Genomic DNA, 57,671 nt, shown 5'->3' with positions numbered 1-57,671 from the left:
TCCGCTAAAGATGATGTGGAACTTCTTCTGAAAGTAAAGGACCTGGAGCAAAGCCTGGTAGTGACAAGCCAATCACTTGCCAATTACACCTATAATTCCAGTGACGCCAACAAAGACCAGGCACTAACCATGATGAAAGAAGTTCAGGAAAACCTGGCTTCATTTTCTTCAGTCGCCGCCGTTCCAGAGCACAAAAAAATCATTGGAAGCATTGAAGGAAAATATGCAGAGCTATCGGAAGTTTCGACAGAAGCCTTCACCAATGGAAACAAAGCCGAAATCAAGCGCCAGAGCATACGGATTTCCGGCATTTTAAATGATATGCACCTGCTGAAGAAACGGACAAATGAATGGTATGAAGGGATTCTTCAGGAAACCAGCCAGAAAATCGCCTTTATCACGAATTCCTCCCTCATAGGAAGCGTGCTGCTTATTTTGTTATCGGCTATATTCTCATGGATGGCTGCCAGAAAGATTACAAAACCAATCAATGCGATTGTGGAAAAAGCAGAGAAAATTTCAGAGGGCGATTTAACAGCAGACTTATCACAGCTTTCTTTTAAAGAAAACAGCCGCTATGAAGTGGATAAACTAACGGAAGCCTTCTCAAAAATGGTGGTAAATCTAAAAGGAACCGTGCAATCCATTGAAGAAGTCAGCCAGAATGTAAAAGGATTTGCCGGGGATGTGGCTTCTTATATGCACAGCTTAAATGAAAGCAGCGGCCAGGTGGCCGTTTCAACCGACGAATTGGCGAGAGGAAGCCAGGCCATTTCTGAAGACGTTCAGGCTACCGCTGAGTTAATGAGCGTGATGGGCGAGCAATTTTCAGCTGTCCATCAGTCGAGTGCGAAGAGCGCTTCACAAAGTACACAGGCATTGGAATCTGTTACTCAGGGCAGAGTGTCCCTGGAAAAACAAATGAAACTTGCTGAAGAGATTTCCAGTTCGTCTAACCATATTAGAAGCTCAGTCAGTGAATTTGCCCAGTTCACCAAGGAAATTGAAGGGGCAGCTAACACCGTTAAAGATATTGCGGATCAAACCAATCTGCTGGCCTTAAATGCGGCGATCGAAGCAGCCCGTGCCGGTGATGCCGGTAAAGGATTTGCGGTTGTGGCAGAAGAAGTACGGAAGCTCGCCGATTCTTCTTCAAAAGCAACCGATCTGATCACCTCGATGGTCAGCAACATCCAAAATGGAATCAGCAATATTTACAATGCCACCGAACAGGGACATGCCCTTTCAAAAGAGCAATCCCAATCGATGAGCGAGACCGAACAAGTTTTTGAAACCATTTCCGGGCATGTGTCCGGCATTCACAGCCATCTGGAAAAGTTGGTTGAAGACATGAAGACCTCCAGTGATATGAGCCAGCAGGTTATTAGTGCCGTAGAAAACATTTCAGCGGTAACCGAAGAAACGGCTGCTGGAACTGAGGAAATCTCAGCTTCTACGGAAGAACAGCTTCGCGCGTTTGAGCAGGTTATGGTGAAGGTGGAGCAGCTGAAGGAAATGACTGGGGTTATGGAGAGGGAATTGGAGAAGTTTACGGTTTAGGCGGACTTTTGGCAGTGCCGTTTTACTGAAATTGTGAACGATGCAATTAGGTCCGGAAAACCTGCAAATAGAAGTATAATTCTTGCAAATAACTTCGGCATTTCTGCAAATAGAACGGCGAATTTGCAAATAGCAGACCAATTCCTGCAAATAGCCCCATAGTGAACCCAAACAAACGAAAACCCCGCCTCAGCAGCGGGGTTTTCACGTTTTATTATTGCGCTTCAATCAGACCATAGCGGCCATCTTTACGCTTGTACACTACATTAGTTAAGTTAGACTCTGCATTTGTGAACACGTAGAAGCTGTGGCCCAGCATGTTCATTTGCAGGATCGCCTCTTCACTGTCCATCGGCTTCAGATCGAAGCTCTTTTGGCGGACAACTTCAAGCTCGTTATCATCTTCTTCCACTTCAGGGACCTCTGCCTCATTTTCCAATGCTGCAAACACAGCAGTCAGATTGCCCTTCTCGCGGAATTTTCGGTTCACTTTTGTTTTATGCTTGCGGATTTGACGCTCCAATTTATCTGTAATAAGATCAATCGCTGCATACATATCATCATGATCTTCCTCTGCACGAAGAACCAGATTCGGCATCGGAATCGTTACTTCCACTTTAGAGCGGTTATTGTTATACGTTTTTAAATTTACATGTACATTTGCATCAGGAGTTTCAGTAAAATACCTTTCTAACTTAGCAATTTTCTTCTCTACGTACTCTCTAATTGCTGGAGTTACCTCAATGTTTTCACCACGAATGTTGTAATTCATACGTGAACTCCTCCTTCTCATTATACAATGACAGCCTTTTCATTAGCGTTTACTGTGAAAATCACCAGTAATGTCTGAAAAGGAAATGCCTAGTCTTAAAAGTATATTAAGACTATGTATTTATATTTCTATTTTACCCCTAAAAACTCCTGCTGAAACTGGTAAAAAGATTGAGAATATTTGTCGAATTGGTGACTTATTCTTATTCTTTTAAAAAACAAAAAATCCCCTCATAAAGGGGATTTAAGATTGTATATATGTCTTTAATTCTTTCCTCACTGCATTACTCCAGCCTGTATAGGCAGGATATAACTGATCACGGATGATCATTTCTTTTGCCTGGGTATCATCAAGCTTGCCGCGCAGGGACATTGCCTCTTCTAAGACAGCCTCAAAATTCTCAAGCTGCTTCTTTAGCTCTGCATTTTCCCCAAACAGTACATAAAGCTGCTCGTTCACTTTTACGATCTGGGAAAACGCCTGAAAAATATCAGAAAGGATCCTGTCCCCTTCCGTCTTTTCAAGATTGGAAAAGCTTTGATTTACGTAATCAAAGCCCTCTTCAACTGTAAGAAGGACTTCGTTATATTCTTTCACAAGGATATGCTGATCTTCTGTTAATGTACGCAAAGGTGTCAACTATTTCCTTTTGTCATAAAATGCCCCATCATGCATATTCAATGTTTGGTAGGGGTTAGCGTATTGCTGATTTTTCTGTTTCTGTGCTTTTAAGAGCTTTAGATCTTCCTTGATTTGAGCCTGCTGCTTAGCCAGCAGTGTGCGGATTTCCTGGTCCTGATCCAGAAGGAGGTTCTTTGCCTGCAGCGTTTCTTGACTTTGGAAATCAAGACTATAGAGGATCGTTCCCCGCTTCTCCAGCAGATGATCGATTTGCCCAATATAGTCCTCTCTATCTTCTGTTGGCAATCCCTTCATTAAAAGACTAAGCAGTTCTTTATTGCAGCGAAGCAATTCGTTTACGACTGACATTAATAAGCACTTCCGGCCGGCTGAGTTCTTTTTTGGCTTTGAATCATTTCTTTCCATGTATTTCTTAAATTCATCACCATTTCTTCGGCCTCTGACAAAGCATCAAGATCGTTCTTCGTATTCGCATCAATCAATCTTCGCAATATATAATCGTACAAGCGCATCAAATCTTCTGACATGACCACATCCTTATTCAAGGTCACCATAAATTCCTGAATAATCATTTGTGACCGCTGAATATATTCATTTTTCTTTTCAATGTTTGAAGATTCTATTGCCTGTTTGGCCTGGCCCATAAATTTAAGGCAGCCATTATACAGCATTAATGTTAATTCTGCAGGAGTCGCTGTATTAACGGATGTTTGCTGATATTTTTGATAGGGATTTGAAATAGCCATTACCTCTCACTCCTTTATTATCCTGCCGTTCCGCCCAATTGGGACATTAGATAATTCATTTGTTCATTCATTTTCTGCATCGCTGTTTCCATTGCTGAGAACTGCTTCCAGTAGCGGTCTTCTTTTTCCACTAGCCTTGCTTCCATATCTTTTATACGGGTATTAATGCTATCAAGATTTTTTCCAATTGTGAACTGACTATTCGTTTTCGTCCCGCTTCCTGCTCTTTCAGTAATCGTGCTGATAGAAGAAGTCAGAGAATCACGAAGACGCCTGGAAATCCCCTTTTCACCTGAGGCTGTGCCATCAGCGGCAAAGAGGTTATAAATTCCTTCCGGATCCTTCTCCAGAGCTTCTTTTAGCTTAGCTTCATTAATTTGCAGCTTTCCGCCCTCCAAATAATTGGCAGTGGTCGTGATTCCAATTGCTGACAGCTGCTTAAACTCACTATCTGAATTGGCGAGCGGAGTATAGAAGTCCATCCTAAGCTTGTCCAGTAGGCTTCTCAAATTCTGATCATTTCGAAGCATGCCGCTTTTCGACTTTTCTTCCCATTTCTCAATTTCCTTATCAGAAAGAGCTTCCCTTTGCTCATCTGTTAAAGGAGTGTAATCCTTGTATCTCTCTTCTTTTAATTTTCCCTGGATTTTATCAATCAGTTCATTATAGCTGTTAACAAACTCTTTAATATTATCGAGCGCTTTTGTGGTGTCATTTGTTACTGAAATCGTAACCGGCACATCACCAGCGGCAGGATCAATCTTATCCTTTAGTGTAAAAGTAACCCCATTAAAGGTAAAAGTATTTGAGTTCCTCTCCGTCTCAAGACCATTTAAAGTAAACTTTGCATTGGCACCGCCGACCTCATTGGTCTGGTCCATCTGCAGTCCGACCTTTAAAAAGCTGCTGTTTCGGAAACCAATTTCTTTCCCGTTCCCAGTAGTATTGTAATTACCGGATTCTGTCCGTGACATGGTGATTTTATCGGAAAATTCATCATAGAATACATTTATACCTAAATCGGATTCATTCATTGCATTAATGACAGAGTTCAAATTATCCTTGCCATCAAACTTAAATAACTCAACAGCCTCGCCCTTAGAGGCATGGGTAACCATCTCAAACTCAAAGTATTTATGGTGGTAGGAAGCTTCAACGGTTGCCCCTTTTTCAAGATCTTTTCCAAATGTCATTTTCCCGGTTTCTTTATCAATGGAAAACTCATTTTCAGCTAGAGCGGAACCACTATTATTCAGAGTAAAGGTTTCTGTCCGTTCTATCGAGTTTTCATACCATTTAACCGTAACTGCATCTCCTTTAATATCTGTAATGCCTACATGAGTTAAAGTAGCTTCATTACTCTTTTCGGACACCGTTACAGAGTCCTTAAAAATTGATTTGTACTCTGCAGTAATTGTACTATCCGCCTCTAATTCCTTACTGAAGGTCATTTTTCCAGTATTAGCATCAACAAAAACCTGATTTTGTGACTCATCTAAATCTTCAAGTTTTTCTACCACTGTAAAAGCAGTACCAGAAACATTTATCCCTGTTACAGATTCTATTGATTCTTTTCCTAACTTCCTGAGTGTAAACTCTTTGCCGGCACTATCAACCGATATATCCTCTTTAATTCCTGTACCTGTGTCTTTCCATTCAAAGGCTCCAGCCTGGAATTTATCCTGAATGGAATACAGCTTATCGGTGGTACTAATTTTATTATTTGGATCTGTGGAAATACCGGATGCACTTGAGTTCGTTGCCGACGTTGCCAGCTGGGAAATCTTTGATATTGTATAGGAAACATCCCCTGCAGTTGCTGCTGCCGTTGCAGTCACTTTGCTTTCATTGGAGGCGCTTGTATTTTTCGTCATAAAAGTAGACTGCAGACGCATGTTTAAGGTCGAATCCCTGAAATTAGTCAGAAGAAGATTGACTTCCCTGTAGGAATCCCTCTGCCATTCAAGTGTCTGCCTTTGTTGCTTTAATTTATCAACAGGCAACCTTTGTGCCCGCATCATATCTTTAATAATGCTCTCCGTATCTAATCCGGAAGCTAAACCGCTTATTCGAATACCAGACATTTGCATATTCCTTTCTGCCGATTATTCTCTACCTCTTATATCGGTAAAGAGCAGAAGATCTGAAGGGAAAAATAAAAAGAAGAGTGCAGCGACTCTTCTTTTCCCAATGCTTTAGATTCTTTTATCGATCAGAACACCCAAAAACTCGGTCATTTTTGCAATCATATCCAGGAAATCCTTAGGCGGAATCTCCCGGACGACCTCTTTCGTTTTCTGGTCAACCACCTCGACATAATACCGATTCAAATCCTCATGCAGCTGAAACTTCACCGCTGTGAAAGAAGGCTCCAAAAAATTGTTCGTATCCTTGATTTTCTCCTCCAGATACTCTTTGGACATTCCCTCTGTTTTCTTTGTTTCTTCTTTTTCACTCTCTGCCAACGGCTGCACTTTTTCTGGCTGTTCAATTCTAGTTAACGCGGAAGAAAAGGAAGGCTTTAACGAAACATCAGTCTCCAGTTTCATAGAAATCTCCCCTAAATACATATTCACTATTAATATCAGAAAATTATGTAATTTTTTTATCGAACATGTATTTTTTAATAGAAAAAAAGAGCAACCATAGTTACTCTGAAAACTACCCTTTCAAATCTATATTGCCGCCAAGATGAGGCTGAGCAGCATGCTGAAGAGCCTGTATGTCAGCAGTATTAAGCAGCTTCTGAAAAGCAGCACCCTGCTGTTCTGCACTTCCAATCGCCTGCTTCATAACTGACATGGAGGCCTGCTGCTGAACTTGTCCCTGGCTTAAGGCCATAGATAGAAGAGCAATGTCCATGTAAACACCGCCTTTATTCTAATGTACAGCTGAGGTCAACTGCTGTTCTAGAGCAGCCACTTCATTTTTTAAGATGTTTAACTGTCCATTTAAATTCTTCACTTCAATCTGATTAAGCTCATTTTCCATTGCATACTCAGCAATGGCTTTCATTTCATGAAGCTTATCATCAATCTCTTCTAATAATTGAGCACGGATAATACTCCATTGAAGCTGTTCTTCGAGGAATTTCTTATATTCTTGCTGATCTTTATCCAATTTCCATCCCCCTGGTCAGCTTATTTTTGCTTTGTTAAGCAAAAGAGACTCTAGCAGAACTAGAGCCTCTTTTAAATTGAATAATTGAATTATCCAAGTAATTGAAGAACTGATTGCGGCTTTTGGTTAGCCTGAGCAAGCATCGCTTGAGAAGCCTGGGAAAGGATGTTTGTACGAGTCATTTCCATTACTTCTTTAGCCATATCTACGTCACGGATACGAGATTCAGCAGCTGATAAGTTCTCAGATGCACTTCCTAAGTTAGAGATTGTGTGCTCTAAACGGTTTTGGAATGCACCTAGATCAGAACGTTGTGCTGATACTTTTTCAATCGCATCATTGATTACAGAAATTGAAGCGCTAGCTTTCTCATGAGTAGAAACATCTAATGCAAACTCAACATTATCATTATTTGTTCCATTTGTTACGTTTGCAGTTTTTACATAAGAAGCTTCTGTTCCATTTTTAGCTGTTACTGTTGAACCTTCTTTGCCACCACTAACTCCTAAAGCTTGTGCTCTCATATCACCAACTTGAATTGTCATGCTTTGACCAGTGTTAGCACCGATTTGGAATGTTGCTTCAAATGTACTTCCAACCACATCAGAAGCTTCACGACTTGCTGCATCGTTAACTTCAATTGAGTTACCAGCAATTCCTGGTTCTTTAGCAGTTACTGTAAGTTGTGCTGCAACTCCTGCAGTAGATGTATCACTTAATGTTACATTCTCCATTTTGTTACCGATTTGACTAACAATTGATGATACTAAAGCTTCCATATCGTAAGTATCTACATTAGTACTACCACTCGTAGAATCCCAGTTAACCAAAGCTAAATCCACTGCATGATCAGCTGTACCTTTATATGCAGATTCATTACTATTAAAGAATTCAACTGTTTCATCACCAATCGTGAATCCTTTACCATTTAGAAACTTTTCTGCTCCTTCATCTGTAACATTACCAGAAGCAAAATAATCTGAATTATCAGAAGCTATTCCTGATGCAATGATTTGATCTTTTAAGTTTGTTGCAGTGAAAGAGTCAATTGTAGCTGATGCTCTTGTACGTACTTCTTTATCACCTGAAACTTCTTGTTTTGTACCTACTACATCATTAAATGTACCAGCTGTTCCAGCAACTTCAACATCAGTTCCAAATCCCAACAGAGCTTCAGAAGTTCCAGCGACAACTACTGCTGCAGCCGAACCCTTTTCTACGCTAGTGATTGTAAGTTTATCATCATCACCAACAGAAACAGTGTACTTACCTTCACCTAAAGAATTATCAATATCTTCTTGAAGTTTAGTAACTACAGTACTTTTATTCGCAGCTGCATCATATGCTGCACCTAGGGTAGCAGTTTGAGTTAGGGTTACTGTTTCTCCATTAATTGTAATACTTGAAGCTGTATCGAAACCTTCAGAATTTCCTAATGCATTCTGTGCTGTAGACGTAGCAGCTGTTGGTCCAAGGTTCGCAGTAAGTGAATCATTACCAGTAGCTCCTGTTACAGAAATAGATTCTCCTTCTCCGGTAGAAACAGAATTAACGCTTAACACTGCTTCATCACGAGAGAAAGTATAATTAGATTCGTCAATATTTGCATTTTCAGTAATTGCTGCTTTTAATGCCTCTTCCATCTTACTCATGATGAACTTTTGATTATCATCTCCTGCTACTAGAGTAAGAGTTACTTCATTACCGCCATCTTTAACTTCAAAAGTGTTGGCTCCTTCTTCTCCAGCAGTAGCTACTGTTTTAATATCAAGTTTAACACTGTTTCCATTGAATTCAAAAGTGAAACTCTCTCCGTTTAATTCATCTGCACCATCACCTGCACCAAGTGAAAGTTGCATTTTAGCAGCTGTAGCAGCTTCGACTTTACCACCTTGAAGAGCAGTCTGTGCAATAACACCAGTTTTGTCTAGTTCTAATGCTCCTACTTCTTTGACTGCAGAACCATCACCTTTTAAAATTTTCTGCGTATTAAACTCAGTAGTCTCACCAATACGGTTAATTTCAGAAGTCAATGCATTCATTTCCTTCTGGATTTCAGCACGGTCAACTTCTACGTTTGTATCGTTCGCGGCTTGTGTAGCAAGTTCACGCATACGCTGAAGGATATTTTGAGTTTCTTGAAGAGCTCCCTCAGCAGTTTGGATCATAGAGATACCGTCTTGAGAGTTACGGCTAGCTTGATCTAAACCACGAACCTGTGCACGCATTTTTTCGGAGATTGCTAGACCTGCAGCATCATCTCCTGCTTTATTAATACGAAGACCTGAAGAAAGCTTCTCCATTGCGTTTGCATTTGCTTTTTGGTTAGCACCCATCTGACGATAAGTATTCAACGCAGGAATATTATTGTTGATAATCATTTGGTTTTCCTCCCTGATTTTGAGTTTTCCCACATCCGTGTGGTTTGTTGGGTAAGAGGTAAAGGTCGGCCGCCCTATTCTCTGTTACACCAGTTATATCGACAAATAGTTCGATAGTTTTACAAGGATAGAAAATTTTTCTTATTTATTTTTTTGCAGAAGGTTTATTAATTCACCTGGAAGATTCAACGCCTCTTTGTTTTCCTTTTGGATCTGGAGATAAATTTCCTTGCGGTGGATTTCTACTTCCCTTGGGGCCTTGATGCCCAGTTTTACCTGGTCACCTTCTATCGAAAGGATGGAAATTTCTATTTCGTCATTCACCATGATCGACTCATTGGATCTCCTCGTTAACACTAGCATTTTGATTCCTCCTCTTTTAAGGAATTAAAAAGTAAATGCTTTGTTTCATAGGCGGAGTCATTAAGGATCAGCTGCTTGCCCAGTTTTTCTTTGACATTGATCACAAGCGGCCCTTTTAAATTAGCTGTTGAGTCTGTGAACAGTTCCTTCAGAGTTAGGATCACAAACGTTGCGACGTCTTCCTGCTTTTCTATTTTTAAAGATTCAATTTGGGCTTCTGTGAGCTTATATTGGTATTCAGGGAAAAATGGATAAGGATCCACAACTACAAATGCAAGTTCTGTGGTCTGGCCTGACTGCAAAATGAAATAAGGCATATCCTCAAAAAATGGCAGCAGGACAAATTCCTTTTCGTCCTGGAATCCTGGAATCCCGCTGGAAAAATGAATGACTTGATCCTGCGAAATCTCGATTTCACCCTGGTATTTTGTTGCTAGCTTCATTTCCTTCACCGCTTTCTATACATACTGATCGATTTTAAAGTTTTTAAGTTCAAAATCAATAGAGTCTTTTTGCTTTATATAAATTTCAGCCTTCCAGTTTTCATGTTCAATGATCGGCTTGTTCGCCTTGGAATCAATAACTGGTTTGTTGGGGGTGAATTCAATATCCACCTTTCCCGGATCATAATCAAGTTTCACCCGAAATGGCGTTTTAGGAAGGAATCCAAAACCGATTTCTTTCATGGGAGGATTGCTGTTTTCCCGAGATATCCGGGCAATCGCTCCGCCTCCGTGTTCAATCTCCATCATCTGGTCACCCTGCCTGGCCCTTTTGGCAACCCCCTCTGCTAAAACCTGCCTGGCTTGTTCTACCCATTCTTTTGTTCTCCTTAAAGGTCCTTTGCGATCTACATCAGCAAGAGCTTCAGATTGATCGATGCTTAAAGAGGAAGGTTCATAGCTGATTTCAAGGTCGGCTGCCGGCTGTTTGATTTGCAGATCTGCCTGCGGCTGCTTCATTTTCATGTCAGGTCGGGAGTAATTGATGCCAAGCTGTGCACTGGTTATATGAGTTTGCAGGTATGGCATATTCATCGTATCACCACTTTATTATCTGGATAGAAAGAAAAGCTATCTGCAATAGATAGCTTTGAATAGGTTTATCTTAAGAAATCAATCAAGGAAGGCTGGATAATCTTCGCTCCAACCGCCAGGGCTGCACGGTGCAGTGTCTCCTGCGAGGTCAGATCAATGATTACCTTCTCAGCATCTATGTCCTCATTTTCAGACATGGTCTGCTTTGCGATGATTTCCTGGCTCATGAGACGGCTTTCTACCATTTCCACACGGTTATAGCGCGCCCCGAGTTCAGCGCGTTCAGAAATAATTTTGTCTATATGACCATCCAAAGTGCCAAGGAATTTGTTCAAGTCTTCCCCGGATGACTCAGGAGATTCCATTTTATCGATCAGGTCTTTTAAGTCACTGAAGAAATCCAGTGAAAAAACGTTTTGCGGTTTAATATTTACATTTAAGTGAACGCCTTTGGAAACCTCAATGTCCACATTATTTGAGTTCACCGCAACTGCTCCGATTTCTTTGGCAATATAATCGCCGGTAACCGGAACATTGACCTCTGTCCCATCCTTGCCAATATAGGCAGCTTTGAATTCATTCCAAAGCAGCTGTTCACCCGCTTCTGTGAAAAGCGAGTAGTTTCCCGCATTTCCTGCTTCAATTGTACCCAGGTCTACAGTTTCATCCACCTTGGCAAGATCTACGGGTTTGCCGGAAGTATCAGACCCGTTAAAAATATACTTATTATTTACCTTCGTATTAGCAATAGATTCTAAATGAACACGAAGCTGCTTAAGCTCACTCGCTATAGCCTGGCGCTGCTTTTCCTCATAGGAATCATTAGATGCTTTAACTGTCAGTTCCCGCACCCTCTGCATAACAGAATTAACTTCGTCTAAAGCAGCGTCAGCATTGTCCATCCAATTATATACTTCAGACAAATTTCTCTGGAACTGCTCTACTTCAACTACCTGTGAACGGTAGCGCATCCCTTTCATGGCCACAACAGGGTCATCCGAAGGACGGTTCACCTTTTTTCCGGTTGTTAATTGCTCTTCAAGTTTTCCCATGCTTCGGAAACTGTTTTGTATATGCCGAAGTGAATTATTTGAAAGCATTGATTGTGTTACACGCATTTAAAGATTACCTCCTTACCTTCCGACTCTGCCCATGCCATTAATGATGGTATCGAGCATTTCATCAATAGCCGTCATTTGTCTGGCTGCCGCATTATAGGCATGCTGGAATTGAATCATATTTGTCATTTCTTCATCAAGAGATACAGAGCTGACAGATGCGCGATTAAATTGAACCGTGTCAACAAGCTTTTGGCTGTTATTCGCCATCCGGATGGATTCCTCTGTATCAACACCCATCTGGCCGATTTTCCCTTGATAAAAGCTCATGATATTCGTTGTGGAGCCGTTAAAATCCATCACAGCATCTTTTACATTCGCTAAAGCCAGAGCATTGGATCCATCTCCGATGAATGATTGGCTTGAAGGGTTAACGCCTGTACCATTAAGGTCGAATGACCAGGAATCGCCAGCTGATAGATTCTGCACTGTACTTGGGTCAATTTTCAGTCCGAAAAGCTCCATGCTGCTGTTTACTGTCTGGCTTGAATGACCTGTGATTGGATCGCCGTTCATATCACTGGCTGAGTATTTCCAGCCTGTACCGTCATATTCTACAGTGATTTTCACCTGATCATATACTTGTGGTGGAGTGTCAGTAGACGTGACCCCTTTAAAAGCTCCCAAAATAGTAGGGTTACCTGTGGAAGAGCCAGAAATCCTGCTAATCGATCCACTAAATAACTTCCCGCTTGAAGAAGCAGCGATATTATTCAGCTCATTGGCAATATCATCTGAAAGCTTAAGCTTAGAAGCAGCTCCTTCAGGTGATTGCAAATCTCCGCCTTCAAAATCAAAGAAATCAAATCCTTGCTTCTGCCCTTTATTTATCTCCGTAATACTCCAGCCGCTCTGATGGACGGCATTAAACTGCTGGGCAAATCGGAATGCCATTAAATCAAGCGAAGCAAGCATATCCGGATATTCACCCTGAATAGCCGAGTTAGCATCTTTATAGCCATAAGATTCGATTTGGGCTAATAGCTGACCACCAGATTTAAAAGCGGCCGCATCCATTTCCTTTGTCCCGATGCTAATTTTGGAAACAGCTTTATCGCTGTCCTTTGTCACACTTATTTCATTAATAAAACCATTTTTTCCATCGATCAGCGTTCCGATTGGCTGATTGCTGCCATTCAGGATTTCAATTGTATATTTTCCTTCAGCCATGCTGTCGGCAAGTCCGCCGCTTGAGACGGAAGAAACTTTAATATTAACCAATCCTGACAATTGATCGACAAGCAGATCCCTTGCATCATATAAGTCATTAGGCAAGTATCCATGCGGTTCAATGCTGCCGATCTGCTCATTAATATTTTTTATTTGGGAAAGAAGGGAATTGATTTCTTTTACAGAATGATCTATCTGGTTTCCAAGATCATCTCTTTGCGCCTGGAGCTGGCTTGATAAATAATTGAATGTTTCAGCAACCGCTATTCCCCTTTGCCTGACGACTGAACGTGCTCCGGAGTCTTCAGGCTGTACGGAAAGATCCTGAAGAGCATTCCAAAAACGATCCAGCGTCTGCGCCAGGCCGTCCTCAGAAGGCTCGTTCATAACATCTTCCATGCGGGTCAAAGCTTCGCTCCGGGAACTCCAATATCCGAATTTATTATTTTCATTGCGGAATTGTGAATCAAGGAATCCCTCCCGAATTCTTTGCACAGAACCAGCTTCCACACCAGTTCCCATCTGGCCTGGAAGCTGGGGACGATTTAATCCGACTGACGGATAGGCTTGAGTCTGCTGAAAGTTGACCCTCTGTCTTGTGTACCCTTCTGTATTGGCATTGGAAATATTATGTCCGGTAGTATATAAGGCACCCTGCTGCGTAAAAAGAGCGCGGCGTGCCGTTTCTAATCCCATAAATGACGATCTCATTATTTATCCTCCGATTCCGCAGCACTTACACTTTTGAATTGAACATGCCCTGCGGATGCTTGATCTTGTTTGCCTGCGGATGCACATAATTTAAGCTCTGGTTCTGCTGAGGCTGCACAAGACTCATTGACATATTTACAAATTGAAGAGATTGATAGATGAGCTGCTGATTCAGCTGATTTCGTTCCTTAAGCTCCTGAATGAGCATGGACAGCTGATCTTTTAATCCGTTCAATGGATGTTTATCTTCTTCGCTCAGCATTGACAGGCAATCACCAAGAGAAGGGCTTGGAAGATCAGGAACAAGGTCCTGGCATATCCTCTGCCTCTCCTGTTCCATTTTCCCTATTGCAGCAATATGACTCTGCTCATCCTTCAGCATCTGATTCAGGGCGTCCATGTCGCCGGTTTTAATCATATCTGTCTTTTTAACTGCAAGTTCATAAAGGCTTTTATGAAGCTTAAGCAGTTTTTCCATGGATGTGGTAAGTGCTTCGGCTGACATGCCATTCCCTCCTCATTATTTTTTTGAATAAAAATTAGCGATGCTTTTTGCGACTTCTTTTGGATTGATTTTATAGGTGCCGTTCTCAACCTGGATCTTAAGCTCTTCTACCTTGGCTTTGCGGTTTTCGCTCAGCTGTGATACCTGCTGCATTTCCTTTGCGGTAGAGCTAATTTCGATTTTATCTGATGCCGTTCTGGCTGTTTTGCCTGCATTTTCAAGCTTGTTCATTTGGCGTTTGTATGGGTTCACGCCTGAAGGACCAAAGTTATTGATTTTCATGTGTACCCCTCACTTTCTTTCCGGTCGATTTAACCTATATCTATTATCGGCTATAAGTGCAGTTTCTTTAAATGTTAATTTAACTTTGGCAAAAAATACATCCATAAGCCTATAGAAAAGCTATGTGACTGAGTCACATAGCTTAGAAACGTCTATTGATTTTTTCATTGACGGCAAAATAAGTGCCATATTTTTCTCGTTGAGCTGCTTCTTTTCTTCGTTCTTCCTCAGAGGTAAACTGCTGGAGATCTTTTCTCAGCTCTCCTGCACAGCTCCTGCAGACCTTGCCTTCCCGAATGCTGACCCCGCATTTTTCACAAGGGTAACCAAGATTCGGAAATTGAGCCAGCTTCAATTTTCCAGTACGGATAAACTTTAAAATTAAATCTTCCTCTACCCCGGTTGCTTCAACAACCTGAATGATGGTTGCAGTCCGATTCTCCCTCTTACGGATAAACTGATAAACCGTCTCATAAGCCTTCTCTTCTTCCTTCCAGCACTCCTGGCATACATCGCGGAACTGGTTTTTGACAAAGATGGCACCACATTTCGGGCAGTTCGATAACTCAGCCATATGATTCTCCCTCTCTCAGTTTGTAATGAAACTATTATAGCTTGAAGAATAGGATAATTATAGAAAAATATTATTCGAAATACAGCTGGCTGCTGGCTGTTTCTATGAATCGGGATTCGGGGACGGACGGGTTCTGCTCAAGCTGTATTTGCAGAGTATCAAGCATCTTCGCCAATTCAGCTCGCGGTCCCTCTTCAATAATAAATTGAAAGCCATAATTAGTCAGAGTATCCGATATTTCATCTTTTCGGACAATCGTTCCGGTAAAGGCAAGGATCTCTCCTAATAGCCTGGTCTCAATTAATAGAATGATATCCTTTCTCACAGGGAGTTTCATTTTTGAAACAAATTTAACTCCGCCTGCACTCATATCTTCAATTAAGATTTTGGTGCTGCCCATTTTGACAGGCTTGCTGTTAAGCTCTAAGATGGTCATTTCTGCTTCCAGCGGATAGGGAAACTCGATCCGGACATACTTCCGCAAACCTTTGAACACATTGTCTTCTTTGACATTTTGCGGCTTTAAGTTACCTATTAACAGTTTCTGCTCAAAGACGGAAGGCGGAATCGGCTGACTGAAAAGATACCCCTGTATTTGGTCACATTCATTTTTTCTTAAGGAATAGAACTGTTCAAAGGTCTCCACGCCTTCTGCTACCACCTTCATATTCAGGCCATGGGCGAGCCGGATCAGATTTGCTGTAATGATGGCATCCTCCGCATTTGTATCCATTGCCTGGATAAAGGTTTTATCGATCTTCAGAATATCGAATTTATATTTTTTTAACTGGGTAATGGAGGAATAGCCGGTCCCAAAGTCATCCAGTGCAATTTTCACTCCCATTTTACCCAATTCTTTAAGCACTGCGATCACATTCTCGGAATAGTTGATTAGGGAAGATTCCGTCAATTCTATTTCCAATAGTGTTGCATCCAGATGGTTCTCTTCCAGCGCTTCCATAATTGTCGGAACAAGACTATTTTTCAAAAAGCTCAGCGGAGAGATATTTACGGATATTGGAACAACGGTAAAACCTTTTTCTTTCCAGGAATATAGCTGCCTGCATACCTTCCTTATTACGTACTCGCCTATATTAATAATTAATCCTGATTCCTCAGCTACCGGTATAAATTCCAGCGGCGACACTCTGCCCCATTCAGAATGATTCCACCTTAATAAAGCTTCGGCACTTACTATTTTGCCGGTCTTCGTATCTACTCTTGGCTGGTATTCAAGAAAAAACTCATCATGTTGAATTGCTTTTCTCATATCCTGTTCCAGGGTAAATAGCTTATACGATTCAATATCCATGGAGGGGTGGTAAACCTGAAATCTATTATTCCCCTTCTGCTTGGCATGGTACAGGGAAGATTCCGTATTTCTGACCAATTCATCAGCTGTACTCCCATTATCCGGATATAAACTTATGCCTATAGATGGCGTAATATTAAGCTCAAAGCTGTCGATAAGAAATGATTCAGAAAAAATTTGATTAATGGTATCTGCTAATTTTGCAGGATCCTCCTTCTCCTGGATATATTCCACAATCACTGCAAATTGATCACCGGAAATTCTAGCTGAAAAATAGACTGAATTCAGCTTCTCCTTAATTCTTTGTGCAGCAAGCCTAAGCAGTTCATCTCCTGAAGAGTGTCCAAATGTATCATTAATCTGCTTTAATCGCTCCAGATCAAAAAACAAAACGGCGAAATTCTGCTGTGAATCTTCTTCAATAAGGTCCTGGAGTTTCTGATCAAAGTACCGGCGGTTCGGCAGATCGGTCAAATGATCATAAAAAGCCATACGCCTCATTCTCTTTTCAAGCCATTTTTGTTCTGTTATATCTGTTACAAATCCATCAACCCGGATAAGCTCACCTTTATCATTCAGGTACGGAATACTGTGATCATTAACCCATCTGACCTCACCGGATTTATGAACAATCCGATATTGATAGCGGATGCTATTCCCATTCAGTATTTTCGCCCGTTCTGCTTCTACCTCCTGCAGATCATCCGGATGAATCACATTGTTCCACAAATCGAAATCGGCAATGAACTCCTCGGCTGAATAGCCGAAAATCCCTTCCACTCCCCTCGAGAAATGAATAACCTTCTTTTCAATTAGATCTGCAGAATAAATGCCCACTTCTAGATTTTCATATATTTGCCCAATTCGCCGCTCGTTTTCATAGAGCTTTTCTTCCATGAGCCGTTTTTCAGTTATATCCTGAATCGTTGCAATGATTTTAGCTGATCCGCTTTCTTCCGCAACATAATTTGCACGATGGTGAATATACCGCTCCTCTCCATCCTGCCTGGTTATCCGGCATATCAGATCCACACTGTCCTTTTCCTTTAACAGTCTATTAAACTGAATTTCAAAAGCCGGGCGATCCTCCTGATGAAGGTAACTCAAATACATTTTATAATCTGGAAAAAAGTCTTTTTGAGGCTTTAGGCCAAAAATCCGAAACAGCTGATCAGACCAAAACCCCTTATCGTTTTCCACATCGTATTCCAGGCTTCCAATGTTAGCGATCTTCTGAGCCTGGTTGAGATTATTTTTTATTTTAGTTAATTCCAATTTATGGATGTAATATTCAGCCATATCCTTTGTTTTGATATCATTTTCCTGCGAGTTTAATTCGTCCACTTCAAAACATCCTTTCCCAACAAAAAGGCAACTGAAAAAGTTATTTCTGTGTCGCCAGTGCAGATACCCTGCTTTAAGACAGCAGCTGGCGTCTTACACATCTATAAAATTTACCTGGACTAGAATATTTTAACATAGGAGTATTTACCTAATAACTATCTAATTCAAAAATATTAATTTGTAATTTTTCCCAAATATTATCCTCTTGCCAATGTAAACGAACGAACTGATGCAGCTCCTCTATCTTTCAAAACTTTCGCTGCATGGTATAGAGTTGATCCGGTTGTATATATATCATCTATTAAAAGGATCACCTTGTTTTCAATATTTGCATGAAGAGGCTTGAAGACCTGGCTGTAATGAATCCGCTCCTGACGCGATTTCTTGGACTGCTTTTCAGAATGTACCCGCTGAAGCAGTTCTGTCGCTGTAAAGCCTGCTTCATGAATGAGTGCAGCAGACTGATTAAAGCCTCGTTCATAAAGCCTTTCAGGACTTAGAGGAATGGGGACGAGATAATCGAATTCCAGAGCTTTCAGCTTTTCTCTTATGAATGCTGAGAAAACTCTCGCCAAAATGTAATCGCCCCGGAATTTATAACGGGCTATTGTTTCTTTCAAAAAGTCATCGTATAGGAAAAGAGAATCGTTTTTCACAAGCAGCCCTGACCATTCTGAATCCCGATTCCACCTTAGACAATCTGCGCATAGATTCCCTTTTCGAAATTGCGGATCAAAGGAGCTGAAGGGGCGGCTGCATTTATGGCATGTCTCGCCGATGATAAATGGAAGTTTATCGGAACAGCCCTTGCACAAATGATTATCTTTTGGCCGCGACCAGAGCGTAGACCAGCTGACAGGAGAGAGAATTTCTTCATGGCATATTAAACAGTTAATTGTCGATCAGTCCTTTCTTCTTGGCTTCAGTGTTCATCTTGAGAATTTGTTTTTGCGCCTTGACCATGCTTTCGGTTTTTCCGTAGTGGAAAAAGGTGATATCTCCCTTGGGGAATTGAGCTCTTCTGCCGACCCGTCCTGCAATTTGGACAAGGGCACTTTCTGTGAAAATGCGGTCTTCCGCTCCAAGAACAGCTGCATCTATATCAGGGAACGTTACTCCTCTTTCCAGGATGGTTGTTGTGAGAAGCATAGGGATTTCCTTATTGCGCATCATTTGGACTTTTGCTTTTCTGTCGGGGTCTTCCGCGTGGACCGCTTGGATTTTTGGGTAGTTTTTTCGGAGAATGGCAAGCACTATTTCCATCTTATCGATCTTCGGCAGGAAGAGGAGACATTGTTTTTGGTTTTCCAGCCGTTTCTTAATCCATTGGATGACAGCAGGTGGCAGCTTATCTTTTTTGAGGGCTTTCTCCCAGTTGCCGCACCACATAAAGGCGGGGACCGGAATTGGGTGCCTGTGATATCTCGCGGGAATCGTAACAAAGTCCCTTTTCCCGCTCCGGCACTCCTTTTGCCATTTTTGATTAGGCGTTGCTGTTAGATAAATCATAGAGGAGTGATCTTTGCGGGACTGGCGGACGGCATATTGCAGACTCTCATCAGCAGTGTAAGGAAAGGCGTCGACTTCATCCAGGATCACGGTGTCAAAAGCCTTATAAAAACGGAGAAGCTGATGGGTGGTGGCGATGGTTATGGGAGCTTGGAGATGGCGGTCTTCACTGCCGCCGTATAGGACAGCAATCGGTATGCCAGGAAAGACCTCCTTAAGCCGCGGACCAAGCTCCAGAACAACATCCGTTCTCGGAGTGGCAATGCACACTCTTTTACCGGAGGCCAGCGCAGCATTGATTCCTTCAAACAGAACTTCTGTTTTTCCTGCACCACAGACAGCCCAGACTAGGAGCTCCTTATTTTCGATTACTGCCTGCTTTACCAGACTGGAGGCAATCTGCTGCCCGGGTGAAAGGGTCCCTGCCCATACTAAGGGATGCTCAGTCAGCTCCCGGACAGGCTCAGGTCCGCACCATCCGATGAGAGGAGTGCATTCACTGACCCGCCCCATCATGATGCATTTTCGGCAGTAAGTACACTCTTTCTCACCGCATCTGGCACAGGGAAAACTTGCAAAAAGCGATCCATCACAATTGCCGCATCTGGCACAAACTGTCTTGCTTTTGGTTTTAATTACCCCTTTTCGGTAAGTAATATAGCCATTTTCATAGTGCGGATGGATTTCTTCAATTGAATGCGGAAGGTTTTCGAATAGAAGCTGTTTTCCGTAGAGGACTTGCTGGAGTTCTTTGTTATATGAATAGTTTTCGTTGAGTGGCGGCTCTGGAATGGTTTCAATGGAGGATATCGGGAGGCTTCCCTTGGGAAAATCTTGTAAATAAGGGGTCATTTTAGGAGTAAATCTCAATTAGTTCACCTCTGGACTAAATAGTTTATCTGTCTATTTGCAATTATTACGGTTTTATTTGCAAATTTTCGAATCTATTTGCAGATTTAGGCTCTCTATTTGCAAAACCAATTATTCTATTTGCAGGTATCCTGAATCTATTTTCAAACCCCTACATACACATCACCCCTTCCAAAAAAATCTGCGCCATCCCAAAGAATGGCGCACCAAAACAAACTCTTACTTCTTCACCCAGCCAAATCCCATCGCGCCTTCACCCAAATGAGTGCCAATGACCGGGCCAAAATAGCTGATCATAAACTCAACATTTGGATACTCCGCCTCAAGCTCAGCCTTCCACTCGCGTGCTTCTTCTTCACGATTGGCGTGGATAATAACAGCCTGATACGGCTCCCCGCTTTTCACATCGTCCCAAAACAAATCAACCATCCGCTTCATCGCTTTTTTACGGGTGCGAATTTTTTCAAACGGAACAATTTTCTTATCTTCAAAATGAAGCAGCGGCTTCACCTGGAGCAGGCTCCCAATCAATGCCTGTGCGCTGGACAAGCGGCCCCCGCGCTGAAGATGTGATAAATCATCTACCATGAAATAAGCGCGAATGCTCTTCTTCATCTCCTCAAGACGTTCCACGATTTCCTGTGTCCCCTTACCGGCAGCAGCAAGTTCAGCCGCTTCAATGACATAAAAGCCCTGCACCATACAGCTGATTTCGGAATCAAACGGGAAAACCTGAATCCCCTCAACCATGCTGCCAGCAGTAACTGCCCCCTGAAACGTGCCGCTGATGCCGCTCGATAGATGAATCGAGATTACTGCATCATACTCTTTCGATAATTTCTCAAACAGCTCGGCAAACTCGCCCACCGGGGGCTGAGAAGTTTTCGGAAGCTCTTTATGCTTCACTTCTTCATAAAAATCTGCAGCCGTAATTTCCACTTCTTCCTGGTAGGTCTCGCTCCCAAAAATCACGCTCAGCGGAATCATATGTATATTTAACTTTTCTCTTAAATCCTTGGGAATATATGCTGTACTATCCGTTACAACAGCCGTTTTCATAAATAGAGTTACCATCCTTATATTTTTTCTCTACTGTATGTTCATGTTCCATTTTATATGATAGCGGTGGAAAATGCATTAAGTTTAGCAAGCAGGATAAGTGCTCCATTGTGCCCATGTTGTAAAACTGGTATATATTCACATTCAAACAAGGATGGTGTATATGGTAAAATTCCTTTTGCGTCTTCATTTCGTAAAGGAGCTGTAACAATTGAAAAACAACACTTCTTTTACAAGCAAACCCAACTCCAGTAAATATAATCTTGATACACTTCACCACATACTTAATAGCGAGTTAAGCAAATACAAAATTATTAAAGTTCCAAACATAAACCACTCTCTTAGCGGAACAGAACTTGCTTCTTGGCTCATCGACAGCGCATCCCCACAAGAACTTGAGGAACTTGTTCTAATGGTCAATCAGGCTAAAAGGAGATCTTCCGATACAAAGACCATCTTTCAAATTGCGGCTGCTGCTCTGATAAAATAAAAAAGCACGCAATGGCGTTAAAACCATCTGCGTGCTTTTCGACAAAATTCGGGTGGTGCCTGTCACCTATCTCACTTCAACCCAGCCATTCTTAATCGCTACTACTACGGCTTGTGTACGGTCATTTACATTCATCTTCTGCAGAATGTTGCTGACATGGTTCTTAACCGTTTTTTCACTGATATAAAGAGCCTCGCCGATTCCACGGTTGCTTTTTCCATCAGCAAGCAGCTGAAGGACTTCGCATTCACGGCGTGTCAGCAGGTGAAGCGGACGTCGGATTTCGATTTGTGATGAGTAGCCGCTGCTGCTTCCTGCGCCTACTGCTGATAAGCGGCGGTATTCGTTAACAAGGTTATGCGTAACCTTCGGATGCAGGTAGGACCCTCCATCTGCCACAACTTTTACTGCCTCAACTAATGCATCAGCATCCATTTCTTTCAGCAGGTATCCGCTGGCACCTGTTTTCAGCGCATGTGTAACGTAATTCTCATCATCATGGATGGAAAGGATGATGACCTTTGAATCAGGATGCTTTTCAATTAATTGGCGAGTTGCTTCCACACCATTCACATTAGGCATGTTAATGTCCATGATGACAACATCAGGATTATAATCTTCCACCAATGAGATAGCTTCAGCCCCATCATCACCTTCTGCCACTACATCAAAAGATCTTTCAAAATCTAAAATTCGTTTTACCCCTTCTCTGAACAATTGATGGTCATCAATTATGACAATCTTTGTAGTCAATTGCTTCGCCTCCCAAATTCTCCGGTTATTGGTTCTCTCTATATATAAGTTCTACAAGTTCAAAGGTATTTGGATGATGACAATCGTGCCCTTGCCTGGTTTGGAATCAATGGAAAGCTGTCCTTCAAGAAGTTCTACCCTCTCGCGCATGCCAATTATTCCAAATGATTCTGCTTTTTTTTCACGAATATCAAATCCTCTGCCGTTATCTTTAATAATTGCGGCTACCCTTGTCTTATTAATCTCCAATTTAACAGTAATTTCACTTGCATCTGAGTGCTTAAGAGCATTTGAAACAGATTCCTGAATCAGTCTGAAAAGCGCTACCTCATATTGAGACGGGAGCCTTTTTTCTTCTCCAAGGTTGGAAAAACTGATTTTTGTGGTACTGTGATACTCTTCGATTGTCTGCAGGTATTTTTTGAGGGTAGGCACCAGCCCCAAATCATCAAGTGCCATTGGACGCAAGTCATAAATGATCCGCCGCACCTCATAAAGAGCGCTTCTAACCATTTTCTTCAGGCTCTTTATTTCGGCAATAGCCTCATTTCCGCCCCGCTCTTTGTATACACGCTCGATCAAATCAGATCTCATCATGACATTGGCCATCATTTGAGCAGGACCATCATGAATTTCTCTGGATAATCTTTTTCGCTCTTCCTCTTGGGCTTCAATTATTTTCAAACCAAACTCTTGCTTAATCCTGGCATCTTCAATAATCTCACCCATTTGCTGGAGGTCACTTGTTAAATAACTCATGACCACTGAAATCTGCGATACAAGCGCTTCTGCTCTATCAATCGTTTCACTTACACCCAGCAGTCTTCTCTCAATATCATCCCTGCGGTCCCGCAGCTGTTTTTCCAGCTGCCTATTCATAGATAAATCCATCTGAAGCTGATGGGCCCTCTCGTAAGCTTCGCGGACTTCAAATTCTGTATAGTCCTTAAAATGCATGCTGACTTCTGATAGGCGTTTTCTGGCAAACCGGGTCTGAACCTCCAGCTTGTCCCCTTCATCGATGGTTTTTATAACCAACTGTTTAACATCCCTCAGCTCTTCGGTAAGGGTTTCGTGGTCTTTACGGCATTGCTCGCCGATTCTAAATATCTCATTCTTACTTGTTCCCACAGTGTCTATAATCTTTTGCAGGATAAGATCAAGTGTTTTTGTATCCAGTCTTTTCATGTTCATATTATTCCTCCAGGGAGAATAAGTCTCCTGCATGCTCTCTTAACAACTATTTTAGCTCGAAATATAGGGTTATACTATCAATTCATCGTGAAAATTGCCCCTATTAAGCCAAAATTCGGTAAAATGGCATAGACTTGTAATTCTCTCTTGGGTCTAATATCCTAATTAGAGATAATTAAACATAAAAATAAGCAAATAAAACTAAGGCTTACTCTAAAAAACAATCCAATAAAACTATTCTCAAATAATAGATTTAGCACTATCAGAATAATGATAATTATAACATGGAAAAATCTCGGCAATATTAAAGTTTTATTACAATGCAGAGAAATCTGCCAGTTGCATATTATGTCGAATTATAATAAATACTGCCAATAAATTTTTAAAAAGAAATACATTTCGCATCTTTTAAATTGAAAGGAGCGGTTCAGATGCTGCCCCATTATTATACAGTCAAAGGAAATGGCCAAACGGAAATTATTATTCAAAAATCAAGATTCCTGGCACATGCAGCCAGAACAGAAACAGAAGAAGCTGCACAAAATTTTATTGAAAACATAAAAAAAGAACATTGGAATGCAACCCATAATTGCTCTGCCTACCTAATTGGAGAAAATGATCAGATCCAAAAAGCTAATGATGATGGAGAGCCTAGCGGTACTGCAGGAGTACCTATACTGGAAGTTTTGAAAAAAAAGAAATTAAAAAATACAACAGTTGTGATAACAAGGTACTTTGGCGGAATAAAATTAGGAGCAGGCGGCCTTATCCGTGCATATGGAAAAGCAGCTTCTGAGGGCATCAAAGCAGCAGGTACGGTAGAAAGAATACTAATGAAGACAATCCATGCAAAAGTCGATTATACCTGGCTGGGCAAATTAGAGAACGAAATCCGTTCTTCTGCTTTCAGCTTAAAGGAAATACACTACCTCGATAAAGTTAACCTTGAAGTATTAGTGGAGGAAAACCAAACTGATAATTATAAGGAATGGATTACTGGTTTAACAAATGGCCAGGCTGAATTTGAAGAAGCTGAATGTGTTTACCTTGAAAATACCATTGATCTTTAATCATAAAGTTTCAATTTACGAATATTAAAAACAAAGGTAAAATATTTGTATGTATATACATATTTCTACAAAAGGAGATAAATTACTATGTCTCATGACAGACGTTCTCATAATAAACAGAAAAAAAGGATAAGACGCAAACGCTTAGTGACCTTTATACTGCTTCCCATATTATTTTTGACCTTAAGTGCTACTGCATACGGTGCTTTTTTGTACAATAAAGCACAAACAGTCATGAGTGAATCATACACACCTGTTGAAAGGGAAACAAGCCGTGAAAAGGTGGATCCAAAAGAGGAAAACACTTCTGTCCTCTTTATTGGAGTCGATGACAGCAATGTGCGAAACTTTGACAGCGGATCCCGTTCTGATGCTTTAATGCTTGCCACATTTAACGAAAAGCGGAAATCGGTAAAGCTTCTTAGCATCCCGCGTGATTCCTATGTTTATATACCAGAGCTTGGATACGAAGATAAAATTACTCACGCGCACGCAAACGGCGGTGTGGTTTCTACCATCGATACAGTGGAAGGTCTGCTCGACATCCCTATTGATTATTATGTGAAAATGAACTTCAATGCATTCATAGATGTGATTGATGCGCTGGATGGAATTGAAGTTGAAGTTCCATATGCTATTTCAGAAATGGATTCAAAAGACAGACGAAATGCAATCAATCTTGAGCCAGGCTATCAGGAACTTGACGGTGAAGAAGCACTTGCATTTGCAAGGACAAGGAAGCAGGATAACGATATTGAAAGAGGAAAGCGCCAGCAGGAAATAATAAAAGCTATTATGGATAAATCAGCATCAGCAAAAGGATTGACAAAATATGCAGATGTCATTGAAGCTGTTGGAGATAATATGACAACCGATTTATCCTTTTCTGAAATGAAATCATTCATTGACTATGCCGTGGAAGGCACTGGATTAAATGTAGAAACACTATCTTTAGCAGGCAGCGATGCATATATTGACTCAATTTATTATTACCAGTTAGATGAAGATGATTTGGAAAATGTTAAAGAAACATTAAGCAGCCACCTGGAACTAACTGAGGCCATGAACACCGCTGACAATCATGAATACCAGGACGAACAGAACAATTACCAGGAATAGTATGGGGGCATGCTCTTTTTTAAGAGCATGCCCTTTTTAATACAGCCAGTAACGGAATCCATCCTAATTTCCCTTTATTCCGAAAAGCGCAGACTCCTCAACCTGCCTTCCATACCCATCATGTAAAAAAGCAATAAAAAACGGCCCTCTTTTAAGGGCCGTTCAAATTAAGATTCTTTTTTTGTGCCTACCATTTTTAAGAGCGGCTTATAATCATGATTCACAAGCCCAATTTTTTCAACAATCAATTCAATGGCCAGGATCAGAATAGCAATAACAAGCAGTGCACCCCATACAGTAGCTTGAGTTAGAATCACCGCTGCTAGACCAAACATGGCAGCCAGTGCATAAATCAGCAATACAGTTTGTCTGTGTGAAAAGCCCAATCTAAGGAGGCAATGATGCAGATGGGATTTATCAGGTGCAGACAACGGCTGTTTATTTACGATTCGCCTGATTATGGCAAAGAATGTATCAGAAATCGGAACACCGAGAATAATAACAGGGATAATCAGCGAGATCATTGTAACGTTCTTAAATCCAAGAAGTGAAAGTACAGCAATCATATATCCAAGGTAAAGGGCACCCGTGTCACCCATAAAGATCTTTGCCGGATGGAAATTGTAGATCAGAAAGCCCAGTGTGCTTCCTAGAACAATCAAACCCATGCTGACAACAAACATGTCTCCTTTTAGGATAGCCATGCCGGAAATTGTTATAAGCGCAATGGAGGAAACGCCTGCAGCCAGGCCATCAAGGCCGTCAATCAGATTAATGGCATTGGTTATGCCGACTATCCAAATGATGGTCAAAGGAATACTTAATGGTCCAAAATTTAACTCCCCTATAAAAGGAATGTTAATATAATCTACATTGACGCCTCCAAGAACTACAACGAGAGCTGCTGCAAGCTGCCCAAGGAGTTTTACCTTGGCTGAAAGCTCGATCATATCATCCAAAACACCGGTAATGATAATGATTATACTTCCAATTAGAATTGGCAGGAAATATTCGCCGCCAGGTCTTAGAATAAGCAATCCGATAATAAAGCTTAAATATATAGCAAGACCGCCTAAGCGGGGCATTATTTTTTGATGGACCTTTCGCTGATTCGGTTTATCAACTGCACCGATTTTAATAGCAAGCTTTTTAACAAGCGGTGTAATAATTATTGATGCAGCAAAACATATTAACAAGGTAAGGTAAACCATATGGACCTCCTCAGTCATTAGCATATCCAAAGTGTATTTTTTTAAATTTCCAACTTCGTCTTTTGCTTCAAATTATTAGGCTAATTTCTCATAAATTGTTTATCGCGAAGTTTTGAATGCACATCTCTGATTATCTTGATAAAAGCTGTGTTACATCCGGCCAATGTCTAGAAGTACATGCCCTTGTATAAATTTAGTTGATGCAATTAACTTTAGAGGGCAGTCATTATAATAAAAATAAGCTAAAGCCTTCTATGATTCTCTTAATATAGAAAGCAATCTTTCATGATATTTCAACTTCATTATTATATCTACTTATTAAAAATTTATCCACCCTAATTTTGCTTAAACTAACCTTCATACTAAGTCCCCGTTTTCGTGTATTCCTAAACTATTTACAAATTCCTATAGATAGACGGATCCCTAGGTATTAAAGTTTCATTTATTATGTAAAAAAAGCTAATTTCTTTAGATTCATTTTCATAATTTTCCATTTCATGAAACAATATAGTAAAGATGGCTGTCTTTTGGTAAGATTAATTAATGTTAGAGTTTACTAGAAATTAAGGGGCGTCTTACCATGATAACGTTTCTGAAAAGAACAATTGGAGATACGAACGATAAACGTTTAAAAAAATATTATAAATTGGTCGAAAAAATTAATTCATTTGAAAAGAAGTATGAATTAATGACGGATGATGAATTAAGAAACCAGACAGATGTGTTTAAAGATGCTTTAAATACTGGACAAAGCATAAACGATATTAGAACTGAAGCATTTGCAGTTGTCAGAGAGGCTGCTAAGCGAGTTTTAGGACAGAGGCACTATGATGTTCAGCTTATTGGGGGATTAGTATTAACCGAAGGCAATATTGCTGAAATGCCCACAGGAGAAGGAAAGACACTTGTCGCCTCCCTTCCAAGCTATTTGAGGGCTCTTGAGGGAAAAGGTGTTCACGTTATTACAGTTAATGACTATCTTGCCAGCCGCGATAAGGAGCATATCGGGAGAATCCATGAATTCCTGGGATTGTCGGTTGGCCTCAACCTTCCAATGATGAGTCCTGCGGAGAAGAAAAAAGCTTATGAAGCGGACATTACATATGGTGTTGGTACTGAATTCGGGTTTGATTATCTGAGGGACAATATGGTAAGGGATCCTAAAGAGAGAGCTCAAAGGCCCTACCATTATGCCATCATTGATGAGGTAGACAGTGTATTAATTGATGAAGCAAAAACACCACTGATCATCGCCGGAAAAATGCAATCAAGTGCAAACCTTCATTATATAGGGGCAAGGCTTGCAAAGCGATTCAAAAAAGATACAGATTACACATTTGATGATGAAACGAAGGCAACCAGCCTTACTGATGAAGGAATTGAAAAAGTAGAGAAAGCATTTGGTGTGGAGAATTTATACGAACTTGAGCATCAAACACTCTACCATTATATGATTCAGGCCGTGCGGGCCCATGTTATGTTCGAGCGGGATGTAGACTACATTGTTCATGAAGGTAAAGTGATGCTTGTTGATATGTTTACTGGAAGAATAATGGAGGGCCGCACATTGAGTGATGGACTCCATCAGGCCATCGAAGCAAAAGAGGGACTGGAAATTACAGAAGAAAATAAAACGCAGGCATCCATCACTATTCAGAACTATTTTAGAATGTACCCTCTATTATCCGGAATGACCGGGACTGCAAAAACTGAGGAAAAAGAATTTGAACAGGTATACGGAATGTCCGTTATCCAGATTCCTACGAATAAGCCGAAACAAAGAATCGACCTGGAAGACAAGGTTTTCCATTCGACACACGATAAATACACAGCAGTTGTAAAAGAAGTGAAGGAACGGCACGAAAATGGGCAGCCCGTTCTGGTTGGGACCACTTCCATACTTCAGTCAGAAAAGGTAGCAAAATACCTGGACGAGGCTGGTCTGCATTATGAACTTCTTAATGCAAAGAGCGTTGAACAGGAAGTTCAGCTTATATCACTCGCAGGGCAAAAAGGGCAAATCACGATTGCTACAAATATGGCTGGCCGCGGTACAGATATTCTTTTGGGAGAAGGCGTATCAGAGCTTGGAGGATTGCATGTTCTTGGCACAGAACGCCATGAGAGCAGACGTATTGATAACCAGTTAAAAGGACGTTCCGGAAGACAGGGCGATCCTGGTACTACTCAATTTTTTATTTCTCTTGAAGATGATATGTTCAGAAGGTTTGCTAAAGACGACCTTGAAAAGCTTCAAAAATCAATCAAAACAGATGAACACGGCCTGATCCAATATAAGAAAATCCATGAATTTGTGGATCGTGTTCAAAGGATTGTAGAAGGCGCAAACTTCTCGATGAGGGAATACAACTTAAAGCTGGATGATGTCATCAATGAACAGCGGGGAATTATCTATACTCTTCGTAACAGGATACTCGAACAGGGCGATCGAATCAGCTTGATTATCCCAATGATAAAGGATGCCGTGGAGAAAGAAATCAATGCTGTATGCCTGGAGGATTCACTTCCTGAAGATTGGTCTTCAGCCAAGCTTCTTGACTCATTAAAAACGCTCTTACCTGGCAAAGAAATTGTCTTCCCTACCATTATTACCGAAAAAACCGAGGTGGAAGATGCCGTCCGCCCAGCAATGGATGAATATATAACTGCACTTGAAGAAGAGATTGAAAATGCAGACCTTCAGAATGCTCTCAAAATTTTAATTACGTCCATCATTGATACACAATGGATCCAGCATCTGGAAAGTATGCAAAGATTAAAAGAAGGCATCGGTCTTAGGTATTATCAGCAGGAAGACCCAATGAGAATATATCAGCGCGAAGGTCTTGAACTGTTTACGATTTCCTTCCAAAAGATTCAAAAGGATGCAGCTGTTAAATTAGCAGCAATTCTTATGAAGGTTAAAGAAGAAAGTCAGTCATAGAAATAACCATAAAAGGAGAAAGACAATGCTTTCAATCTTTCGACGCAAGAATAATGATAAGGTAAAAAAATCTGGTCTTGACAGCAGTGTTTCTTCATCAGATCTATTAAATGAAGAAGCCGAGCCAGCTGCTGATGCTGAGATCGAAACTGAATTATCCATACATCCTGCCTGGAATATTCCATCCGAGCAAATGTATGTGTTAAGGTTCTTAAATAATGAACTGTCACCTTTGAAAGCTAATCAAATATCCCTTTCAGGTATAGAAATTAAACCTGAGGGTACTGGTGTAGAAGTTACTGCATTTGTCCGCAACAGCTTAAATAAAGGAATTAAATTTGAGCAAGTGAGCCTGCTGCTGTTGGACTCAGACAAACAGGTAATTGCCCGCCACGAATTTAATTTAAGGGAAATCGGAGAAATTCCGGGAAGAAGCAGCCGTCCCTGGACTTTCACCTTCCCTGCTTCAGCTATTCAAAAAAGGGAATTCTCTCTAGAAGATTGGACACTTGCTTTTGAACTAAAGAAGAAGCATTCACTTGATCTTCATAGCACTTGGGAAAAGTCGATTGCTGAAGAGGATAAACAGAAGCTGGAAAAACTGCTGGAGAATATCCAGCCGCCTAAATCAGGGGAAATTAACTTTATGGGTCTTTCCGCAAAGCTTGCGGATTCTGGAGACTTGCATGTCACTGTGCTAATTCGCAATGGTCACGAAAAGAACGTCCAGCTGCAGCAGCTGCCTTTGCAAGTAGAAGATGCTGCTGGTGATAAAGTCGCCGGCGGAGGATTTAAGCTTGAGGATTTTGAAGTTAAAGCCAATACTTCCAAGCCATGGACATTTATTTTCCCATCCAGCCTGGTAACGAAAGATAATCCCGATCTTTCAAACTGGAAGGTTTCCACTATTCAATAATTGACCTATAAAAAGAGCTCAACCCTTAAGGGTTGAGCTTTTCTATTTATAGCTTGCTCTTCATTCATTGAATAGAAAATAACATGCTGTAATCTTTCCTAAAAGGAATTCCCTTCATAGAACGAACAAATTTTGTTACAACAAGCTGATAGTTGCTGCCAGAAACGTAGCCAGAAGCAGGTGCTTCAACAACAACCGATTTCATATCAGGCTGAAGCTTAACTAAAACAGGCTGGCGCTTGCCGTTTTTATCCTGGATATAAATTGTTTCTTTAGTAATTGCTGCAGGACTTAAAGCTGTATTGAATTTAATTGTCCACTGCTTACCCGGCTTTACAGTTTGGATAGCTGAACCCGCTTTAAAATATTCTATATTGTGCGGTGTTTCATAAATTGCTTCAAGTTTATCAAGATAGATATTGCCTTGATCTTGCTTAGACACTTTAGGTTCGGTGATATATATGCGGTCTAGAGCAAGCGGGTATCTGACTCCGGAAGGAATGGCTGCCTGAACATACTTCCAGCCTTTCCAGTTTAATTGTCCGTCTTCAGTAAAGTTAAGAGTCCATTCTTTTCCTCCTGCATCATATATCCTTCCCCGAAGCCAGTGGGATTGCCCATCTCCATATACCCACATTCCCAGGGCTTCCGGTTTACCCTGCAAGACAATTCTTTTAGTGGAAACTGCATACGAAGCTGCAGTCCCAGACTTATTTCCTGTAAAGTCATAATTTAATTTCATTGATCCTATTCCCTCTTTCTGGTTGCCATCAGAGGAATTATTCAAAGATCCTTTTGCTCGTATACTCTCTGATTTCCATAGAGCTGCAGCATCAAAACTGCTGATCATCTTTGGTTTATTGCTGACTGTAACAGGAACGGTTACTTCTCCATCTCCAAGCTGCGCAGTAATTAATCCAGTTTTTTCATCAGCTGCTGCTGTGAATAAACCAGATTCATTAACTTTGCCAGCTCCGTTTGATACATTCCACCTTATATCTGCAGCCTTAAATATTAAGGGCTTTCCGGATTCATCATATGCTTTTACGGTGAACTGCTGATTCTCACCTTTTTGGATATATACACTTTCAGGACTAATTTCAAATCTGTGAGGTTTGGATACAACTGTAATCGGCACCTTTACCTGAGCCTTTCCGTATGTAATGGTTATATTTGTCTGGCCTGCCTTTAATGCTATGAATCTTCCATCTTCTATTTTGCCAATGCTGCCGTCTGTGCTATATTTAATTTCATCCTCTTTAATTGGTATAAGATTGTTGTAACTATCCATAGCTTCAGTGATCTTAAATCCTACAGATCCTCCAACAGCCAGCTTTCCTTCTACAGCCTGGGCTGCTTTGAAAGAGACTGCTTCTCCATAAGGTGCAGTGCTGATCGCCTGTAAAATGGCTGATACGCTCCTCTGTCTTCCATCTGAAGGCTTGTTTACAAGTGCAGCATAACGATTGCCGGGGAATCTTGCAGCTAATGTAGTCGACCCGCCTCCATCAAGATTCAAAGCTTGATAGGCTCCCAAACTGACAAGATATGCAGCAAATTCCTTAAGAGTCATTCCTTCACTATATCCCGGCAGGCGTCCATCCACAGTTACATAAAACACCTTTGTACCTGTCGAATCTACCGCAACAGCTGTTCGGGGTTCTCTGTATGCAGCACGCGGACTGGATGTATCGATTGTTAAATTCATCTTACCTTTTTGAACAAGAAGCGGACCGCTACCAAGCATAAAGGAGGCATTTTTCCATTTATCATCTATATCAACTTTCAATGATACCGGATCTCCAATTTTTAAATTTCTTATTTGGTCGACCTTTATTCCGTGTGCCGATATAACAAACCCATTCTTTGGTATCATGGAGCTGGAAACTTTCCCGTAAGGCCGGATAGCTGTTACAGTTCCTGAAACTGTTTCACCAAACTTCCCGCCTGGATCAAGGTTCTTATCCAAATTAGCTACTACTACCTCTAATCCTGTCTGATTTGTTCTGGTATTGTCATAGCGATAACTGCTTGTGAAGAGGATGCTTTCATCTGAATTTCTCTGAGTGTTAAAAGAATCAATCTTATATGTTTTATTATGATGGGATAAAGTTATATTTAAGTTAAACTTATCTATTAGTGCTTTCCCATTCTTATTCAAACCAAATGCGGCTGGCGTATGCATAAATCCATTATCCAATGCCGAGACGGCACCCAGCCATTCAATAGTATTATTGGATGCTAGAAGGTAGGCCGGATCGCCATTTTCCATATGAAAGAATGATGCATTTACTGCACCAACTACATGGTGATTTTCAAATGTATTCATTTTCGCCAGCGAAGTAACAGGAGATAATTTGCTAATAGGTTTAGAAACACCATATCCCACAGTGGTATATGGATCCAGCAGATTTAAATTTAAAATATTAATAGATTGCTTTCTATTTGAAATTAAACCGCTTCGCTTTTCCAGCTTAATTCCAGGTGTTAATTTAACTGTACTTTCAGCCGCTTCTGCTGAAATAATAGAACTCTGCAGACAAAGGAAAAAGGCAAAAAACGGCATGATGAATTTCCTCATTGCTGATATCCAACTCCCTACTTTTTAATTGATAAACCTTAAGACTACTAAAATATGACTTTCCTACCAATTATACTGTAAAAACTTAGAAATCCAAGGGAGATTTTTCATAAATTTTGCCAAAAAAAAGAGATCCGCTTGAAAGCGGATCTCTTTTTTTCCGGCCTGCGACCAACCATCGCCCATAATTTATCGCCAAACAAAACTCGGAAGTTATATTACATTTTTATTTTAACACATAAGAGGTTTTATACAAGAAGCAAATATGAAATTTTTTCTTGTTTTGGATAATTTATGACCTTTTTCTATTAAAGGGATTCAGCACCAATCAGACCCAAAAATCTCCTGTTATTTGTAATATTTTTACTCTATTATTCTCATAAGCTTGTGTTGTCACTCGGAAACTTGTATAGTATGATTTATTTGGCATTCAAGCGGATGAGTGCCATTATTCTAATGGAGGAGATTCTCTTTGATCTTTAATTCTTTTGAATTTATTTTTATGTTTCTCCCAATTGTTTTTGTGCTTTATTATGTATTCAATAAGATAAATTTTACTCTTTCAAAAGTCTGGCTCCTCGCCAGTTCCTTATTCTTTTACAGCTGGTGGAATCCCAGTTATCTCCCTCTTATATTGGCTTCATTATTTGCAAACTTTTTTATAGGGAGTTATTTGGGGAAAGTAACGGGAATTGCAAGAAAAAAAGTGCTTCTAACTATTGGCATCATCTTTAATGTCTGCCTTCTGGGATACTTTAAATATTATGATTTTTTCGTAAGTAATTTAAACTGGGCTCTTGGCACTAATTTTAATGTCCTTCATTTAATTCTCCCGCTGGCAATCAGCTTCTATACCTTTCAGCAGATTGCCTATCTTGTAGACTCTTACAGGAATGAAACGAAAGAATATAATTTTTTAAATTATGCTTTATTTGTCAGCTTCTTTCCACAGCTCATTGCTGGTCCCATTGTTCATCACAGCCAGGTTATGTCACAGTTTGATGACAAACATAACCGGAAAATCAACTACAAAAATATTGGACTGGGTCTATTCGTTTTCGCTGTCGGATTGTTTAAAAAAGTTGGTATTGCTGATACGTTCGCCGTATGGACCAATAAAGGCTATAGCATGTACACAGACCTTACTTTCGTTGACTCGTGGATGACTTCCCTTGCATATACTTTTCAGCTGTACTTTGACTTTAGCGGATATTCAGATATGGCAATTGGAGCAGGCCTGCTATTTAATATTGTTCTGCCGATGAATTTTAATTCACCTTATAAGGCATTAAACATTCAGGATTTCTGGAGAAGATGGCATATTACTTTGTCCGGATTCTTAACAAATTATATTTATATTCCTCTGGGCGGAAATCGTAAAGGCCGGGTTCGCACTTATGTTAATATTATGATTATTTTTTTGGTAAGCGGATTTTGGCACGGAGCAGGCTGGACCTTTATTGTCTGGGGAGCTATGCATGGGTTCGCCAGCGTTTTAAACCGGCTATGGACAAAAGCAGGCTTCAAGATGCAAAAGTGGCTGGCCTGGTTCATTACCTTTAACTTTGTTAATGCAACATGGGTATTCTTCAGGGCACCATCCTTTGATGTAGCACTTGAAGTGCTAAAAGGCATGTCTGGACTTAAAGGTATTGCTCTGCCGGCAGAGTTAAGCAATTATGGTTTCATCCAGAAGTTTACAAATGATTTTTACCAGTTCCCTCTTCATGATGGATTTATGAAGCCAGCGATCATAACCTTGCTTGGGTTAATTATTGCCGTATTTGCGAAAAACTCACTGGAGTTAAGAGACAGCCTTAAACCGAATTGGTCATATGCTATTTATGTCTCTGTCCTGCTAGTGTATTCTGTATTCCAGCTGCAAAAAGTCACTGAGTTCCTATACTTTAACTTCTAAGGTGGAATATCCATGAATTATAAATCATTTGTTATAAAAATAATGGCCATTTCCCTGGTTTGTGTATTTTCAGTGGGATCCTTCATCTTCTATATAGATCCCATGTGGACATTTGGCCACGAGCATAAATACAATGATGTTCAAACCGTTATTAATGAACGTCAGCAGAAAACAAATCGCATTCTTTTCCAGCCTTTTCACTATGACACTCTTTTATTGGGCAGCAGCAGAACTACGTATATTAACCAAACTGACTTTGAAAATATGAAAGTCTTTAACTTTGCTGTCAGCAATGCTTCGATCCAGGAATATAACAGCCTGATTGAGCTGGCCAAGCAGAAGCGCGGAAAAGAATTTGAAAGGATTATTATTGGAGTAGATTTCTTTAAATCAAGCATTAAGGAAAGCAAAGCAAAGAAATCATTAAACCAATACATTCAAACAGCCAACGAACCTTTTTACCGTTACAAAAATCTGCTTTCAATGGACTTGCTTGATTACTCCTGGCAAAACTTTAAAATGTCCAGAGATAACAAAGTCCTCGAAGAGCGAAACTATAACCGAAACAACATTGCTGATGCAAAGGATATTGCTCCCGAAGTAATGGAAAAGCAGACAAAAGAGAAAATACAAAAATTCCGGGATGTGTTTTATGGAGACACCTTTGAATACAATCCTGAGTATAAAGCGATCCTTTCACAATTAAAAAAGAACAACCCGAATACGGAGTTTATTATCTTTACCACACCAATATCCAGCCCGCTATTTCAGGCAATGGCCGAGGAAGGCAGGCTTCCTGATTATGAACGGTGGCTAAATGATATCACTGATGTGTTCGGAGGAGTGTATAACTTTATGTATCCTAACTCTGTGACGGGTAATCTGGAAAACTACTTTGACGGCCATCACTTCTACCCTAATGTGGGCAAGCTGATTGCAAAAAGAATCAGCCTTGGCAGCAATTCAGAAACTCCAGGGGACTTCGGCACCTACTTAGATCATAAAAGCCTGGCCGCCCACCTCCTGGAAATCCGAAAACAAAATGAGCCTCTGCTTGTCAATCGATGATGGGTGACAGGCACCTATACCACTGCTAGACCAGTCAGACCAATAAAAAACCGCCTTGACGGAGGATGTCCGTCAGGCGGTTTTTTTAGTTAATATTTTTGGCTTCATTAGCCATCATAATTCCGATTGAGTAGTTCTTTTTCCAAATGCTATCAAACCTATTTACTGGTACTGGCCTATTTCCTACATATGGAGAGATTTCCGGTGTAAATCCTGGTCTCTTCTCATTCTGAATAAACCAATCCGTATAGCCGCCTCCGCTAGGATTTCTCATTGGCGGTACAAGAGAATAACCTGTTTTTGCCGAAATTTTCTTCGCTAATGCTTTATCTCTTTGTAAAGCTGAATACCCCTGATGAAAATGCCAGTAAAGGATTTCGCCTGAAGAGTGATACGCAAGTGCCGTCTTAAAGTCATGAGCAAGCGTGAAATCGGCAAGCGCTTTGGCCTCCGGCTCACTTAAAGGACGATTTCCTTTGTAATTCTGTGGTCCAGGTTTGCCAGGATCACAGCAGATATTTGCCCAATCTGCAGGATACTGGCGGTTCAAGTCCACTCCTCTTATGTTCGCTTTCCAAGCAGAGAAGTCGGTTTTGTTCCCGTTTAGTTTTAGTACATAACTAGGATTCTTTGCACTTTTATGTCCTTTTTGTACAAGGGTAACTCCATCCGGATTAACCATTGGGACAAACCAGATGCTTGTTTCATTAAGTATCTTCCTAACATCGAATCCATCAAGTGTTTTATTCCGCAAATAGGAATATGCATATGCATCCATCATTTCCATCAGCACATTGGTAGTCATATGCTCCCTTGCATGATGGGATCCGTTAATAAGAATTTCATTTTTACCTTTTCCTATCTTTAATGCATATAGATTTCGGCCATCAACTGATTTTCCTATAATTTGAATTTCTGTAATATCTGCATACCACAAACGAATATCTTTTAAATCCCTTATCATTTGTTCATATGTATAGGTTTTTCTTGGGTTGACAAAATCACCCGTGTATCTATTAACATCGCTTTTCTTAACGTATGCACGGCGTCCTGCAATTTCAACCACGTAATAGTCTCGATATGCTTCAAGCGCCTGTACTTCTACTTTTTTCTCTATCCTTGCCATCGACTGAAGCTTCCCATTATTGGAGTAATAAAAGTTTGCAACATTTAAGGATATAATTCTGTTCGTAAATTTACTTCCTTTTACAACTCCGTTTGGAAGCGAATCATTAAGTACTGGTTCAGTTTCAGACTTTAACACATAACCCGTAAATGAACTAAATTGGATTATATGATAATCCCCTTCTTCACCAGTCCTCTTAAAAACCTGCCCGGACATTAGCCTGGCTCTTTTAACCATTTTTCCGTTTTCCTTGCGCAAAACGGCAGCATCTGTTGTTGCCTTAAATACTTTATTATCCTTATAATAGTCCCATTCTGAAACTGGCTGTGCATTTGCTTTCGATATAAGTGCTTTTTGATTATTGAGATTGATATAATAACCGCTCTCCTCAGACTCAATAACCTTATAGACAGCTCCAGGAGCGACTTGCTCCATTCCTGCTTCATTCCCTTCAGCATCAAACATGATGACTTCTGTCCGGGATAAAGCCTTAACATATTCCGCTGCTGTTTCTGCCGCGGATACATTTGGTGCAGTTAGTAAAATTAAAAAGAATAATACTAATAAACTTATTTTATTTTTCAAACGCTCTCCTCCTCCCTTCCTATCTTAAATTCTCACTGTTCCTAAATCTAGTAATTTTTACATAAAAAAACGCCATTTTAAACTGGCGTTTCAATTTCTGTATAAAATAATGGGATCTGGTGCTGGTACAAAAACTTTTTAATACCGATTATATTCAAAAATTCTACAATTTTTCTTAATGAAGCTCTTTTATATTCCTCTACAATCTGAAATTCTGTAAAATAAGCAATAGTATTTTGAAGACTTGAGTGCTTCCCTGGTTTAGAGATAAATGTAAATTCCTTCATATCGCTCCTGGCTGTTAAAAAGGTTTCAGAACATGTACATATTACTGCTTCACCAATCTTTTGGCGTCCATTTTTAAAATGAAAAGAAAAAATAATCGAGCATTCCTCGTCACGGTAGGATGGCATCACTTTCATTTCCACTTCGTTCATCATATCACCTCTTCTTCAGGATTAAGTTAAAGATAACAAAATCAAAAAAAATGTGTAAAAGTGATTAGAGTGAAGATTTAGCTGGAAGGAATCTAATATTACACTATAGAACCTATTTACATACAAAAATATAACTTTAAGCATATTTTAAGTTTTTTCCATGACTATGGTATCATTTATTCTATGGTAATTCTTTGAAGCAAAAAAAGATCACTCCGAATCGGAGTGACAAAAAATTGGAGATTAATAAGATTTGATTCGTAAAACTGATGAACATAATAAAATTTACATGGTCTTAATGAACAGATGGAAGTTCCAGTGTGCGAATTCCGCCTTGGTCATGACCTGCAGCACTTGCAGATGCTCCTGCAAAACCTATAACTAATGTGACAACTGCTAAGACAGCCAAAATACGTTTTCTCATTAAACAGGCCCCCTCTATAATTAAATGAATTAAACTAGTAGAAAAAGCTTACAGTCCTATTTAACCATAAAATCCAAATGGGCATATTAGTTGTTATACGGGCTTTACGTTGATTTTCTCTAAAGAATCACCAAAATGTGCATGAAAACTAAAAAAAATATAACTCTAAGCATATTTTCAAGGAGTGATTAGAAGTGAATTTTTCAGCAATAGGAGAAAAGATTAAAGAACTCCGTAAATTAATGGGGCTTTCTCAAAGAGAACTTGCTCAGGGGATTTGCACTCAAGCTCAAATAAGCAAAATTGAAAAAGGGGATGTATTTCCCTATGCTTCTACATTATATTTAATCTCTCAGCGTCTGGGTGTGGATGTTAACTACTTTTTTGATATTGGTACAACACCTAGAATTGACTATGTACAGGAAGTAAGCAGACAATTAAAAATTGCCAGAAGGAATTTGGAGTATGAAGAGATCTACCAAATCGTTAAAACAGAAGAAAAAAATGCCCTGTTTCTCCAAAATCGAAAGAATCTGCAGCTTCTGCTGTGGCACAAAGGCATTTATCAATACCATTTGAATAAAAATGCTGCTAAAGCATTCAAATTATTAGATGAAGCCATTCATCTGACACATGATAAAGTATGGTCGGAGCGGGAAATTGAAATTTCCCTCAGTAAAGGAATTATTTTATTTGAAGAGGAAGACCTTGCAGGAGCCCTTTCCATTTATAAGCCTGCAAAGGAACATTTAAAACTTCTCCCCTATCTGCAGGATGATACAATCAAATCCCGATTATATTATAACTTGGCCAGAACCTTGACACGTCTGGGAGACTTAAACTTATCTACCCGATACTGCAAGCAGGCCATTGACTATTGTATAGAAAGGGACAATCTGTATTTGCTTGGTGAACTTCACTACCATGTCGGATACAACTATGAGTTAACGGGCAGTATAGCTACAGCAAGGTCCTATATGGAAAAAGCGTTAATCATATTTGAACTGCAGATGGATGAAAAATATATACAATTTATTAAAAAGAAAATAAGCAGCTGGCAGAAGTACAATCAAAAGTATTGAATCGCCTAGATTGATGGTTAGTATTTTATGGTGAATGTTAACAAAGGGAGCACAAAGAACCATTTCTATTATTTTACAAATCATTCTTATCATAATTAGTGCTATTTTGTCAGTTTTTGAGTTAAAATAAAGATTGTTGAAATTTTGTCATTCAATTTAAATACTGGAGGATTTTTCATGATATACCAGGTCCAGCTTTTAAAGGGGCTGCTCCATCCGAACGATTTCCTTTATCAGCTTGAAAAAGCGGAAGAAATCCGTAATTATCGGATAAGAATTTTTTTATTATTTACTGCCAGTTTAATAATATTTACAATAAGTTCCTATCTGGGTATTGGGACAGAGATAATTTCCAGAGAATTAACAAGCACTGCAGCCGGCGAATTTGAAACAAGAAAGCTGTTATTCCTGTTTGGCCAAATACTCTGGGGACTAATATACCCTGCTATTATGCTGTTTATCCCAGCAGCATTCTTTTGGGCTTTATCTGATATTCCTTTTATTAAGGTACTAGTTATTCAGATGTTTGCTGTGTCAATTCTATTACTTGAAAAAGCATTCCTGATTCCTATCAATTGGAAGATCGGTCTGGATAAAAGTTCTTCTCCTTTCTCACTGGGACCTATCGCACAATATCTGACCGACAGCACACTGCTTATTTATTTCCTGGGCCAGTTATCCGTTTTCAGCCTGCTTGTACTGTACATTCAATATAAAGGGTTGAAGTATTTAACGGATAAAACAAGAGGCCAAATTTTTTCCTATGTTTTATTAATAAATATGTTATTTTGGCTGGTCTCCTCATTCTTATCATTTATTAAATTTGAGAAGCTTTTATAAAAGGTGTTGAAAAAAATGAAGAAACGGCTGCTAATTCTACTGAGTGTAATCGCTGCTGCTCTTATAGCCGGAAACTTATTTCTAATTTTGAAAAGTGACAGTAAAATACAGCGGTCAGCATATGTTAATCAATGGGAAAAGATCAGCAGAGGCGATCTGAAAGAAACATTCAAAACAGAAGGTGTTGTAACATCTTCAGAGGAACATTATGTATACTTTGATGAGGAAATCGGATCTTTTAATAAATTTCTTGTAAAAGAAGGAGATCAAGTCAAAGCTGGAGATCCTCTTTTTGAATATGATTCCTTCAACATTGATGATGATAAACGAAATTTAGAAGCAGATCTGGATAAAGCGGAAGACCAGATTGAAAGCATTGAAGACCATATTGATGAACTCCGCAGCTTTATATCTGTTATTGAAGCAAAAGGGACTTTTGATAACAGCATTGATGAAAGCAAGCCCGATTTTAACATATACGGATCCGTAGTCGATGTGGAAAAAGAAATCTATAATAAGGAACTCGAAAAAGAGCTTCTTGAAAAAGAAGCAGCCCTCATTGAAAAGCAGATTGATAATATTAACGATCAATCAAGCCGTTTGAAAGTTATGAGTAATTTTGATGGAACAGTAACAAAAGTAAAGAAAGACCTTAGTAATCCTGTTGTCATTATCCAGTCAAATACTAATGCTGTAAAAGGCTTCTTTGATGAAAAGGAGGTTGCCCAAATTGAAACTGGGATGCCAGCTTTCATCTATCCAACTCTAAACGACTTGAGATTAGAAGGATTCGTTTCAAGAGTAATTCATTATCCTGAGAAAGAGCCATCATTAAAGGATGAAAGCCTTTATCCATTTTATCTGGAGTTAAATGAAGAAAGTAAGGATTTATATCCCGGAATCCATACAGGGATTAGCATTGTTACAAATGAGTTAAAGGATACTGTCATCATTCCCTCAAAAGCTGCAAAAACAAAAAAGAACAATACTTTTGTTTATTTAATCTCTCCCGGCGGATCACTGCTTAAACAAAAAATTGAGCCAGGCATTAAGGTCAATAACCTCCAGGAGGTTAAAAAAGGGCTTGAAGGAAATGAGTTCCTAGCGCTATCTCCATCATTCCCTGCCAAGGTTTCAAAGACAGAGTTTATTACACCTATTAAAACCAGGAACATAAGCAAAAAATCAGTTAATGCCCTGACTAAGAAAGAGATCATTAAGTATACTTTTACAGGATTTATACGCAGGTAATACAATAAAAAGGAAGAGCTTTTACCAGCTGTTCCTTTTTATTTTGTAAAAATAACATGAATTTTGTAAATATTTTTAATCAAGGAAACATATTAACTCTATTAATTGATATAATGTGGATGGGTCTATTTCTCTATAAATCTTCAATTTACATATCTATTGACAAGACCCGCTAACATGCATAAGGAGGAGAATCAATGCCATTCCAAACGAAAACATACCGTAAATTCATTAGTACTGCAGCAGCTGCTGCTTTAGTTGCATCTGCTTATGTGCCAGCCGGAGCTGCTGCCTCAGAATTCACTGATGTAAAGGAGCGTTACCAAGAAGCAGTAGATTTTCTTGTTTCAAAAGGAGCTAACGGACTTTCGCCAACTAAGTTTGGTACCGATGAGAACATAAAGCGTGTAGATGCTGCTGTTTTGGTTGCCAATGTTCTTGGCCTCAATACTGAAAATGCTCCTGCATCTGGCTTCACAGATGTACCAGAACGCGCTCAAGGTGCGGTTAATGCCCTCAAAGAAGCCGGCATTACAAACGGAAAAACAGAAACTTCCTTCGGATCCCAGCATCACATTACAAGAGGGGAACTTGCTGTCTGGATTAAAAAAGGATTCAAATTAAAAGGATCAACTGACCTGGAATTTACTGATGTAAATGAGCGTTATGAAAAGGCAGTTAAAGCCTTAGTAGCAAATGAAATTACCCATGGTGTTTCAGATAGTCAATTCGGCATTGGACAGAGTGCAAAACGTGGCGACTTTGCTATACTCCTTCATAAATCAAATGAGGCAAAAGGCTTTTATGAACTGTCTATCATGCATACAAACGACACTCACGCGAATCTTGACAGTGTTGCAAAACTGGCCACTGCTATTAATGAGTTCCGTGCCCAAAAGCCAGACTCTTTGCTGCTGAGTGCAGGAGATGTCTTCTCAGGCACACTATACTTTAATGAATTTGAAGGACAAGCAGACCTTGAATTTATGAACTATTTAAACTACGATGCTATGACATTTGGAAATCATGAATTTGACTTAGGAGCAAGTGAAGATGGCCATAAGGCCCTTGCAGAGTTTATCAAAAAAGCTGAATTCCCTTTCGTCAGTGCCAACACAGACTTCTCTAAAGACCCATTATTCGATGGTCTATTCCATGGGTCTACAATAGCGGAAAACCCTGAAAATGGAAATATTTTTAATGCAGTTATTAAAGAAGTAGATGGCGAAAAAATTGGTATTTTTGGTCTTACAACAGAAGAAACTGCTGAAATTTCAAGTCCTGGTTCCATTGAATTTAGCAACTATATCGAATCAGCGGAAAATACAGTTGAAATGCTGGAGGCACAAGGAATTAATAAAATCGTCGCTCTTACACATCTTGGATACGATGATAGCACTGAATTTGACAATGATCTGCTATTAGCAGAAAACGTAGAGGGCATTGACATTATTGTTGGCGGACATACGCATACCAAATTATCTGGCCCAGTCATCATAACAGAGGGAAAGACCGAGCCAACAGTAATTGTGCAGGCAAATGAATATGGTAAGTTCCTTGGAACATTAAGTATTGATTTTAATGAAAATGGGAAAGTTACAGCTTATGAGGGAGAACTTGTCGATGTTGCTGAAAAGGATGAAGATACTGAAGCTGCAGCTCTCCTTGCTCCATATAAAGAAAAAATCGTTTCATTACAAAAACAATCAATTGGCGTTTCAACAGAAGTTTCTTTAGATGGGGAACGAGCAAATGTACGCACGAAAGAAACGAACCTTGGTAATCTAATTACTGACGGGATGCTTGCAAAAGCAAAAGCAATCAACCCTGAAACAGTGATTGCGGTAACAAACGGCGGAGGCATACGCGCATCTATTGACAGTGGTGATATTACATTAGGTGAAGTGCTTACTACCATGCCATTCGGAAACACGCTCGGAATTATGAACTTGAAAGGTTCAGAGATTGTTGAAGCATTAGAACACAGCGTAAGCCTTGCCCCAGAGCAAAGCGGTGCATTCCTTCATGTATCGGGGCTAAAATTTGTCTATGACAGCTCAAAACCAGCAAATGAGCGGGTAGTATCTGTTGAAGTAAAAGATAGTGAAGGCAGCTACGCACCAATTGATGAAGCAAAAAATTACTTCGTAGCAACAAACACATTCACCGCTAAAGGCGGAGATGGCTATGATGTTTTCAAGAAAGCTTATGAAGAAGGCCGTGTTAGTGAACCAGGATATGTTGATTACGAAATGTTTGTAGACTATCTGCAGCAATTTGAAACAATTAACCCAGCTATAGAAGGCCGCATTACAGATGAAGCTGCGGCAAATTAATTTTTCCAAACGGGGATTCCTTCCCCGTTTTTTTATTTGGTTGCGTTTCAATGACAGATTTACTAAAAAGAGCGATGTCCTATTGGAACATCGCTCTTTCATTTTACTTAATAATTAATTTGTAAGGATTTGTGCTTGCGTTACCAAAAACGTCCTCAATCTTAATGTAATAGTCGCCTTTTTTCAGGTTAAGTGACATGACTTCATTATCGCCTTTTCCATAATAGTCGGAAACGGCCACTTGTACTCCTTTTGAATTATAAATTGTTATTTTACCATCTATATCAGATGGAACTTCCATGGATACACTATAGTTCTTTTCTTTTTCTACTTTTAGCTTATAAAAATCTGTATCTCCTTTATTAGAAGTAAGATTAAGATAACCAAAGCTATAGAAACGATCTTTTGCCGGGCGATTAAGCAAAAGAGGCTTGGAAGGAATGTTATTTTTTACAACAGACCCTTTGTCTTCATCAGACCTATTTGCTTCATCGATTTTAAGCACATATGGAACTAATGATGAATTTGTTCCAAAATAATCAAATGCTGCAATAAAATAGCCTGAATTTTTCTTTGTTCTAAAGCTGATTCTCTCTTCATCGCTCCATAGACCCGAATCAACTAATGTGATCTTGCCCTCTTCTTCCGGCTCCAATTTTCCGTTGCCGTTTGTATCTTCTATAATCGCCAATACTGGGTCGATTTCCGACTTATGCCTTACAGGCACATTTTTGTACTTTGCAGGCAGGGAACCTGGAGTTACTCTTACTCCAAAGATACTCTCCTTGCCCGGTTTAAAGTAGTAAATATCTGTGTCAGCCGAACTTGCAAAGTTACCAGTAATTCCTTTAGTAGAAATCTTTTGAGCAGTTTCAAAGTTTTCATTCGTTTCAAATTGGTCGGCAACATCTTTTACTTTCGCTTTGATTGTAAAGCGATAAGGGTCCAATGAAGGTCTATACATTGGATCTGCTGCACGGAAATAATAGGTTTCCCCGGCTTGCAGGCCAAGCGTAAATTTATCTTCAACAGAAATTGAGCCATCCATTGACCATATCGTATTGGAGTAGACATAAACAAAATCCTTCATATCTTTATCATATTTTAGCACTTCAACCGCGACTGGTTTATAGCCTGCTTTATTATCCATTGCCATTTCGAAAATAGAGCTATGGTCTGGTGTAAAGGAGAACCAATCCTCATCACCAAAAGTCTGCAGATATCCTTCTCCGCCGCCATTTTCTTCAATTAGGATTGCTGCCTCTTTAAGTGTATTAATGTAGTCCTCATATGTCATTTGAAACGGATCAAAGGCTTTTTGCTGTATTTCTTTCTTTTTGGCAATAAACCCTTGAATGTCACCCGCCATTAATTCTTCTTCCGGGCTGGTCTCCATCCCCATTTCAAAAGGCAGTCCATCTTCATCGGTTGGTAGAGTCTTTGAATCAATAGTAACTTTATATGGCTTGAATGAAGAATAGCTTTGTTCCAGATTTATTTCATACCCTTCAAACATCATCATGAATTCATCAATATAAGGCTTGTTTGTCACTTCAGCTATAAACTTCTGCCCAGGCACTGCATTAAAGCTAAGCTCTTCTCCCTTGCCAAAGCCATTATCAGAAGCCTGATCCATTTCATAAATAAATTCTTCACCTTCAATTTCTTCTATCATATGAAGTTTGATTGAAGGGTCAATGCCAGGAACTGCTGAAAGGTCAACTTTAACAGTCTGCATACCATCTTCAGGATTCCCGGGCACTGTGAATTGAAAATAATCAGAGTCCCCTGGTGTTTGCTGTTCATCCCCTGCTCCTTCTTCTTCTTCTACGTTTTCTTCAGCAGAAGCAGCATCGGTCTCTTTATCTTCAGTCGTTAAACGCTCATCTGTATAATAATTTTCAAGAGCTGACTCATAAGGAAGTGATTCAATTTCCTTTGGAGTCACTTCACTATTCCCATCATCTAGTAATTCCATGCTTTTATGCAGTTCAAGATTGTATTTTGAATTACCTTCTTCGCTAAATTTACCATAACTATCCTTCACGATAATAACTAAACTTCCAGCCTCTGGTGCTTTAAAAAGAGTCCCTTCTACACTGCCTTCATAGGCCTCATTCACTTCAACCTTTTTGGAAGGCTTTGTTTCACCTTCAGGGAAAAACAGTAAATCAAATTTCAGATCATACTTTTCAGTACCATCTAAAGTAACCTGAATATACTCATTTTTTGCCATCTTTGTCTTATATAAATCAGTTTGATTTAAATTTAGAATTTTACCTGATACCGGGATAGTATTAAATTCTCCCAGATCCTTGGCCTTTAACAAAGAATCAGCTTCTTTTACTGAAGGATCGGCAGGAATCTTTTTCGGGTCAAAACTAAGAATCTTTTCCAAATCAATCATTCCATAGCCATACTTTAGGTCATAACCTTTATCCCCCAAGTCCTTGGCTGTATGTGTCAGGATATAATTAACTTGATATGGAGTTAAATTCGGGTGTTTTGATAATAAAAGTGAAACTGCACCTGCAACTACTGGAGATGACATCGATGTTCCGCTCATCTCCACAAAGGATGATTGCTTGTCCGGATCATATACAGAAGAATAAACCTGGTGTCCAGGTGCAACTACATCTACAGAAGGACCATAGGTCGAGAAATCTGCAAGTTCATTTTTGCTGTTAGTAGCCCCAACACTGATAACACCTTCAAAAGATGCCGGATAATTAACGACATTAGCCCCATCATTACCAGCTGCTGCAACTACAGTAATACCTGCGTCGATGGCTTTTTTGACTGCATCTTGCATAATAGGTGATGGAAAATATCCGCCAAGGCTCATATTAATTACATCAGCCTTCTGACGGATAGCTTCTAATATACCTTCAGCAATAGTATAATCGGTAACCATCCAGGAACGATTAAACACATCAATAGAAATGACTTCAGAGTTTGGAGCAATACCATATCCCCCAACACCATTCCCTTTTTCAGCTGCAATAATTCCGGCTACATGAGTTCCGTGGGGATCAGGAGCACCCTTTTTAATTGGATCCATTGCATTTTTGTTTGCAATCAACTGATCTTTTAGCTCAGGATGCTTTGAGTCAACCCCACCATCAATAACTGCTACTTTAACTTTGTTCTTTCCTGCCATAGTTTGAGCTTTTTCAATCCCAAGATTTTTCAAATGATACATTTCAGAGACCTTTGGATCGGCACTGCCCAGTTTTTTTGCATAAGCACTTCTGGTAATAGAAGTTACATTTGAGAAACTGGCATATGCTGCAGCCACTTCCTCCAATTTCCTTTTTCCTTGAACTTCAATAACATCATAGCCTAGACTGGCAAATCTCTTTACCAGTTTTCCGCCAGCTTTTCGATGTTCAGAAGAAGAAAGAGGCTTATTATATTTCACAACAAGCTGATTATCCGTAAATTTTTTATCTTCCTCTTTTGTTACAGAACTTGTTTTGTACCCAGGCTGTTTTAGGTTAAGCCGATCTAGCTGCTGATAAATTCTTTGAGTGTTGGATTTTTCAGCAGCAAGTGATGCACTGGGCAAGAATGAACTAGTCACTAATACCGCAGCCAGTCCCATCGCTAGACCCTTTCCTTTAAATGTCTTCATACCGTACCTCCTAGAAAATTTTACCACCTTTAATATTATTCTATCTCTCTTTAAATATCCCTTTAAAAATGGTGGTAATAAATATATATTTATAGTTCCTATGCAATAGATAATTGCACCTAGTATTTAGACGCTTGATAATGGAAAAAGTTTCATATAAATGAAATAAAATACAAAATGGTATCTGATAATATTTCCGGGTTCCCTTGCCCTATCGGATAGCTATTCAATATAATAAAGATAATTGACTCCAATGAGGTGAACTATTTGCGCGTGAAAAATAGCAATAAAAAATGGCTCCGTACCATAGGAATTTTATTATTGGTACTTTTAATCGGCCTGATAGGATATGGATTTTATATTTATAACTCTTTTACAAAAGCAGTTGATACTGCATATGAACCTACAGAACGGGAAAAATCAGAAAAAAGAGGAGAAAAAATTACTCTCGAAGAAACCGAACCTTTTTCAGTCTTAATGCTTGGAGTAGATGAGCGTGAAGGTGATAAGGGGCGTTCAGATACGATGATTGTGCTGACAGTTAACCCAATTAAAAGTTCTATTAAAATGCTTAGTATTCCAAGAGACACCAGAACTGATATTGTTGGACATGGAACAGTTGACAAAATCAACCACGCTTATGCATTTGGGGGAGTTGATATGTCAGTTGCTTCCGTTGAAAATTTCTTGGATATACCAGTGGATTATTATATAAAGATGAACATGGATGGATTTGCAGATATTGTGGATGCTGTAAGGGGAATTAATGTGCAAAATGATTTGAGTTTCACACAGGATTCATATCATTTTAACAAGGGAGACATTCATTTAGATGGACGAGAAGCACTTGCATATATAAGAATGCGGAAGAATGACCCCAATGGTGACTTTGGAAGACAGAAAAGGCAGCGGCAGGTTATTCAGGGGGTAATAGATAAAGGAGTAAGTATCGGCTCACTAACTCGTTTGGATGATATTTTTGAAGCAATCGGAAAAAATGTAAAGACTGATATAGCATTTAGTGAAATGGTTGAAATTCAGAAAAATTATAAGCAAGCCAGTAAAAAAATTGATCAATTAACACTAGAAGGTTCAGGGCAATATTTAGGAGACATCTGGTATTTGATCGTTTCTGAAGAAGAAAAGATAAGAGTTCAAACTGAGCTAAAGACCCACTTAGAGTTAAATAAATGAATCTCTACCAAAGCTGGCCATAGATTATGACCAGCTTTTAATTTCGACAAAATTTGAAAATTCCAAGAGAAATTTGCAGAATTTTTTGTTGTTTCATTTTTATAAAAAGGCGGTATAGATAAATAATTAATTTACAGGTCTATCCATTTTAAATATGAGGAGTGATAACAATGAAAATAAGAGCCGGCAGCTGGCAAATGTTGTCCAATCAAGAGAAATTATTTCTTTTAAATGCAATAAGTAATCGGCCGCAAACTAAAAGCAGAGGAGAGCATTAACTATTGATTGTCTAAGAATCGCTTCTGTGAACATTTCTATAAAAGCATGAATATCCAATTCCGAACTGAATATATTCCACCATTCAAAAGTATCAGCCGCCAGCCAAAGACCTCTGTCATTGGCTGGCGGCTGATACCAATTTTATACATTTTAACTTATTTACTCATAAATCGCATGAAATGCTGAGCCTTTCAATTTTTTAATTGCAAAAAAGAGATTATCCAAGCATTCTTTTCGAATATTCTCTTCACAAACAAAGTCATCTAAAAGTTCTTTTTTCAGTCTTGCAGCGATAATTGAAAACTGCTCTTCTGAAATCCGCTTTGAATTTTCAGAAATTAAATTTTCTGCAATTTCTTTTTCAAAATATTCCACTGATCCAAAAAAGCTCATCTATTTTCCACCTTTCTATAATTGAAATACGGTCTTATTTACCATCCTCAAGGCATCAAGACCATCCAAAAATATGGCGGATTCTGCAATATAACCTATTAATCTAGCCTGCACTTATCCGTTCATTTTTGGCAGCTCGACTATCATAGTGAATAACCTTAGACTCGCGGCTTTGCGTCCTTACTTTTCAATAAGTTTGCCTTTTCAATTTCATACTTTAATAATAGAACTTTTGTAATGCGTTTTCAATAATCTTATATATATTACAAAAGAAATATCCGCCATTGTCCCTAATCGCTTCCTGCACAATATTCATATTAATCATCATTCCTTATTGTACCTTTCCCCAATTACAAAGTTAAAAACACAATTTTCTGAATGCGATTTTCACATAGATAACTAATACATTGGAAATGGAAAAAGACTTGCTAATATACAATGCAATAGTTGATATAATATTTATATTCTTAATGTTAGTTATTTTATTAATACATTTTTCACCTGTTATCCCTGGCGCTCGTATGGCGAACATTATTCTTTTTTCAGACTTTTTGTCCATGGTTGAAAGGCAATTGGTAAAATTATAGATCGCATTTATTATACTTAAATTGGAAACACATGCTAATTTGAGGCGAAAAGTAGAGGTTTAGTAAACTAATGGAATATAATATGTATAAGACTGGCTGGCACTTTTATTCAGCCAGTCTTAATATTTTTTAGTAAGCGAAACGGTGGCTGCCAATTTGTTTGATTACGGTCCGGGTGAAGATCCACTGATCAGTTACGAGCTTCGGGTTATAGTAATACACTGCTCCGTTGGAGGGGTCCCACCCTAAAAACGCATCTTTTACTGCCTGGTATGAGTTCTTGCTTGGCTGCAGCTGAAATTGTCCGTCATTAATCGCTGTAAAAGCATTTCTCTGGAAAATGACATTACGGATAGTCTCTGGAAATTCACTTGAGTCAACACGATTTAACAATACAGCTGCAACAGCAACCTGTCCCTCATAGCTTTCTCCGCGGGCTTCCCCGTTCACAACATGAGCCATCATATTAACATTGTAAATCATATTAGCTGTCTCCATTCCGACAATTCCATCAGGCCGTAAACCAAAGTCCCTCTGAAACTCCTTTACTGCTTGTACAGTTAGCGGTCCGTAGAATCCAGTTGTTTCATCCTGAAAATACCCAAGCTTATTCATTAACCCCTGTACATATGATACTTCAGACCCTAAAGACCCTTCCTTCAGAAGCTGAGCGGCCTTTGTTTCTATTTGATTGAAGCCAGCTAAAATAACAAACATCATGGATACAATTATGTACTTCATAAATTTCATGTTTTTTCTCCTCTTAATATGTATTTTTGCGTGTTAGGGTAAAAAAGTTCACCTCCTTCTCTTAATACCGCAGAACATCCTTCATTCTTTTCCCTGCTTATGAATTCAAAAACCCCATCAAAAGATAGAATTTGGCAATCGGGTCGTTTTACCTGTGCCAGCTGCTGGGAATAGAGGCAGTCGAAAGTCCGGACTTTAAATGAAGGCCCTCAAAAAAATTATTAATACATATTAGCTTGCCGATGCCTTTCTCAGCACCTTTTCTAAACAATAAAAACCCCAGCTTAGCACCACTAAGCCAGGGTTTTCTTTCCTTACTTTATTAAAGCCTGCGCTCTTACCATTACCACTGCAAATTGTGCTCTGTTTGCTGAATTATGCAATCCAAAGTTCCCGTTACTAAAACCAATCATAAGTTTATTATCTGTAACGGCGTCAATATATGGAGTGCCCCAGTAAGAGGAATTGATATCGCGGTATGACGGATAAACCCCATCACCTTTTAATCCAAAAGCAGATGCCAGGACCTTCGCCATTTGCACTCTGGTTAATGGACTATCAGGATTAAAGTTTTCACTCTTTGTGAATACACCTGCTTCGGTAAGTTTGGCAATCGCCATATAAGCAGGATGACTTTCCGGTACATCTTTATATCCGGGATTTTCCGGAATAGAGGTTGTCATCGGTATACTGTTGTATAGAATCAATGCAGCCTCTGCTCTGGTTATCGCTTTTTCAGGATAAATATTTCCTTTTTCATCAAGTTGAAGCAGCTTCCCTGCCAGGAGCATATTAAGCTCTTTCGCTGCCCAGTGTCCTTCCGGAAGATCGGCAGCCGTTTTTTGTGACAACATCATAGCATCCAGAAGGGCCTCACTCAGCAATTTGTACCCTTCAAGATTTGGGTGGATATCCTCTGGATTTGGGACATATTGTCTTGGATTATCTCCAAACTTTTCATAGACTGGAACAAATGAAGCACCATTTACAAGTGCAGCTGCTTCGATTGTTTTATTGAGAGTATGCGTCAGCTGAATCAGCTCCGGCTTCTGCTCTTCAGAAATGAATGGAAACGGAAAGTAATAGCCCATAACATAAACGGATGCATCCGGATTTAATTGTTTGATTTTCTGAAGGATCAAATTGTAGTTTTCAGAAATACTCTTTAGAGAACCAGGTATCTTTGATGGATCAAGCAGGATGGTGCCCTTCTCTCTATCAATCTCTGCTTCACTTAATAAATCATTTGCTCCTGCTGAAATAGTAATGAAATTTGAATTCTTAATAGCTTCCTGTAAGTTGGGTTTTGTATTAAGGTCAGCCAGTACATTGTATGTCTTGTAGCCCGGGATTGCGAATGCCTTGGAATATGTACCTAGAGCGTTTTGTTCTTCCAAATACTCTGCCGTCAAATCAGCATATCCATCAGCTATTTTCTTATCATACGTCACGCCGGCTGCCAGAGAATCCCCCAACGCCAGGTATTGAACTGGAACATCTACTGCTGCCGAAACAGGTGTTAACAAACTCAGCAATAAAACTGCAATTAAACCTAAACTTCCTAACCCCTTCTTCCAATTAATCATGAACCATTCTCACTCTCCCTTTTTTATAGTAAAAAAAGTATGAATATTCTAGTAGGTATATGTATTCATTTTACAGGAATTATTTACTATAATATATAACTAAATATTCAAATTATTCGACAAGCTATAACAAATGGTGACAGGCACCACCAGAATTTTGTCGAATAAAAAAGCCTGCATTCTTTTCCAAATGCAGACCCTTCATACAAATTCTATTAAAACCGCCCTTTATGCTCCTCAAATACTTTCTTCACTTTCTCCACTACCACTTTCGATCCGCCGCTGTTTTCAACGCCCTCCATCATCATCGCGATGAGCAGCTTGGGAGACTGCGGATTGTAGGCAACGAACAGGCCATTCTCCTGGCCTTTTTCATCCGCACTTTTCTTCAACTCGGCGGTTCCGGTTTTCCCAGCCAACGGGTAATCCTTCATATAAGCCGTACGGCCGGTTCCGCTGGGATCCTGAATGACTTTAGCCATTGCGGCTGCCACCGTATTCGCAGTTCCTTCGCTCATCACGCCTTCTTTCAGCACCTGTCCTTTTTCCTCTTCTTCCAGGAGAACAGGCTTGATCATGGAGCCTTTATTGATAAAAGGTGTATATGAAGCAGCAAGATGGACAATGCTCATTTCCACCTGGCCCTGGCCATAGCCGGAATCTGCCAGCAGGATTTCTGTGTCCAGGCCGCCAATCTTGGATTGTTCAAGCGGGAATACGTATGGAATTTCCGCTTCAAACCCGAATTTCTTGAGCCCGGCTGAAAACTTTTCTTTTCCCAGCTCAAGGGCCTGCTGGGCAAAATAGATATTATCCGAATACATCATCGCTTTTTCAAAGTTAACCGGCCCGCCCGGATCTTTGACACGGGTGACTTTATAGCCGCCCCATGAACTGTCCTTCTGCCATTGGAGGCCGCTGACCTTAATCGTTTCATCAAGCGTTAGTGTCCCTTCTGTCAGTCCGACTGCGCCTGTCAGCGGCTTCATCACTGAACCTGGGGCATAGGTTTGCTTAAATCGCGTCAGAAGCGGTATGTCCTTATTGCCTTCAATTGCCTTCCACTCATCCGCGGTAAATCCAAGTGAAGCCTGGTTCGGGTCAAAGCTCGGGCTGCTGACGAGAGCCAGTGTATTTCCGGTAACCGGATCAATCGCTGCTGCGGTTCCCGGCTTTCCTCCCAGCTCTGTGTAGAGTGACCTCTGCAGGTTCATATCGATGGTAAGCTGAATAGTTTCACCGTTCTCTACCGGCTTTTCAGCGAGGGCCACTTCAGAACCGTCTTTCTTTTGGATGCCGATTTTGATTCCATTCGAACCCTTCAAGCGCTCCTCAAGAACCTGTTCAAGTCCTCTTTTTCCAATTATATCAGTGCTTGAATAACCTTCACGCTCTTTCATTTCATCTGCTGTAACCTGTCCAACATAACCGATTAGATGGGCTGCTGATTCACCCATCGGGTAAACTCTGCCTTTCACATCCTGTTTCAGAACGCCTTTTAGCGCAAAGACCTTGCTGAGTGTTGCCTGATCATCCGGGGATACCTTTTTAATAGGAACAAAATAGCCCGGCTGCACCCAGCTTGCATTTAAGCTTTTATTAATCTGCTCTTCTGACATTCCCAGGGCTGCTGACAAACCTTTAATGGTCTGCTCCTTCTGATCACCCATCTGTTCTGGAACAACACCAATTTCATATAGGGTGCCATTTAAAGCAAGCGGGTCACCTGTCCGGTCGACAATATCCCCGCGCTGCGCCGGAACAGTTGAATAGCTGATTTTATCCTCTGATCCCAGCTCCGGGAAAATATAAGTTGTATCCCAGGCAACAAACCAATTGTCTTCCTCTTCCTTTTCTTCCTTCACAAGCTTGGCATCATGGGTAAATTCAATCTTGCCGGCTGTACTATCCATACTTGCTGAAAAAGGAAAACTTGCATTTTCTTCTTTTTTGTATTCCTTTTCCATATCCGGCTTGTATGCCACCTTCAGATTATCTATCTCTAAATCCTTATAAACCTTTTCATAACGGGCTGCAAAATCCTTTTTGCTGATCGACTGCTTCGCATCCTTCGACAGGAATTCATACATCTTCTCAAACTCCTGCTTATTCCAGTGCTCCACATACTGCGAAAAGCGATCCTGCGGCTTAATTTCCTTATTGCATCCGCTCAAAGCGGCCAAAACCAGGACAGTAAAAACAAAATATAGAACCTTTCTCATAAATCACCCTCCCTGTTACTATATTATCATTTAATTGGAGAAATTTCCTAGTGACAGGTACCACCCGAATTTTGTCGAAATACCAAAAGGGGACCTCACATCTAAGTGAAGTCCCCAAAAGGTTATAAATTAAGAAAATAGTTTAATAAGGAAGCTCAATAAAATCCCTACTACCCCAAAGTCCGAGTCTCCAAAGGTAGTTCCTTCAAATCCAAGTGACCCAAGAACCGGAAGCAATAAGGCCGGAAGGAAAGAGATTAATAGACCGTTGGCAAATGAACCGATCATCGCTCCCCTTCTGCCTCCAGTTGCATTTCCGAAAACCCCTGCCGCCGCACCTGTGAAGAAGTGCGGAATCAGGCCTGGCACAATTATTTTCAGGCCGAATAATGGAAGAAGGAACATGGAGAGCAAGCCAGCTACGAAGCTGAATAGGAATCCGATAATAACTGCATTAGGTGCAAAAGGGAACACTGCCGGACAATCAAGGGCAGGCTTCGCATCTTTTACCACTTTATCAGCGATCCCTTTAAAAGCTGGTACGATTTCTGCAATCAGCATCCGCACACCGGCAAGGACCACATATACACCAGCTGCAAACGTAATGGCCTGCATGAGCGAGAATACAAGGAAGTTAACTCCGCCGCTCAATTCAGATTCTACATAGCCTTTTCCGGCGATCGGCGCCACAACCAGGAAGAGAATCGTCATTGTCAGAGACATCGCAACCGAAGTATCGCGCAGGAATCCAAGTGATTTTGGCACTTTGATATCCTCCGTCGATTTGGATTTATCCCCTACACGCTTTCCAATAAAGCCGGAAACAAAGTAGCCGAAAGATCCAAAGTGGCCGACCGCTATGCTGTCATTGCCAGTGATCTCGCGTACATACGGCTGGACAAGCGCAGGCATGAATACCATTAATAATCCCAGAATAATAGACCCGATAATGATCAGCGGAAGCCCTGTCACTCCGCCGGTTGCAAATACTGCTGAAATCAGGCAGGCCATGAATAAAGTATGATGGCCGGTTAGGAAAATATATTTAAATGGTGTAAAACGGGCAATTATTATGTTCATGACCATCCCGAAAAGCATGATCATCGCGGTTTCTTTCCCAAATGTCTGCTGGGCGATCGCAACGATGGCTTCGTTGTTCGGAATAACGCCCTGAATATGAAAGGCTTTTTCAAACATTTTCCCGAAAATATCAAGTGAGCCTATTAAGATGCTTGCTCCTCCATTCAGGATGAGAAAGCCCATGATCGTTTTAAGCGTGCCTGATATAACATCGGCAATTCCCTTCTTCTGCAGAAGCAAGCCAAACAAGGCGAATAAACCAACCAGGATAGCGGGCGTGCCCAGTATATCATTCATGATAAAATCAAACATGTTTACCCCTCCTTTTAAATCCTCTGTATCTATCTTTCATCTAACCAGTTTTCAGGTTATACTGTATTTGTTCTTTTTATTTTTCAGCGGGCGAGTCTATCGCCTGCTCTTTTTTTCTCTATTATGATAAATGTGATTCCAATGCGGCTTTTAGCTCGTTCTGGTCTAGGATGTTAGTCAAGCCAATGATCGTTCTTGTTCCGTCATCCAAAGTGGAAATCAGGTCCTTAGATCCCAGGTAGATGTCCGCTTTTTCAGATTTAGCCGTTGTTAAATCGGTATGTGAAACGTCTGCTTCCACTCCCAGCTGGCTTAAAACTGTTTTCACATTCATTTCTACGATAAAGCTGCTTCCAAGTCCGTTTCCGCATACTACCAGAATTTTTTTCATTTTTATTTCCTCCTTAGTCTTGTGAATATTGATTAATAATTTCTAATACGTCAGCTGCTGTATCCACATTCTGCAGTTTTTCAAGATTATAGCTGTCAGACAGCATTTTGGACAGCTGGGATAATGCTTTTAAATGGGTTTCATTATCGATGGCTGCCAGCACAAAGAATAATCTTACCTGATGCTCCGGCTTTTCCGAAAAAGCACAGCTTTCCTTTAATTGCAGAAAGCTCATTCCCAGCTTGTTCACGCCAGCTTCAGGGCGGGCATGAGGAAGGGCAATTCCAGGCGCGATGACGATATATGGTCCCATTTCATTTACGTTTTCAATCATGGCATCTATGTAATTCCGGCTGATGGATTGATCGGCCAATAACGGCTGTGACGCCATTTGCAGTGCTTCCTGCCAGCTTGGGGCATAATCTGCAAATTGAATTTTATCGGCAGTTAAAACTTCATTTAACATTGGCTTTTGGTCCACCTCACTTTTGGCTTCTTTATTCGATTGATGGTAGGCTTTCAATTCCTGGATCAGCATGCTTTCGTCTTTTATATCTGTATGCTTCCGGATAATGTCCATCAATGCCTCTATGTTTTCTGATTTCGGCCTTTTTTCTGATGCCTGAACCTGCTTAAGCAGAGATTCCTTCTCGGACGGGTTAAGAATCGGATTTACAATAAACACCGGTACATTTTTCCGGGATACTGGCGTGGTCGAAATGACAAAGTCCAAATCAGCCAGGGACGCTTTCTCATATTCACGGACAGTGTATACATGTGCCACAGATCGGAAGAGCGTCGTGGAGGGAAAGAGTGTAGACGA

The 57,671-nt window shown here is 40.1% G+C and carries 49 protein-coding genes, 1 pseudogene and 1 riboswitch (1 of these 51 running past the window's edge); of the genes and pseudogenes, 13 read left to right on the top strand and 37 right to left on the bottom strand.

Features of this window, described 5'->3' with window-relative positions; translation table 11 throughout:
- A protein-coding gene (locus ACEQ1T_RS16450; protein WP_370223799.1) for a methyl-accepting chemotaxis protein crosses the window boundary here: on the top strand, window positions 1-1,560 show its 3' portion. The gene continues 102 nt to the left of window position 1, outside the view; the window shows 1,560 of its 1,662 coding nt (coding positions 103-1,662); the start codon falls outside the window, past its left edge; its stop codon occupies window positions 1,558-1,560.
- A gap of 214 nt (window positions 1,561-1,774) precedes the next feature.
- Here ACEQ1T_RS16450 and hpf read toward each other — a convergent pair whose 3' ends face one another.
- The 22 genes and pseudogenes from hpf to ACEQ1T_RS16340 all read right to left on the bottom strand — a co-directional run bounded on the left by hpf (window position 1,775) and on the right by ACEQ1T_RS16340 (window position 21,075).
- Entirely contained in the window at window positions 1,775-2,332 is a 558-nt protein-coding gene (hpf, locus tag ACEQ1T_RS16445) for a ribosome hibernation-promoting factor, HPF/YfiA family (RefSeq protein WP_370223798.1), read from the bottom strand.
- Window positions 2,333-2,575: 243 nt separating this feature from the next.
- Window positions 2,576-2,962, bottom strand: coding sequence for a hypothetical protein (locus ACEQ1T_RS16440; RefSeq protein ID WP_370223796.1), 387 nt, complete (start codon window positions 2,960-2,962; stop codon window positions 2,576-2,578).
- A gap of 9 nt (window positions 2,963-2,971) precedes the next feature.
- Window positions 2,972-3,322, bottom strand: a complete 351-nt coding sequence (locus ACEQ1T_RS16435) for a hypothetical protein (RefSeq protein WP_370223794.1) — start codon at window positions 3,320-3,322, stop codon at window positions 2,972-2,974.
- Entirely contained in the window at window positions 3,322-3,720 is a 399-nt protein-coding gene (gene fliS / locus ACEQ1T_RS16430; protein WP_370223792.1) for a flagellar export chaperone FliS, read from the bottom strand. Before fliS ends, ACEQ1T_RS16435 begins: the two co-directional genes overlap by 1 nt.
- A gap of 17 nt (window positions 3,721-3,737) precedes the next feature.
- A complete protein-coding gene (gene fliD, locus ACEQ1T_RS16425) occupies window positions 3,738-5,804 on the bottom strand; it encodes a flagellar filament capping protein FliD (RefSeq protein WP_370223791.1) in 2,067 nt (688 codons plus the stop codon).
- Between the two features lie 111 nt (window positions 5,805-5,915).
- Window positions 5,916-6,269, bottom strand: a complete 354-nt coding sequence (gene flaG / locus ACEQ1T_RS16420) for a flagellar protein FlaG (protein ID WP_370223790.1) — start codon at window positions 6,267-6,269, stop codon at window positions 5,916-5,918.
- Window positions 6,270-6,381: 112 nt separating this feature from the next.
- The gene (locus ACEQ1T_RS16415) at window positions 6,382-6,582 is read right to left on the bottom strand and encodes a YjfB family protein (protein ID WP_370223789.1); all 201 of its coding nucleotides are present in this window, start codon (window positions 6,580-6,582) and stop codon (window positions 6,382-6,384) included.
- 18 nt (window positions 6,583-6,600) lie between these two features.
- On the bottom strand, window positions 6,601-6,840 hold the full coding sequence (locus tag ACEQ1T_RS16410) for a hypothetical protein (protein WP_370223788.1): 240 nt from the start codon (window positions 6,838-6,840) through the stop codon (window positions 6,601-6,603).
- An 89-nt stretch (window positions 6,841-6,929) separates the two neighbouring features.
- Window positions 6,930-9,221 (bottom strand): flagellin, encoded by a 2,292-nt coding sequence (locus tag ACEQ1T_RS16405; protein ID WP_370223787.1) that lies wholly within the window; start codon window positions 9,219-9,221, stop codon window positions 6,930-6,932.
- A gap of 141 nt (window positions 9,222-9,362) precedes the next feature.
- A complete protein-coding gene (csrA, locus tag ACEQ1T_RS16400) occupies window positions 9,363-9,584 on the bottom strand; it encodes a carbon storage regulator CsrA (RefSeq protein WP_370223785.1) in 222 nt (73 codons plus the stop codon).
- Entirely contained in the window at window positions 9,578-10,027 is a 450-nt protein-coding gene (fliW, locus tag ACEQ1T_RS16395) for a flagellar assembly protein FliW (RefSeq protein ID WP_370223783.1), read from the bottom strand. Before fliW ends, csrA begins: the two co-directional genes overlap by 7 nt.
- A 15-nt stretch (window positions 10,028-10,042) precedes the next feature.
- Window positions 10,043-10,621 carry a DUF6470 family protein gene (locus ACEQ1T_RS16390; RefSeq protein ID WP_370223782.1) on the bottom strand — a complete coding sequence of 193 codons (579 nt, stop codon included), beginning with the start codon at window positions 10,619-10,621 and terminating at the stop codon, window positions 10,043-10,045.
- A 65-nt stretch (window positions 10,622-10,686) separates the two neighbouring features.
- Window positions 10,687-11,739 (bottom strand): flagellar hook-associated protein FlgL, encoded by a 1,053-nt coding sequence (flgL, locus tag ACEQ1T_RS16385; protein ID WP_370223780.1) that lies wholly within the window; start codon window positions 11,737-11,739, stop codon window positions 10,687-10,689.
- A 15-nt stretch (window positions 11,740-11,754) separates the two neighbouring features.
- Entirely contained in the window at window positions 11,755-13,620 is a 1,866-nt protein-coding gene (flgK, locus tag ACEQ1T_RS16380) for a flagellar hook-associated protein FlgK (RefSeq protein WP_370223779.1), read from the bottom strand.
- A 25-nt stretch (window positions 13,621-13,645) separates the two neighbouring features.
- The gene (locus tag ACEQ1T_RS16375) at window positions 13,646-14,125 is read right to left on the bottom strand and encodes a flagellar protein FlgN (RefSeq protein WP_370223778.1); all 480 of its coding nucleotides are present in this window, start codon (window positions 14,123-14,125) and stop codon (window positions 13,646-13,648) included.
- Between the two features lie 15 nt (window positions 14,126-14,140).
- Window positions 14,141-14,407 (bottom strand): flagellar biosynthesis anti-sigma factor FlgM, encoded by a 267-nt coding sequence (gene flgM / locus ACEQ1T_RS16370; protein WP_370223777.1) that lies wholly within the window; start codon window positions 14,405-14,407, stop codon window positions 14,141-14,143.
- A 142-nt stretch (window positions 14,408-14,549) separates the two neighbouring features.
- Entirely contained in the window at window positions 14,550-14,981 is a 432-nt protein-coding gene (locus ACEQ1T_RS16365) for a TIGR03826 family flagellar region protein (protein ID WP_206840075.1), read from the bottom strand.
- Between the two features lie 70 nt (window positions 14,982-15,051).
- On the bottom strand, window positions 15,052-17,637 hold the full coding sequence (locus tag ACEQ1T_RS16360) for an EAL domain-containing protein (protein ID WP_370223775.1): 2,586 nt from the start codon (window positions 17,635-17,637) through the stop codon (window positions 15,052-15,054).
- A 197-nt stretch (window positions 17,638-17,834) separates the two neighbouring features.
- Window positions 17,835-18,293 carry a ComF family protein gene (locus ACEQ1T_RS16355; RefSeq protein ID WP_370223774.1) on the bottom strand — a complete coding sequence of 153 codons (459 nt, stop codon included), beginning with the start codon at window positions 18,291-18,293 and terminating at the stop codon, window positions 17,835-17,837.
- A gap of 48 nt (window positions 18,294-18,341) precedes the next feature.
- A pseudogene (locus tag ACEQ1T_RS16350) lies at window positions 18,342-18,521 on the bottom strand (double zinc ribbon domain-containing protein); the annotation flags it as partial.
- 7 nt (window positions 18,522-18,528) lie between these two features.
- Window positions 18,529-19,998 carry a DEAD/DEAH box helicase gene (locus tag ACEQ1T_RS16345; protein ID WP_370223825.1) on the bottom strand — a complete coding sequence of 490 codons (1,470 nt, stop codon included), beginning with the start codon at window positions 19,996-19,998 and terminating at the stop codon, window positions 18,529-18,531.
- Window positions 19,999-20,235: 237 nt separating this feature from the next.
- A complete protein-coding gene (locus ACEQ1T_RS16340; protein WP_370223773.1) occupies window positions 20,236-21,075 on the bottom strand; it encodes a DegV family protein in 840 nt (279 codons plus the stop codon).
- A 211-nt stretch (window positions 21,076-21,286) separates the two neighbouring features.
- Here ACEQ1T_RS16340 and ACEQ1T_RS16335 point away from each other — a divergent pair, with 211 nt between their 5' ends.
- Complete coding sequence (locus ACEQ1T_RS16335; protein WP_370223770.1) at window positions 21,287-21,565, top strand: hypothetical protein; 279 nt, start codon at window positions 21,287-21,289, stop codon at window positions 21,563-21,565.
- A 66-nt stretch (window positions 21,566-21,631) separates the two neighbouring features.
- Here ACEQ1T_RS16335 and ACEQ1T_RS16330 read toward each other — a convergent pair whose 3' ends face one another.
- On the bottom strand, window positions 21,632-22,318 hold the full coding sequence (locus ACEQ1T_RS16330) for a response regulator transcription factor (protein ID WP_206840070.1): 687 nt from the start codon (window positions 22,316-22,318) through the stop codon (window positions 21,632-21,634).
- A 51-nt stretch (window positions 22,319-22,369) separates the two neighbouring features.
- Window positions 22,370-23,512, bottom strand: a complete 1,143-nt coding sequence (locus ACEQ1T_RS16325) for a sensor histidine kinase (RefSeq protein WP_370223769.1) — start codon at window positions 23,510-23,512, stop codon at window positions 22,370-22,372.
- Between the two features lie 431 nt (window positions 23,513-23,943).
- Here ACEQ1T_RS16325 and ACEQ1T_RS16320 point away from each other — a divergent pair, with 431 nt between their 5' ends.
- The gene (locus ACEQ1T_RS16320) at window positions 23,944-24,582 is read left to right on the top strand and encodes a YigZ family protein (RefSeq protein ID WP_370223768.1); all 639 of its coding nucleotides are present in this window, start codon (window positions 23,944-23,946) and stop codon (window positions 24,580-24,582) included.
- Between the two features lie 87 nt (window positions 24,583-24,669).
- Window positions 24,670-25,701: an LCP family protein gene (locus ACEQ1T_RS16315; RefSeq protein WP_370223766.1), complete on the top strand. Its 1,032-nt coding sequence runs from the start codon at window positions 24,670-24,672 to the stop codon at window positions 25,699-25,701.
- 167 nt (window positions 25,702-25,868) lie between these two features.
- On the opposite strand, the gene ACEQ1T_RS16310 is transcribed toward ACEQ1T_RS16315, so the two are convergent.
- Window positions 25,869-26,912 carry a glycosyltransferase family 4 protein gene (locus ACEQ1T_RS16310; RefSeq protein ID WP_370223765.1) on the bottom strand — a complete coding sequence of 348 codons (1,044 nt, stop codon included), beginning with the start codon at window positions 26,910-26,912 and terminating at the stop codon, window positions 25,869-25,871.
- 580 nt (window positions 26,913-27,492) lie between these two features.
- On the opposite strand from ACEQ1T_RS16310, the gene secA2 reads away from it, so the two are divergent.
- Both secA2 and ACEQ1T_RS16300 read left to right on the top strand, forming a co-directional pair.
- Window positions 27,493-29,856 carry an accessory Sec system translocase SecA2 gene (secA2, locus tag ACEQ1T_RS16305; RefSeq protein WP_370223764.1) on the top strand — a complete coding sequence of 788 codons (2,364 nt, stop codon included), beginning with the start codon at window positions 27,493-27,495 and terminating at the stop codon, window positions 29,854-29,856.
- Between the two features lie 25 nt (window positions 29,857-29,881).
- Window positions 29,882-30,772, top strand: coding sequence for an accessory Sec system S-layer assembly protein (locus ACEQ1T_RS16300; protein ID WP_370223763.1), 891 nt, complete (start codon window positions 29,882-29,884; stop codon window positions 30,770-30,772).
- A 64-nt stretch (window positions 30,773-30,836) separates the two neighbouring features.
- Here ACEQ1T_RS16300 and ACEQ1T_RS16295 read toward each other — a convergent pair whose 3' ends face one another.
- Window positions 30,837-33,353: a phosphodiester glycosidase family protein gene (locus ACEQ1T_RS16295; protein WP_370223761.1), complete on the bottom strand. Its 2,517-nt coding sequence runs from the start codon at window positions 33,351-33,353 to the stop codon at window positions 30,837-30,839.
- A 472-nt stretch (window positions 33,354-33,825) separates the two neighbouring features.
- Here ACEQ1T_RS16295 and ACEQ1T_RS16290 point away from each other — a divergent pair, with 472 nt between their 5' ends.
- Both ACEQ1T_RS16290 and ACEQ1T_RS16285 read left to right on the top strand, forming a co-directional pair.
- Window positions 33,826-35,271, top strand: a complete 1,446-nt coding sequence (locus ACEQ1T_RS16290; protein WP_370223760.1) for an MBOAT family protein — start codon at window positions 33,826-33,828, stop codon at window positions 35,269-35,271.
- Between the two features lie 12 nt (window positions 35,272-35,283).
- Window positions 35,284-36,339: a hypothetical protein gene (locus ACEQ1T_RS16285; protein WP_370223759.1), complete on the top strand. Its 1,056-nt coding sequence runs from the start codon at window positions 35,284-35,286 to the stop codon at window positions 36,337-36,339.
- A gap of 85 nt (window positions 36,340-36,424) precedes the next feature.
- Here ACEQ1T_RS16285 and ACEQ1T_RS16280 read toward each other — a convergent pair whose 3' ends face one another.
- The 3 genes from ACEQ1T_RS16280 to ACEQ1T_RS16270 all read right to left on the bottom strand — a co-directional run bounded on the left by ACEQ1T_RS16280 (window position 36,425) and on the right by ACEQ1T_RS16270 (window position 38,911).
- A complete protein-coding gene (locus ACEQ1T_RS16280) occupies window positions 36,425-38,050 on the bottom strand; it encodes a M14 family metallocarboxypeptidase (RefSeq protein WP_370223758.1) in 1,626 nt (541 codons plus the stop codon).
- 77 nt (window positions 38,051-38,127) lie between these two features.
- Complete coding sequence (locus ACEQ1T_RS16275) at window positions 38,128-38,490, bottom strand: hypothetical protein (RefSeq protein ID WP_370223757.1); 363 nt, start codon at window positions 38,488-38,490, stop codon at window positions 38,128-38,130.
- Between the two features lie 292 nt (window positions 38,491-38,782).
- Complete coding sequence (locus ACEQ1T_RS16270; RefSeq protein ID WP_370223755.1) at window positions 38,783-38,911, bottom strand: hypothetical protein; 129 nt, start codon at window positions 38,909-38,911, stop codon at window positions 38,783-38,785.
- A 194-nt stretch (window positions 38,912-39,105) separates the two neighbouring features.
- Here ACEQ1T_RS16270 and ACEQ1T_RS16265 point away from each other — a divergent pair, with 194 nt between their 5' ends.
- The 4 genes from ACEQ1T_RS16265 to ACEQ1T_RS16250 all read left to right on the top strand — a co-directional run bounded on the left by ACEQ1T_RS16265 (window position 39,106) and on the right by ACEQ1T_RS16250 (window position 44,420).
- The gene (locus ACEQ1T_RS16265) at window positions 39,106-39,993 is read left to right on the top strand and encodes a helix-turn-helix domain-containing protein (protein WP_370223753.1); all 888 of its coding nucleotides are present in this window, start codon (window positions 39,106-39,108) and stop codon (window positions 39,991-39,993) included.
- A gap of 177 nt (window positions 39,994-40,170) precedes the next feature.
- The gene (locus ACEQ1T_RS16260; protein ID WP_370223752.1) at window positions 40,171-40,833 is read left to right on the top strand and encodes a hypothetical protein; all 663 of its coding nucleotides are present in this window, start codon (window positions 40,171-40,173) and stop codon (window positions 40,831-40,833) included.
- A 15-nt stretch (window positions 40,834-40,848) separates the two neighbouring features.
- A complete protein-coding gene (locus tag ACEQ1T_RS16255; RefSeq protein ID WP_370223750.1) occupies window positions 40,849-42,084 on the top strand; it encodes an efflux RND transporter periplasmic adaptor subunit in 1,236 nt (411 codons plus the stop codon).
- A 197-nt stretch (window positions 42,085-42,281) separates the two neighbouring features.
- On the top strand, window positions 42,282-44,420 hold the full coding sequence (locus ACEQ1T_RS16250; RefSeq protein ID WP_370223749.1) for a 5'-nucleotidase C-terminal domain-containing protein: 2,139 nt from the start codon (window positions 42,282-42,284) through the stop codon (window positions 44,418-44,420).
- 103 nt (window positions 44,421-44,523) lie between these two features.
- Here the strand turns inward: ACEQ1T_RS16250 and ACEQ1T_RS16245 are convergent, their stop codons facing one another.
- Window positions 44,524-48,054: a S8 family serine peptidase gene (locus tag ACEQ1T_RS16245; protein WP_370223747.1), complete on the bottom strand. Its 3,531-nt coding sequence runs from the start codon at window positions 48,052-48,054 to the stop codon at window positions 44,524-44,526.
- Window positions 48,055-48,321: 267 nt separating this feature from the next.
- Between ACEQ1T_RS16245 and ACEQ1T_RS16240 the strand changes: the two genes are divergently transcribed.
- Entirely contained in the window at window positions 48,322-49,248 is a 927-nt protein-coding gene (locus ACEQ1T_RS16240; protein WP_370223746.1) for an LCP family protein, read from the top strand.
- A 438-nt stretch (window positions 49,249-49,686) separates the two neighbouring features.
- Here the strand turns inward: ACEQ1T_RS16240 and ACEQ1T_RS16235 are convergent, their stop codons facing one another.
- The 7 genes from ACEQ1T_RS16235 to ACEQ1T_RS16205 form a co-directional block, all read right to left on the bottom strand.
- Window positions 49,687-49,920, bottom strand: coding sequence for a hypothetical protein (locus ACEQ1T_RS16235; protein WP_370223744.1), 234 nt, complete (start codon window positions 49,918-49,920; stop codon window positions 49,687-49,689).
- A gap of 127 nt (window positions 49,921-50,047) precedes the next feature.
- A riboswitch (cyclic di-GMP riboswitch) is annotated at window positions 50,048-50,131 on the bottom strand.
- 505 nt (window positions 50,132-50,636) lie between these two features.
- Complete coding sequence (locus ACEQ1T_RS16230; RefSeq protein ID WP_370223743.1) at window positions 50,637-51,257, bottom strand: cell wall hydrolase; 621 nt, start codon at window positions 51,255-51,257, stop codon at window positions 50,637-50,639.
- A gap of 314 nt (window positions 51,258-51,571) precedes the next feature.
- The gene (locus ACEQ1T_RS16225) at window positions 51,572-52,843 is read right to left on the bottom strand and encodes a GDSL-type esterase/lipase family protein (protein WP_370223742.1); all 1,272 of its coding nucleotides are present in this window, start codon (window positions 52,841-52,843) and stop codon (window positions 51,572-51,574) included.
- 215 nt (window positions 52,844-53,058) lie between these two features.
- On the bottom strand, window positions 53,059-55,065 hold the full coding sequence (locus ACEQ1T_RS16220; protein WP_370223741.1) for a penicillin-binding transpeptidase domain-containing protein: 2,007 nt from the start codon (window positions 55,063-55,065) through the stop codon (window positions 53,059-53,061).
- 129 nt (window positions 55,066-55,194) lie between these two features.
- On the bottom strand, window positions 55,195-56,457 hold the full coding sequence (locus ACEQ1T_RS16215; protein WP_048009154.1) for a PTS ascorbate transporter subunit IIC: 1,263 nt from the start codon (window positions 56,455-56,457) through the stop codon (window positions 55,195-55,197).
- A gap of 121 nt (window positions 56,458-56,578) precedes the next feature.
- Window positions 56,579-56,848 carry a PTS sugar transporter subunit IIB gene (locus ACEQ1T_RS16210; protein ID WP_009332100.1) on the bottom strand — a complete coding sequence of 90 codons (270 nt, stop codon included), beginning with the start codon at window positions 56,846-56,848 and terminating at the stop codon, window positions 56,579-56,581.
- Window positions 56,849-56,861: 13 nt separating this feature from the next.
- A partial coding sequence (locus tag ACEQ1T_RS16205; RefSeq protein ID WP_372530247.1) for a PTS sugar transporter subunit IIA occupies window positions 56,862-57,671 on the bottom strand: 810 nt, incomplete at its 5' end.

It is taken from the genome of Cytobacillus sp. (assembly GCF_964223445.1).
In the GTDB taxonomy this organism is placed as follows: Bacteria; Bacillota; Bacilli; order Bacillales; family Cytobacillaceae; genus Cytobacillus.
This window is presented reverse-complemented; position numbering and strand designations above follow the sequence as displayed.

Excerpts from the sequence above, each read along its gene's own strand:
- hpf (WP_370223798.1), bottom strand. The coding sequence starts at position 2,332 with ATGAATTACAACATTCGTGGTGAAAACATTGAGGTAACTCCAGCAATT.
- ACEQ1T_RS16435 (WP_370223794.1), bottom strand. The coding sequence starts at position 3,322 with ATGTCAGTCGTAAACGAATTGCTTCGCTGCAATAAAGAACTGCTTAGT.
- fliS (WP_370223792.1), bottom strand. The coding sequence starts at position 3,720 with ATGGCTATTTCAAATCCCTATCAAAAATATCAGCAAACATCCGTTAAT.
- fliD (WP_370223791.1), bottom strand. The coding sequence starts at position 5,804 with ATGTCTGGTATTCGAATAAGCGGTTTAGCTTCCGGATTAGATACGGAG.
- flaG (WP_370223790.1), bottom strand. The coding sequence starts at position 6,269 with ATGAAACTGGAGACTGATGTTTCGTTAAAGCCTTCCTTTTCTTCCGCG.
- ACEQ1T_RS16415 (WP_370223789.1), bottom strand. The coding sequence starts at position 6,582 with ATGGACATTGCTCTTCTATCTATGGCCTTAAGCCAGGGACAAGTTCAG.
- ACEQ1T_RS16405 (WP_370223787.1), bottom strand. The coding sequence starts at position 9,221 with ATGATTATCAACAATAATATTCCTGCGTTGAATACTTATCGTCAGATG.
- csrA (WP_370223785.1), bottom strand. The coding sequence starts at position 9,584 with ATGCTAGTGTTAACGAGGAGATCCAATGAGTCGATCATGGTGAATGAC.
- fliW (WP_370223783.1), bottom strand. The coding sequence starts at position 10,027 with ATGAAGCTAGCAACAAAATACCAGGGTGAAATCGAGATTTCGCAGGAT.
- ACEQ1T_RS16390 (WP_370223782.1), bottom strand. The coding sequence starts at position 10,621 with ATGAATATGCCATACCTGCAAACTCATATAACCAGTGCACAGCTTGGC.
- flgL (WP_370223780.1), bottom strand. The coding sequence starts at position 11,739 with ATGCGTGTAACACAATCAATGCTTTCAAATAATTCACTTCGGCATATA.
- flgK (WP_370223779.1), bottom strand. The coding sequence starts at position 13,620 with ATGAGATCGTCATTTATGGGATTAGAAACGGCACGCCGCGCTCTTTTT.
- ACEQ1T_RS16375 (WP_370223778.1), bottom strand. The coding sequence starts at position 14,125 with ATGTCAGCCGAAGCACTTACCACATCCATGGAAAAACTGCTTAAGCTT.
- flgM (WP_370223777.1), bottom strand. The coding sequence starts at position 14,407 with ATGAAAATCAATAACTTTGGTCCTTCAGGCGTGAACCCATACAAACGC.
- ACEQ1T_RS16365 (WP_206840075.1), bottom strand. The coding sequence starts at position 14,981 with ATGGCTGAGTTATCGAACTGCCCGAAATGTGGTGCCATCTTTGTCAAA.
- ACEQ1T_RS16345 (WP_370223825.1), bottom strand. The coding sequence starts at position 19,998 with ATGACCCCTTATTTACAAGATTTTCCCAAGGGAAGCCTCCCGATATCC.
- ACEQ1T_RS16340 (WP_370223773.1), bottom strand. The coding sequence starts at position 21,075 with ATGAAAACGGCTGTTGTAACGGATAGTACAGCATATATTCCCAAGGAT.
- ACEQ1T_RS16325 (WP_370223769.1), bottom strand. The coding sequence starts at position 23,512 with ATGAACATGAAAAGACTGGATACAAAAACACTTGATCTTATCCTGCAA.
- ACEQ1T_RS16320 (WP_370223768.1), top strand. The coding sequence starts at position 23,944 with ATGCTGCCCCATTATTATACAGTCAAAGGAAATGGCCAAACGGAAATT.
- ACEQ1T_RS16315 (WP_370223766.1), top strand. The coding sequence starts at position 24,670 with ATGTCTCATGACAGACGTTCTCATAATAAACAGAAAAAAAGGATAAGA.
- ACEQ1T_RS16310 (WP_370223765.1), bottom strand. The coding sequence starts at position 26,912 with ATGGTTTACCTTACCTTGTTAATATGTTTTGCTGCATCAATAATTATT.
- secA2 (WP_370223764.1), top strand. The coding sequence starts at position 27,493 with ATGATAACGTTTCTGAAAAGAACAATTGGAGATACGAACGATAAACGT.
- ACEQ1T_RS16300 (WP_370223763.1), top strand. The coding sequence starts at position 29,882 with ATGCTTTCAATCTTTCGACGCAAGAATAATGATAAGGTAAAAAAATCT.
- ACEQ1T_RS16295 (WP_370223761.1), bottom strand. The coding sequence starts at position 33,353 with ATGAGGAAATTCATCATGCCGTTTTTTGCCTTTTTCCTTTGTCTGCAG.
- ACEQ1T_RS16285 (WP_370223759.1), top strand. The coding sequence starts at position 35,284 with ATGAATTATAAATCATTTGTTATAAAAATAATGGCCATTTCCCTGGTT.
- ACEQ1T_RS16275 (WP_370223757.1), bottom strand. The coding sequence starts at position 38,490 with ATGATGAACGAAGTGGAAATGAAAGTGATGCCATCCTACCGTGACGAG.
- ACEQ1T_RS16270 (WP_370223755.1), bottom strand. The coding sequence starts at position 38,911 with ATGAGAAAACGTATTTTGGCTGTCTTAGCAGTTGTCACATTAGTTATA.
- ACEQ1T_RS16260 (WP_370223752.1), top strand. The coding sequence starts at position 40,171 with ATGATATACCAGGTCCAGCTTTTAAAGGGGCTGCTCCATCCGAACGAT.
- ACEQ1T_RS16255 (WP_370223750.1), top strand. The coding sequence starts at position 40,849 with ATGAAGAAACGGCTGCTAATTCTACTGAGTGTAATCGCTGCTGCTCTT.
- ACEQ1T_RS16250 (WP_370223749.1), top strand. The coding sequence starts at position 42,282 with ATGCCATTCCAAACGAAAACATACCGTAAATTCATTAGTACTGCAGCA.
- ACEQ1T_RS16245 (WP_370223747.1), bottom strand. The coding sequence starts at position 48,054 with ATGAAGACATTTAAAGGAAAGGGTCTAGCGATGGGACTGGCTGCGGTA.
- ACEQ1T_RS16235 (WP_370223744.1), bottom strand. The coding sequence starts at position 49,920 with ATGAGCTTTTTTGGATCAGTGGAATATTTTGAAAAAGAAATTGCAGAA.
- ACEQ1T_RS16230 (WP_370223743.1), bottom strand. The coding sequence starts at position 51,257 with ATGAAATTTATGAAGTACATAATTGTATCCATGATGTTTGTTATTTTA.
- ACEQ1T_RS16225 (WP_370223742.1), bottom strand. The coding sequence starts at position 52,843 with ATGATTAATTGGAAGAAGGGGTTAGGAAGTTTAGGTTTAATTGCAGTT.
- ACEQ1T_RS16220 (WP_370223741.1), bottom strand. The coding sequence starts at position 55,065 with ATGAGAAAGGTTCTATATTTTGTTTTTACTGTCCTGGTTTTGGCCGCT.
- ACEQ1T_RS16215 (WP_048009154.1), bottom strand. The coding sequence starts at position 56,457 with ATGTTTGATTTTATCATGAATGATATACTGGGCACGCCCGCTATCCTG.
- ACEQ1T_RS16210 (WP_009332100.1), bottom strand. The coding sequence starts at position 56,848 with ATGAAAAAAATTCTGGTAGTATGCGGAAACGGACTTGGAAGCAGCTTT.